This window comes from Microbulbifer agarilyticus, from assembly GCF_019800665.1.
Lineage (GTDB): Bacteria > Pseudomonadota > Gammaproteobacteria > Pseudomonadales > Cellvibrionaceae > Microbulbifer > Microbulbifer agarilyticus_C.
In genome coordinates, this window is record NZ_JAHVKO010000005.1 from 1 (window position 1) to 57,671 (window position 57,671).

A 57,671-nucleotide genomic window follows, 5' to 3' on the forward strand; every position below is an offset into this window, starting at 1 on the left:
TAACGGCTTGAAGCTTATAAGCCAGAGTATAACGATCGTAATTACGCTTTTTTGTTTGTCCCATACTGGACCTCTTTCGTGGATAAAAATACCGTCCACGAAAGTGGTTTCAGATCAGCGGCTTACCTTTTGCGCGATTTGCGCGAAAATGGGAGCGAAGCGAACCGCGCAAAACGTGCAAAAGGTAAGCCGTCCCGCGGAGGCCCGTAGGGCCGTAGCTTTACTGCCCGTGATTGTTATGTGTTTATCTCTGCAAGTAGATCGTGCGCAAGTTCATAGTAAATTTCCGTTTCTTTAGCAGCTGGATTCTCTTCCATAAACTGTAGCGCTCTCTCTTTAAGAACTGATATTGGCCGATCATTCCCCGAAAGATGGCAACCAATGATGTTATTCATAGTACTAACAAGCGCATATATTGGTGCGTCTCTTCGAAATGCTTTAGAAGGCAAATTACTCTGTCGATTTAGCTCTTTGGCAAAGCTCAGTACGCCACTCATTGTATTTTCTCAGACACATAACGCCGCGCTCAGCCGCGGCTAATCTTGTGCGCTTTATGCGCGATAATGGGAGCAACAGCGACCAGCGCATAAAGTGCACAAGGTTAGCCGTCGGTCTGCAGCGCCTTGTTATGGTGGTGCCACCTAGTAACCTCGTTGCTCAATTTCCGCGATCCGTTGATTTGCAAATTTAGCTAAATTTGAGGAGGGCTGCAGCTCCACAAAGCTCCTCAAATGAAATTTGGATCGCTCATACTCACCTAAAAAATAGTAACTATTTCCAATCCCCCAATGAGCTGCATCCAATTTAGGGTCTAGTTCGATCGCTCTTTGAAAATAAGGGAGACTTTCCTTTGCACCAACAGATTTAAAAATAAGCACCCCTAGTGATTGCTGAAGTGCGGCGTTATTCTCATTTATATCTAGCGCCCGGAAATATAGGTCTTTCGCCTCTGGCAGCCTCTCCATAGTGGAGTACACCGCTCCCAGACTTATTAGTGCTGAGAAGCATTCTGGGTTTTGACTAAGTACGTTAAGGTAAGCGTTCTCTGCTTTCTTTAACTCTTGCTTCTTAAAGTATGCATACGCATCTTCAAGGCTTTCACCTGTAAAGACCTCACAAATATCATTCTCTATGTGACCTGTTCCATAAGCCTTCCCATCAGATGTCTCACGCATATGGTTGACGCTAGTATGCTGAAACCCATACACAAGCCCCACTAAGATAGCTGCAGCCAAGCAAGAGAAAATAAAAGGTTCATTCTTTACATTCATAATTTATATTTTCTGCGAGAACCATAACGCCGCCAGCAGGGGCAGCTTACCTTGTGCGCCGTTTGCGCAAAAATGGGAGCGTAGCGACCTGCGCAAAGGGTGCACAAGGTAAGCTGTCCCGCGGAGGGCCAAAGGCCCGGAGCTTCATTGCCTGGCTTTGTTAACTGCTGCCTAACTGAATTGCTTGGCATAAGTTTATAAGTGGTGCCTGAAGAATTTTGCATATTCCTCGGCCGACTCAACCAAAACGGTAACTTCTATACTCTGCTCACCTAGCTCTCCCGAGTGATCCTCTATAAGGATGGACTCAATAGATATCTCTGTGTTTGTTTCACTGATGTATAAGCTGAAGTCAGCTTGTTCAATACTTGGTGAATAGAATTCTGTTGGCTCAACTGCACCAAAGACAAAACCCATTGGTGGATCGCCATTCTCCAACTTGGTTACACCGATGACTTTATCCTTTTTTCGGATCTCGTACTTCACTCAATTTCTCACGGCAGTTAACGCCGCGCTCAGCCTCAGCTTACTTTGTGTGCATTTTGCGCCAAAATGGGCGCGACAGCGACCGCGCAAAAGGAGCGCAAAGTAAGCTGTCGGCCTGCAGCGCTTTGTTACATATTCCTTAGTTTGGTGTAGGCACTGGCTACTGCTCTACTACCAAGTATCAAGCACACCGCGAGAATCAGCGTAGAAATTAAGGTTATATTATTTTCTAGCCATAAGTCTGGCTTGTCGTACCCCATCCTACTCATCAATTGAGTTTTTGAATACAAGTTACTGAGCTCAGGGAGAGATTTAACCAAGAGCCATAGTCCGAGGAGAAAAGTGCCTGCGCGAACGATACCTATTTCACTTGCGGAAATGTCATTCTCTACACCGCCTGTAATTAAATGAGCCAGCAAGCGAGACTTAGCAAAGAAGACCACGGCCAAAAATAGCGGAACTACAACTTGTACCAGAAGAGTTAGTATTGCCACTTCCGGATCATAGTTTCCAGTAATAGCCATGTGTAAGACATAGGCAATGTTCGGAATTGCTATGACAACCAACACTACCGCGATGGCCCTACAAAATAAAATACCCAGATCTTTGGTCATTCCTTACCTATATGTAACGCCCACAGCAGGGGCGGCTTACCTTGTGCGCTTTTTGCGCAAAAATGGGAGCGTAGCGACCTGCGCAAAAGGTGCACAAGGTAAGGCGTCCCGCGGAGGGCCGAAGCACATTGCCTGTGTTTGTTAACGTGGCCTTGCCACAAGGCCAACAACTAGCCAAATGCCTGGGCCGACAATGTACAACAAAATAAGTAATGACCATATTTCGGAAGAAGGCTCCGGGTCTAGTATTGAGGCCGAATGATCACTGTCATCGTAATATACGGCCACACTATCACCAGCCTTTAACTTATCGAACATCCTCACCGTAGAAGTACAAGAGTCACTATTTTTAATGATATTTGAAGTATACGTTCTTTCAGATACGGTATATGTGTAAAACACCTTTAAGCGGCTGCAGCCTCTGCCCCACTTTACGATCTCTGCCAAAGAAACGTGTCCTTCGGTGACGTTACTGTATGAATACCTCAACTCACGGTACACATCAGACATGGGACCATTAGAGAGAACATCCCAACCGCCCACAAGTGAAAGGTAAATTCCGATTTGCAAAATGATATTTTGCCAATGTAATCGTAAATATCGCTTGATTGCCATGAAACGTTAACAGTTTTATTCATAAGCCTTGGTCTTTTGTTGTAGATAGCTTCTATTTACAGAGCCCATAAGACGCCAAAGAATCTACTCCCTTTAAAATCAGAGAGTTAGCGTTCGTTTGGCGTTATACGCATATACCAAAAGAAGCCTATGGCTATTAATTTCAGGATTAATCTGGCTCTTTTGTTGTTATACGTAGCCTTATTAATCAATGAGTTAGCCTACTTCAATCCGGAAATATAAGCCATAGGCTGCTGAACATGACAGCACCTAGAAATAATACACAATGTTTGTGCATAATCGGGATTACTTGCAACGCGATATTTGCGGAGGATCGCGTGCGTATAAGTAGGGGCTACCTTCCCTGGTAAACCACCTATCGCAATAAAACTATTAAGATTTTTATCGAGCGGCACAATAGTGTTCTATTCACTTTCTTACACCCCAAATTTCTTATTGGTAATGGTCAGGCAGTTTTCACCGTAGTTTCAGACTGAGGCCCGCTGTACCAAAAATCGTAGAAGTCTTCGGTAACACGCTGCTCGATCTCATGTGCCTGTTCGCGTGGGCAAAATATGGTGATGCTGACAACATCGTGCCCATGTTCGTTGGTAGCAATGCTTACCTTGGGGTCGGTTCCTGCCAGCTCTACACCGGTACGATGCTCAATCATCTGGCAATAACGCGCTGCGACATCAAGAAAGCTCTCACTGTATTCAAGAATACGCTCCTCCAGGAACCGCTTGGCGGCGAACGGGTTACCGCGGTTGTTTTCTCGTACGATGGAGAAACTGTGCTCGATATAGCGGCGCATAAAGTTCAGGTTCTTTACGGGCTTGGTAAAGAACACGTTATTGGGCATATACAAGGTAATGCCGGTGTACCCATTACCTAGCCCATGCGGGTCAATTTCGAGCAATGTAGTACTCAGCCAGTCGCTATCAATGACTTCGCCGAATTGGTCACCGACTTTAATCCAGTCACCAACCTGGAAGGAACGCATGCTCGCCTGGTAAATTTTGCCGACGAGACTCTGCACCAACTCTCTCAGAGCAAAGACGATCGCAACCGAAAATGCAGCGATAGAAATCGCGAACTCACGAATTTCCGGCGCCCATACGATGATCACACCAATAACCAACAGCAGGTTACTGAGGTTGTGTACGGTATTGATTCTGCGCCGGCGGCTTTGCTTTTCCCACTGCCTTTGGCGAGAGAAAATCCAGCTCAAGGTAAATCGCAGCAATAGGATTACCGCGACGACCAGCGCAGAAATAACCAATTTGTTTTGCAGTAACTGCTGCAACACGGGGAGTAGATTCATTGTTTGGTCAAACCCAAAAAAAGTACTGAGTTAAGTCATAACGCCTAACCGTCATCGGGTTAGTGTTGTGTGTTCATCCAAAAAAAACGGCGCCCTAGGGCGCCGTTTTCACGAAAGCGGAGAACCTTTTACGGTCTACACGCTACCCTCTTCAATTTTGTGCTTCCAGATAACCGGACCGGTGTTATGCACCGATTCGCCCTGGCTATCTACCGCAACCGTTACCGGCATGTCTTCTACTTCAAATTCGTAGATGGCTTCCATACCCAGTTCCGGGAAGGCAATAACCTTGGCATCCTTGATCGCTTGCGCAACCAGGTATGCAGCACCGCCCACGGCCATCAGGTACACCGCTTTGTTATCGCGGATGGCTTCGATGGCGGTGGGGCCGCGCTCGGCTTTACCGATCATGCCCAGCAGGCCGGTTTCTTCCAGCATGGTGCGGGTGAACTTGTCCATACGGGTTGCAGTCGTTGGGCCCGCCGGGCCAACAACTTCTTCGCGTACCGGGTCAACCGGGCCCACGTAGTAGATAAAGCGGCCGGTCAGATCCACCGGCAGTTTCTCACCCTTGGCCAGGATGTCTACCATTTTCTTGTGCGCCGCATCGCGGCCGGTCAGCATCTTGCCGTTGAGCAGCAGGGTGTCACCGGGCTGCCATTCCAGTACGTCTTCCGCAGTCACTTCGTCGAGGTTCACACGGCGAGTGTTACCGCCGGCGGCACGGGTAATTTCCGGCCAGTCTTCCAGCTTCGGCGGAGTCTGGCGCGCAGCACCGGAACCATCCAGGGTGAAGTGGGTGTGACGAGTAGCCGCGCAGTTCGGAATGATCGCAACCGCTTTGTTCGCCGCATGGGTTGCGAAGTCTTTCACCTTCACATCCAGCACGGTGGTGAGGCCGCCAAGGCCCTGGGCACCGATGCCCAGCTTGTTGACCTTGTCGAACAGCTCCAGACGCAGTTCTTCGGCACGATTAGAGGCACCGCGCTCCTGCAGGTCCTGGATGTCGATCGGGTCCAGCAGGGATTCTTTTGCCAACAGCATGGCTTTCTCGGCGGTACCGCCAACACCAATACCCAGCATGCCGGGCGGACACCAGCCAGCGCCCATCTTGGGCACCATTTCCAGTACCCAGTCCACCACGGAGTCGGATGGGTTCAGCATGGCGAATTTACTTTTCGCCTCACTACCGCCGCCTTTGGCCGCTACGTATACGTCGACGTTGTCGCCGGGCACGATTTCGTAGTGGATAACCGCCGGCGTGTTGTCGCCGGTGTTCTTACGGGCACCATCCGGGTCTTCCAGGATGGAAGCACGCAGGACATTGTCGGGGTTGTTGTAGGCGCGGCGCACACCTTCGTTGACCATGTCGGTCACGCTCATGTCCGCGTCCCACTGCACGTTCATACCCACTTTCAGTTTCACGGTCACGATGCCGGTGTCCTGACAGATGGGGCGGTGGCCCTGGGCACACATGCGGGAATTAATCAGGATCTGGGCCATGGCGTCTTTCGCCGCCGGGTTGGCTTCTTTTTCGTAAGCCTGATTCAGGGCCTGGATAAAGTCCTGTGGGTGATAATAAGAAATGAACTGCAGCGCGTCGGCCACGCTGTCGATCAGGTCGTCCTGGCGGATAATCGTCATTGCCGGCTCCGGTTGTCGTCTCGTCTCGAAGGCGGCGATTTTACACGAATTATCTTCAGGTGTTGGATAGGACGCTGGTAGGAGATGTGGAGAGCGATTTACTTTGCGTAAATTCGGCGAGCACAGATAGGAATGAGAATGATTAGCGGCGAAAAACTTCGCCGCTAATCACTGACTTGAAGCAGTTAGCTCAGATCAGGGTGCCGAGGCGGTGCTGGAGCTGGACTGCAGGCTGCGGATAGCGTCGCGCAGCTGGACCAGATCCTTGTTCACGGTACGGCGGTAGCTGTCGATAGATTCCACCGCTTCTTCGTTCGCACCCACGCGCGCGGTCAAGTCGGAACGCACAGAATTCAGCTGACGCTCCAGGCTGGCCACCTTGTCTTTGGTCTCACGGGAAGCGTTCACCGTCGACGCCTTCAGGGTAGCGATCTCGGCTTCCAGACCCACCAGTTTCTTAACCGTGGTCTCAACGCTGCTGACCTTCTTGGCCAGTGCGCTCACGTCTTTCTTCGCAGAAGCAGCGGATGCCTTGTTGGCGGCAATGCTCTTACGGTTGGTATCGTAAGAAACACCCCACAGTTTGCGGATCTCGGAGGCGTTCTCCTTAACCTTCGCGTTCAGGACTTCTACCGACGCGGCAGACTCCTCGCCAGACATTTCAAAGCGCTTCTCCAGCTGCACGATACGGGCGTCGGCGTCTTTCAGCTGCGCGACCGTGGCTTGCCACTGGGTATACAGGAAGCCCGCACCACCGAGACCGGCCAGTGCCAGCATCAGCGCAACAATGGCGAGGAAAGAAGAACCTCCACCACCACTGGTCTCTTCAGCAGGTGCCGCAGACGACGCGGTCGGCTGGGCAGGGGCGTGACGACGGCCACCAATGGGACCGTTCGGGATCTGAGGGTCCATAGAGGATGAACTGTTGCCATCGAATGTGGGCTCTCTGCGTTGCATGCTGTTGTCCTGCGTTGGCTCGGCCTGAGCGACCGAATGTAAAGATGAAAACTGCGGCAGTTATACCAAAAATTGACGAAAAAGTAAGCGGGTCCAGTTATCAGAATAGGACATGCCTGGAAGAAAACCCCGCCGTCGACCAAACCACGACCGGCCCGTCATCGAGGCTCAATTACAGTCAATTGGCTTATTCACAGAAAAATCGTCGTGTGTTAGACCGCAAATGCAGTCTTTTGACCTGCCCGATGGCTTAATAATGACATCAAGCAGGTGTAGAATGCGGCCCATCAATAACTGACCTACTACCGTACTTGGGTCGGTATGGGTCCCAGACAAAGGAAGGAATACCACATGGCACACGTTCTGCCCGAACTCCCCTATGCTATGGACGCGCTGCAGCCGCACATCTCCCAGGAAACCCTGGAATACCACTACGGCAAACACCACAAGACCTACGTCGACAAGCTGAACGGCCTGCTGGACGGCACCCCGGAAGCTGACAAATCCCTGGAAGAAGTAATCAAATCCTCCTCCGGTGGTGTATTCAACAACGCAGCCCAGATCTGGAACCACACCTTCTACTGGAACTGCCTGAGCCCTAACGGTGGCGGCGCAGCCACTGGCGCCGTGGCTGAAGCCATCAACGCTGCCTTCGGTTCCTTCGACAAGTTCAAAGAAGAGTTCACCGCGAGCGCTGTGAACAACTTCGGTTCTGGCTGGACCTGGCTGGTGAAGAAGTCCGACGGCTCCGTTGCCATCGTAAACACTTCCAACGCCGAAACCCCGCTGACCGACAGCAGCGTTACTCCGCTGCTGACCTGCGACGTTTGGGAACACGCTTACTACATCGACTACCGCAACGCGCGTCCGAAGTACATGGAAGCGTTCTGGGCACTGTTGAACTGGGACTTCGTGAACCAGAACTTTGCCTAATCACTGACTCAACCCAGTGATGCGAAAAACGGGCCTTCGGGGCCCGTTTTTTATTTCCGCAACGCCCTATCTCCAACACCGACCTCTGCGCAAAAAGTGACCAGAACGCCACAAAAATTTGCAACTGGCGCCCCTTCTCGTTAAAACACTGAACGCTAAAAATTCGTTCCACCCTTCATCCATCAACATTGAGACATACCATGAAGCTCAAGCTGACTCTGCTGGCGGCCGCCATAAGCGCGCTGGCCATGACAGGTTGTGACCGGGAACAAGCCGGTCAACAGAAGAACACTGCCGCTAACGAGACCGCACCGGTAACCGAGCAGGCAGCAACTGAGAGCGCAGAAACTGCGACCAGTGCCGCGGCATCTGAGGGTGACGCCGAAGTTATCCAGCAGGCCAATGATTTGTTTGAACAGCAGTTCCAGACACACGTAAGCCGCAGCCCGGAATTCAAAACCTTCTTGGGCATGAAAGAAGATTACGGCAAGTGGGACGACCTCTCGCCGGAGTTTGAAAAAGAAACCCACGAGATCTACAAAAGCCAGCTGGAAGCGCTGAAGAAGATTGATCCAAACAAACTCGACAAAGCGACCCGCCTGTCTCTGGATCTTGCCATCCGCAACCTGGAGCAGAATATCGAGGGCTGGAAGTGGCGCCTGCACACCTACCCCGTGAACCAGATGTACGCGGCTCACACCAGCGTCGCGTCCATGCTGATCAACCAGCATCGCATCGATGATGCGTCCGATGCGGAAGCCTACATATCCCGCCTGAATGCCCTGCCCGCACACTTCGACCAGCTGATCGAAAACCTGCAGGCCCGCGCCGACAAGGGCGTGATCGTGCCCAAGTTTGTATTCCCATACATTATCAGTGACGGTAAAAACCTGATCACCGGCGCGCCCTATGACGATGGCGAAGACAGCACCCTGTACGCCGACTTCAAGGGCAAGGTGGACAAGCTGGAAATTAGCGACGAGGAAAAAACCGCGCTGGTGGAAAAAGCCAAAACCGCGATGCTCGACAGCGTGAAGCCGGCTTATGAAAAACTGATCGGCTACCTGGATGAACTGGAACAGAAAGCCACCACCGACGATGGCGCCTGGAAACTGCCAGACGGCGACGCCTTCTATCAGCACCGCCTGAATGTGTACACCACCACCGATATGACCGCCGAAGAGATCCACCAGAAAGGTCTTGAGGACGTGAAGCGCATTCACGATGAGATGCGCGAGATCATGGCCAAGGTGAAGTTTGAAGGCAGCCTGCAGGAATTCTTTGAATTCATGCGTACCGACAAACAGTTCTACTATCCGGAAACCGAGGAAGGCAAGCAGCGCTACCTGAAAGAAGCGACTGCGATGATCGACAACCTGAAAGGCCGCCTTGATGAGCTGTTCATCACCAAGCCCAAGGCAGACCTGATCGTTAAGGCGGTAGAACCCTTCCGCGAAAAGTCTGCGGGTAAGGCCTTCTACCAGCGCCCGGCACCGGACGGCTCACGCCCGGGTATCTACTACGCCAACCTGTACAAGATGAGCAGTATGCCGGTGTACCAGATGGAAGCGCTCGCTTACCACGAAGGCATTCCGGGACACCACATGCAGCTGTCCATAATGCAGGAACTGGAAAACGTTCCGAGCTTCCGCAAGTTCGGCGGTTACACCGCTTACACCGAAGGTTGGGGTCTGTACTCCGAGCTGGTGCCGAAGGAAATTGGCCTGTACCAGGATCCCTACTCCGATTTCGGCCGCCTGGCGATGGAGCTGTGGCGCGCTGGCCGCCTGGTTGTAGACACTGGTTTACACAGCAAGAAGTGGACCCGTGAAGAAGCCATCGACTGGCTGGCAGAAAACAGCCCCAACCCGAAAGGCGACGTGGTGAAAGCCATTGAGCGTTACATCGTGATGCCGGGTCAGGCAACCGCCTACAAGATCGGCATGATGAAAATCCTGGAACTGCGCGAAAACGCCAAACAGCAGTTGGGCGATAAGTTCGATATCCGCGAATTCCACGATGTGGTGCTGGCCAACGGTGCCGTACCACTGGACGTGCTGGAACAGCTGGTTACGGACTGGGTAAACAGCAAACAGGGTAACTAAGTCCTAACTCAGTCCCCGTGTGTGCTGCCGTCACTCCCATTGGGTGGCGGTGGCCACACTGCCGCAACCCTTCATTCGTGACATTTGTTCGTCCGCCCTCGACTCCAAGTATCCTTTTTACCTCTTGTTTTACACTTCTCGTGCACCATAACCGGCAGCACGCCCCTTCCCCTCTTTTATTTCCGTTGGCGCAATTTACAATGTGTGCCTTCGCGGTCGCGCCTTGCGCTTCGCTGACACCGCCGAAATACAACTCGATTGCTCTCACTGGGAATACACGCAAATGGATTTTCGTCGTCTCAAGTTACCCCTTGCCCTGTCTGCTATTTGCGGACTCACACTGACCGGCTGCACCCTCGCGCACAAATTCTTTGAACCCAATATCACCGAGGAAAGTATTTCTGAGGTGCGCTATCTGGACCAGGGCTGGACGGACGAAGACCGCCAACTGTTTTACAACACACCACAGGGAACGGAACTGCAGGGGCTGCACTTTGAGTGGCTGCAGGCACTGGAGCAACCATTTTCCAAAGAGAAGCTGGCCAGCGAAGAAAACATGCGAGGCTGGGGTTTTATTATCGACCCCACCTTCAGCCCCAAATCCAATGCTGGCAGTATTTACCCGGTGGGCATGGGCAGCCACACGAATATCTTTGACGATTCCGAGCGCCTGGACCTGGGCTGCGCCCTGTGCCACACCGGTGAGCTGCACTACAAGGGTACCGCGCTGCGTGTAGATGGCGGCCAGGCTATTCACGGCATGTCCACAAGTGCCCCTGGGGAATTCATTTTCTCCCTTGGCGCCACCACGCTGGAAACAGCATTCAATCCCCTGAAGTGGTCGCGCTTTGCCGATGAAGTCGCCGGCGAAGATAAACAGGCACGGGCGCAGCTGAAGCAGGACTTTTCCGCATACCGCAAACGCTTCTTTGAATTCGCCAAAGGTCCGGGGCGCGATGCAAACTTCCCGGTGGCAGAAGGCCGCGGCCGCACCGATGCGGTGGGTCGCATCGGTAACGTGGTATTCGGCTACAACCTGAATATTGAGGAGAATTATCAGCCGGCAGATGCACCGGTGAGCTATCCCTTTTTGTGGGACATCTGGCGTTTTGACTGGGTGCAGTATACCGGTTTTACCAACCAGGCCATGGCGCGCAATGTGGGTGAAGGCCTCGGGGTGATGGCACCGGTAAAACTGGTAGACGAAGAAGGGAACCTGCTTCCCGAGGGCGAATTCGGCCAAACCACCATCGATGTGAAGGGTATGCATTGTGTGGAAACCACACTGCGCAAACTGCGACCGCCCAAGTGGCCGGAAGATGTGTTGGGTGAAATTGATATCGCACAGGCCCGCGAAGGCAAAGAGCTGTTCGCCGACCAGTGTGCCCACTGCCACGGCCCACACCCATCCAAACCTTACCAGTGGGCGGTCGCCGCCAAACCCGGTGACAAACCCACCAACCAGCGCGACGTAAACTGGCAGTGGGATATGTCGGGCCAGATCAGTTATGACGAACAAGACCACCCGCTGCGCGAAGACTGGCGCGAGTCCATCTGGGCGGTGCCGTGGATTGATGTGGAAGTAATCGGAACCGACCCCACGGCTGCGAAAAACTTCGTCGATCACACCTACGACCCGGGTCCACTGGTGGCCAAAAATCCAAACGACCCGGACGACGCCATTAACCGTCGTGTGAATGCCGGCGACGGTTTGCAATTGCTCATCAATGAATTGGTACCGGTGCTTTACGAGAACAGCGGTATTTCCAGCGACGCCAATGGCATCGCCGATTACGATGGCCTGAATGTGCCCTTCCGCATCGTCAATAAAGCGGCGTACAAGGCCCGTCCGTTGCACGGTGTCTGGGCCACCCCGCCCTTCCTGCATAACGGCTCGGTGCCCACTATTTATGACCTGCTCTCGCCGAAAGAGGTCCGCCCGGTACGTTTCGGTGTCGGCCACCGGGAATACAATCCACAGAAGCTGGGCTATATGACCGACATGCGCCGCGGTAATTTCGAATTTGATACCACACAAAAAGGTAACAGCAATAGCGGCCACCAGTTCACCGATGCCGATGTACCCGGGCGTATCGGCCGACGTTTCAAGGAAGGCGAGCGACTGGCACTGCTGGAGTACCTGAAGGTAATGGGCAATCCGGACTTCTCGGATCGCCTGGGTGGCGACCCGCAAAACTGGGACCAATACCCGGAACCGCCGGCCAGTGCCATCGGCGACCAGGCCTGCACCCCCTTCCGCCACGATATGGCACCGCAAATGGTTAAGAGCGAGGTAGCACCATGAAGTCGCCACGCTCCTACACGGGTTTTATTGCACCAATACTCGCCGCGATGTTTTGCGCGTCCACTACATTCGCCGCTTCCGCCAAAGAGACCGCGCATGAAGTGAAGGCTGCCGAGCTGGATACACTGGGAATGGAAATCTCCGCCGTCGAGCAGGCCGCCATTGCGTCGGCAATTCAATCGGCAAGAAAAATTTCTAAAGCAGCGCACGCGCTCAACAGCCCCCGATACGGCGATCAGTATCGGAGAGATGCCCACGCAAAAGCCACCGGTTGCGTACGCGCGGACTTCGAAATCAACGGCGATATCCCACCGCGCTTCCGCCACTCTATTTTCAGCGAACCCGGCCGCAGCTACCGCGCGTGGATTCGCTTCTCCAATGGCGACATGCAAGTACAGCCCGATGGGAAAGGTGACGCCCGTGGCATGGCAGTGAAAGTGATGAAGACCCCGGGCACGCCCATTGCACCGGAACTGGCCGATACAGTCAGCACCAACCAGGATTTCATCATGACCAACATGCCGGCGTTTTTTAATCGAAATATTTTCGATTACGCGGACAATATGCAGTACCTCGCCAAGATGGACCGCGGCGGCTGGTTTATGGGTATATGGCCGCCCAGGCTACACCCAATCGAAACCCTGCGTGCCTACCAGACCGTATCCTCGACCATCAATAATCCGCTGGATGCGCAGTACTTTTCCATGCTGCCCTACCGGCTGGGAAATACCCCGGTAAAATTTTCCACACGCCCCTGCCCGGGCAGCCGCTACCCTGTCACCGTTCCGCAGAATAACGACAATTTTCTCACCGAGCAGATGGCCGACACCCTGAACACAGGCAGTGCCTGCTTTGAATTTATGCTGCAACCAAAAATTGCAGGGGCGAGCGAGGCAGACATGCCGCTGGATGACGGCACCGTGATCTGGCAGCAATCGCAATCTCCATTTATTCCCGTGGCCCGGGTACATATTCCACCGCAGGAGTTTTCTGGCGAGGCCCAGCAGGCGTTTTGTGAAAACCTGTCGATGAACCCGTGGCGCGGTGTTGGCGAGTGGGAACCTCTGGGCAGCCTGAACCGGGCCCGCCGACTGGTATACAACGCGGTTTCCCAATTTCGCCACCAGCGCAATGACACACCGCGAACGGAGCCGGGTAACTGGTGTTTGGACAGGGGCGATCAAGCCTGTGACGAATCCCAGGGCTTGCGCATTCGCAAGCCACGCTGGCCGCTACCGCGGTGTTTCGATGAGCACTTCCGTCCGGAGGATGGCAGTGAGATCAGCAGCCAATGTGAAGGCTACGGCGCGGTCAAATATTGAGGACCTGCTTGACGAAAGGAATGGTGACCTTGCGCTGCGCCTGTAAAGAGGCGCGGTCGAGCTGTTCCAGGCAGGCGAACAGAGCGCGGGTATCCCGCGGCGCCCGGTGCAGGATGTACTGGGCCACATCCTCTGGCAGGTCGAACCCACGCAGCTTGCTGCGCTGGATCAGTGCGCCCAGCTTGTCGCTGTCGCTGAGGGGATGAAGCTGAAAGGTGAGGCCCCACTGCAGGCGGGACTGCAGGTCCGCCAGGGTAAGATTCAGGCCGCGCGGTGACTTACGCGCGCCCAACAACAGCTGTCGGCCGCTATCGCGCAGGCGGTTGTACAAGTGAAACAGCGCGGTCTGCCAGTGTGCGCGGCCCTCGATCTCCTGCAAATCATCGATACATACGAGATCCAGATTCTCCAGCCCTTCGACAATCGACTCCGGGTCGGCGTGAATAAGATCCGTCAACGGCAGGTACTGAAAGCGGCGCCCGGTGGCCTCGGCCACCTGACAGGCAGATTGCAGCAGATGCGTCACCCCGCTGCCCGACTCACCCCAGAGGTACATTGCCTGTTCCGGACTCTGCCCACTGGCAAAGGCCTGCAACATACCCACCACCTGACGATTACCATCGTCCGGCGACTGGAAAAAGTTGGCAAAGGTGGCGTCGTCGCGCAGGGAAACCCCTAAAGGGAGCTGCTGCGGCACACCACCGGATTGACTGCTACCTGCCACGAATCTTACTGCCAGCTGTATCGCAATGGGTTCTGTGCACTGCCCAGCGGCGCGCGGTAGCCGGAGAGATCGACCAGCCCGTCGTCGCGGGCCGACTGCAGGTTGCGGTTCAGGGACAGAACATTCTGCAGGGTTTGCAGCTGGGTGCTGGTGGTCAATGCCAGGGTCAGGCGGTCGCCATTGACGGCGAGTACGTCTGCACTGCTGACCTGGGCCAGGCCCTGCAGGTAGGAAGTCGCCGCGGAGTACTGGGCGAAGCTGCGGATACCGGAGATTTCCACCAGCACCGCGCTGGTTACGCCAGTATCAGAGCTACGCACCGCATAACGCTCTGCCAGTAAATTGGCCGCGCCGTTCACACCGCGCAACGCCACTTCTTCCATGGAGCTGCCGCTGGCATCAAACGCATAGCTGCGACCACCGTGGATCAACAACCAGTTGGCTTGCCAACGCTGGCCGGAAGTCTGGAGCAGGCGGCCCATCAAGGTGGCATCGGGGCGGTAGCGTACACCGGCACGCTCGGCCGCACCTTCGTCCTGCGCCCACAGGCTGCCCAGCGGCATGTTGCGCTGGTCGTTCAAATCCATGACGGGAAAGTCGAGAGGCAGGCCGCGCTCCATGGCGAGACCATCAAGCAGGCCGAACAGCTCCGGGTAGTCTTCCTGGCGCAGGGCATCGCGTCCGCCTTGCAGGGTATCCACCGCCATCCACACCAGGGTGCCCGGGCGGTTGTTAGGCCACAGCGGCAATTGCAGCTTGTGCACCAGGTCGCCGACCGCCTGCGGGTCAAACGCCAGGTTCAGGTACAGCTGGTTGCCATCACTTTCGTAGCGATAGCTCTGCACCAGCTTCTGGGACTGCTTGAGTACCGGGCCAATCTTGGGGTTGTTGGCAATTTCCAGATCGCCGGTTACCCGGATAAACACGCGCTCCAGGGCGCGAGCTGTGGCGCTAGCGCGGTCGCTGGCACCGCGGCTAGCAACAGCCTCGCTGACATCGTAGAGGTCTGGCATGACGCGGGCAGACGCTGGCAGGGCCAGTAATACCGCCAGCATGAAAGCGAAACAGAGTAGTACCCGGGGGGTTATGATCGATGGCATTGGCTCGCGGTCCCCTTTACCTCTATATATGTCACAGACACTGTTTAGTCACAGACGTTAATACTGGTCCAGACATGTTATTACATATCAGACGCACATTTGGTCGTCATCCCTCAGCAGAATTCGCTGCCTAGGGGGGCAATCTCGCAGTGCGTTCCCACGCCGAAGACGAACCTCGGCAGTCAATTACCGGCTATTGTATCAGTGTCGGCTGTTTCTCCCAGCCTTCAGTTCGCACATTCAGGTAAATTTCTACTAGAATACGCGCCCTTCTTATCTAGGCCCTTATCAGGTTGAACCATGAGCGACTCCAAGCCCAACTCCTCCACAAGCCCTTCTCTCAGCTATAAAGACGCCGGTGTCGATATCGACGCGGGTAACGCTCTGGTTGAGCGTATCAAGCACGTGGCCAAGCGCACCACGCGCCCGGAGGTCATGGGCGGCCTGGGCGGCTTCGGCGCCCTGTGCCAGCTGCCCAGCGGCTATAAAGAACCGGTACTGGTATCCGGCACCGACGGTGTCGGCACCAAACTGCGCCTGGCTATGGATCTGGGTATCCACGACAGCATCGGTATCGACCTGGTCGCCATGTGTGTCAATGATCTGGTAGTAGCCGGCGCTGAGCCGCTGTTCTTCCTCGACTACTACGCCACCGGCAAGCTGAACGTCGACATTGCCGCCGACGTGGTCACCGGCATCGGCAAAGGCTGTGAACTGGCCGGCGCGGCACTGGTAGGCGGCGAGACCGCTGAAATGCCCGGCATGTACGAGGGCGAAGACTACGACCTGGCAGGCTTCTGTGTGGGCGTGGTGGAAAAATCTGAAATTATCGACGGCAGCAAGGTTAAGACCGGCGACAAGCTGATTGGCCTCGGCGCCTCTGGCCCGCACTCCAACGGCTACTCCCTGATCCGCAAGGTGCTGGAGATCAGCGGAGCCGACCTGAACAAGGACCTGGAAGACAAATCCCTGGCCGAAGCCCTGATGGCACCGACTCGCATCTACGTGAAGAGCCTGCTCGCCCTGATGAAGGAAGTACAGGTAAACGCGTTGAGCCACATTACCGGTGGCGGCCTGCTGGAAAACCTGCCTCGCGTACTTCCGGACAACGCCCGTGCCGTTATCGACACCAAGAGCTGGGACCTGCCCCCGGTATTCCGCTGGCTGCAGGAAGCCGGCAATATCGAAAGCCGCGAAATGTACCGCACCTTTAACTGTGGTGTGGGCATGGTGATCTGCGTTCCCGCTGAGCAGGCCGACAAGGCCGTTGCCAAGCTGCAGGAACTGGGCGAAGACGCCTTCATCGTCGGCAGTATTGAAGCTGCCGACGGTGGCGAAGCGGTTGAGCTGGCGGGCCTGTAATCGCATATGTCTGCCGACTCTTCCTCTCCAACGCGCAAGTGCCGCGCCGTAGTTCTTATCTCCGGCAGCGGCAGTAACCTGCAGACGTTCCTCGATGCGGCGTCAAACGCGGAATGCGAATACGCCGTTGAGGCTGTCATCAGCAACAAAGCCGATGCCTACGGACTCACCCGCGCGCAAAATGCGGGTGTGTCGACCGACGTTCTGAGCCACAAGGACTTCGCCGACCGCGACAGTTTCGACCAGGCCATGGTCGAGCTGATCGACAGCTACGAACCGGACCTGGTCATACTGGCCGGGTTTATGCGCATCCTTACCCCGGACTTTGTACGCCACTACAGTGGACGTCTATTGAACATTCATCCATCTTTGCTGCCAAAGTATCAGGGTCTGCACACGCACAAGCGTGCACTGGAGGCTGGCGACGACGAACACGGCGCCACAGTGCACTTTGTCACCGAGGAGCTGGACGGCGGCCCATCCATTTTGCAGGCTGCCGTCCCCATCGAAGCCGGTGACACGCCCGAGGTGCTTGCACAACGGGTGCTGGTGCAGGAACATAAAATCTACCCGCAGGTGGCCCAGTGGTTTGCCCAGGGGCGTCTTCGTATGGTCGGCGACCGCGCCGAATTCGACGGAGAGCTATTACCTCGCAACGGGTTGCGGTTGTAGGGCCGGCACAACTTCCGGCCTGAGAGCATCCATATAGATGGAAGTCCAATAACAGGCCGGAGGTTATCTCTTGAATCGTTACGCCCGCGCTATTGCGTCCTCACCTCTCCTTTTACCTTTATTCACAACCCTACTCGCCTCCTTCCTGCTGGGCAGCCTGACGACTGTTGCTGAGACAAGCGCACAGCCTGCGGCACCCCGCGTACTACTGCCCTTCACCGCCACCTACGAAGCCAAGTTCAGCGGCTTTGCGGTCAAGGCGGAACGCACACTCAGTGGCAATCCGCAAAGCTGGCGCCTGGATTTTTCCGCTAACTCCATGTTTGCAAAAATCGAAGAGTACTCCCGCTTTGCACAAGAAGGACTGCGCCTGATCCCGCAGCACTACGATTATCAAAAATCTGGCCTCGGCCGCGATCGCCACACCGCGCTCAGCTTTGAAGATGACGGCAAGCGTGTCGTAAATATTTACAACAAGTCCCGCAGCATCGAAAAAGCACCGGCAAATATTCAGGACAAGATAAGTTATCAGATGCAATTGGCCATTGACGTTGCCAATGGCAAACAACCGCTGAAGTATCTGGTGGCCGACGGAAAAAAAATTCGTGAATACGAATTTGAAGTGGCGGGCAAGGAAACCGTCAAAACACCGATGGGCGATATCCAAACAATAAAGGTGCAACGCATTCGCGACGAAGGTGCACAGCGCGTCACAAACATATGGTTCGCGCCAGAGTGGAACTATGCACTCGTAAAACTGATGCAACGCGAAGAAAATGGCAAAAGCTACCAGATCACCCTGACAAAATTACTCATTGATGGAAAAGAAATTTCCAACAAAAAATAATTTTTAAAACTTTCCCACACTCTCCAAAAAAATTACGTCAAAGCGTAGATTTTTCCGCAATTCGTCTCTATAAAGACGCCGCATTTATCTAGTAGGTAAATTTGACACTGCTAGACTCCATCTACTAGGAACATGTTTGCTGCATGCAAACTTTTTCCGGAATAGATTCTCAGCCAAGTTTCGGAGTGGGCTTCCACACCAACTGGCATTCATTTCAGTAATTGAGTGGGACCTCATGAACACTAAAACTCTGCGTAAAGCCGCATTAGCCGCAGCGATCTGTTCCGTAACCGCCGGTACTTATTCGAGTGGTGCATTTGCAGCTGGTTTCGCCCTCCAGGAATCCAGCACCTCCGGTTTGGGCCGCGCGTTTGCCGCGGAAAATGCCATTGGCGATAACGCCGCCATTCTGGCACGTAACCCGGCAGGTTCTGCGCTGTTCAATGAAATGGCTTTCTCCGTAGGCGTGACCTACGTAAACCCGGAAATCGATGCTGCAGGCCAAACAGACTATTACCTGCTGACCCAGCAAGGCCCTGTGCTGGCAGCGTCTGTTTTCGATAAGGCAGACGATTACGCAAGCTCCGCGTTCGTGCCTAACGCCTATCTGGCGATTCCGCTGGACGACTGCTGGTCATTCGGCATTGCCATGAATACCGACTACGGCCTGGAAACCGACTTCAACTCCAGCTGGCCGGTTACCCACATCGCCGACAAGACCGAGCTACTGTCCGTCACCATCGCACCGTCTGTTGCGTTTGATTTCGCCGACCAGTTCAGCATTGGCCTTTCTGCGAACTTCCTGTATGGCGACGCCACGCTGAAGACCAAAGTGCCGAACAACTTCGTACTGGAAGATGCCGCCGAACAGCTTCTCGGCTTCCCTGTCTCTAACGCCAAAATCCTCGATGCCGATGGCGATGACTGGTATGTAGGTTGGAGCATCGGCGGCCTGTGGCGCAGCAAAGATGGCCACACCCACGTAGGTGTTTCCTACCAGTCCGAGCTGCGTCCAGAAATTGATGCTGATGTAAATTCCGACCTGCTGCCATCCTTCGTGGATGGACGCCCATTTGACAATGAGCGTGCACGACTGACGCTGGACCTCCCCGACACTCTGGAAATCGGTGTCTACCACCGCTTCGATGAGCACTGGGGCATCGCCATGGGCGCTCTGTGGACCGACTGGGACGACTTCGAGCGCCTGCAAGCCTTCTTCCCGGATCAGCGCGTCAACGACGAGCTTGTAGACCGCTACAACCCGCTGCTGATCAAGGAAGAAAACTTCCAGAGCGGCTGGCGCTACAGCCTGGGTGCAGAATACTACCCGTGTGAAGAAATCACTTGGCGCGTGGGCTACGCCTACGACAACGGTGCAGCACGCGATGGCCTGAACGAAGATGGCCGCATCGAATCTGCAGCTGTGGGCCTGAATGGCGGCCTGGGTCTGCCGGTAACCTGGCGTACCCTGTCCATCCCGGACGCTGATCGTCAGTGGGTTACCTTCGGCGGAACCTACAAGTTCAACGACCAGCTGAGCGTCGACGGTGGTCTGGCATACATCTGGGGTGATGACGAGCCTATTCAGGAGTTCCAGGCCCTGCCGCTGACTCCAGACATCGGTCTCGGCACCTACTTTAACGGTGGCACCACCAACCTGGAAGCCTGGCTGGTAGGCGCATCTCTGAACTACAGCTTCTAATCCCTCGATTAGAACTTAAAGGTTCAAAAAGGCCGGGTGGCAACCCCCGGCCTTTTTTATTCCCAGTTAAAACGCCCCGCGCCAACCCACCCCGGGATGCGCAGCGCATTAGGCACTCGCACCAAAACAATCCCACCCGCGCACCGTTTGTGCCCCTCCACGATCAATAGCCTGCACCAAATCTATCCCCGCATTCGCGCCACTGCACTGAAACGGTCGCCTGAGTAAACCGGTCAAAACCCCAAGCACACATAACGTCTGGCCCGGTGGCGCAGCATTCCCTTTAACTCGATCGCGAAAAAAATTGGGCAGGCAGCACTCTGCCGCTAAATGGTTTGCGGTGCATGCAGTTCGGTAAGCCCAGTAAAAACAAGGGCTTTGAAGGGATGTGAGTATTTCCTCACCCCAAATATATCCTCCCCAAAAACCACCAAATTTCCGACTGGGCAAACATACCTTGGGAAAAGTTGGCACGGAGTCTGCAATGGTCAGAGTGAGCGCGTAATTAACCACGCGCACCAGAAATGACCGGCTGCTCACATCCAGCTGCCAGTCAACGAGCTACAGATAGCTCAGAAAAAATTAGTCAGACAAGGCACCTCGGTGCTTGTCTTTGAGCAGAGGCGCTCACCGATCCCGTCGAAAGTAACGGGCAGTCGGTGAGCGCTTTTTTTTGGCCTGAATTGCAGTCACCAGATTCACTGGCCGCTCAACACAGAGTTTTACAACTACATCGCTGACAAAACTTGGAGCAAACTAACCATGACCTGGAACAAGCCATTTAAAACTCTTGCAGCGTCTCTGGCGCTGGCAGTGGGCTTCAGTATTTCGCCTGCTACGGCCGAGGAACTCGGCTACCCGGAAAAAGAAGAATTGACGTTTGGCTTCATCAAGCTGACGGATATGGCCCCCATCGCCATCGCTTACGAAAAGGGCTACTTCGAAGATGAAGGCCTTTATGTAACCATCGAAGCGCAGGCCAACTGGAAAGTATTGCTGGACGGCGTAATCGATGGACGCCTGGACGGCGCCCACATGCTCGCGGGCCAGCCAATCGCCGCGACCATGGGCTTCGGCACCAAAGCCGAGATCATCACTCCCTTCTCCATGGACCTGAACGGTAACGGCATCACCGTTTCCAATGCCATCTGGGAAGAGATGAAGCCAAACATCCCCAAGCAGGCGGATGGCAAGCCGGTACACCCGATCAAGGCAGACGCGCTGAAGCCGGTTGTTGAAAAATACAAAGATGAAGGCAAGCCCTTCAACATGGGTATGGTATTCCCGGTATCCACCCACAACTACGAGCTGCGCTACTGGCTCGCCGCTGGTGGTATCCACCCGGGCTACTACGCACCACACAAGGGCGACATCTCCGGCCAGATCGATGCAGACGCCCTGCTTTCCGTAACCCCTCCACCACAAATGCCAGCTACTCTGGAAGCCGGCACCATCTACGGCTACTGCGTAGGTGAGCCCTGGAACCAGCAGGCAGTATTCAAAGGCATTGGCGTACCGGTAGTAACCGACTACGAAATCTGGAAGGACAACCCGGAAAAGGTTTTCGGCATCACCAAAGAGTTTGCTGAGAAATACCCCAACACCACCGTTCGTGTTACCCGTGCTCTGATTCGCGCCGCCATGTGGCTGGACGAGAACAACAACGCGAACCGTCCGGAAGCGGTGAAGATTCTCTCCCAGTCTAACTACGTGGGCGCTGACTACGACGTAATTGCCAACAGCATGACAGGTACTTTCGAGTACGAAAAAGGCGATAAGCGCGAAGTACCAGACTTCAACGTGTTCTTCCGCTACAACGCCACCTACCCCTACTACTCCGACGCTATCTGGTACCTGACTCAGATGCGCCGCTGGGGCCAGATCTCCGAAGACAAGCCTGACGAGTGGTACAAGGAGTTGGCAGCCAAGGTTTACCGCCCTGACATTTACCAGGCAGCCGCCAAGTCCCTGATCGAAGAGAAACTGGCTACTGCAGCGCAATTCCCAGACTTCGAAACCGAAGATGGCTTCCGCAACCCGCAGACCCACTTTATCGACGGTATCGTCTACAACGGCAAAGAGCCAAATGCCTACATCGAGAAGTTCGATATTGGCCTGAAGTCTGGACAAAAACTGTAATCAAGCCTCGAAAAGCACTGGCCTGCGGTACAGGCCAGTGCCCTCCTCAAAACAATAAACTTTTCAGGCTTCTGTCTAATGCACAACCCTAACGCTCAACTCGTGTGCTGAGGTAACAGGAATGAACACCACTACTGTAATCGCCACAAAATTTAGCGGCCTAAAGCTGCCGCAACTGGACGGAACCTTTTTTAGCAATGCCATCCGACTGGTGGCGCTGCCGGTGGCAGGCATACTTGCTTTCCTGCTGTTGTGGTCCGCCACCGCACAAAATATTGATACATCACTGGGTAAGTTCCCCGGTCCTGCCGCCGTCATGGAGCAGTTCAATGCCTTGCACGATGAGCACCAACGCTCCCGTGAAAAAGAGCGGGCTTTCTATGAGCGCCAGGAGAAGCGCAATGCTGAACGTGTAGCAAAAGACCCGAACTACCAGCCCAAGATCCGCGCCTACACCGGCAAAGAAACCTTCCTGGACCAGATCATCACCAGCCTGGTAACCGTCATGAGCGGCTTCCTGCTGGCTGTGGCCATCGCCATTCCACTGGGCATCACCATTGGTCTGAGTCAGGCCCTGAACAACGCGATCAACCCGATCATTCAGATCTTCAAGCCGGTATCGCCACTGGCCTGGCTGCCGCTGGTCACCATGGTGGTGTCCGCACTGTATACGTCGCCTGACCCACTGGTAGCCAAATCATTTCTGAACTCCCTGATCACCGTAACCCTGTGCTGCCTGTGGCCAATGGTTATTAACACGGCGGTCGGTGTTGCCGGTATTGATAAAGATCTGGTTAACGTGAGCAAGGTACTGCGTCTGCCCGCCCTGCGACACGTGCAGAAAATCGTTCTGCCAGCCTCGGTACCCATGATCTTTACCGGTATGCGCCTCTCCCTCGGTGTGGCCTGGATGGTACTGATCGCAGCGGAAATGCTGGCGCAGAACCCCGGCCTCGGAAAATTCGTATGGGACGAGTTCCAGAATGGTAGCTCCGACTCTCTGGCCCGCATCATGGCCGCAGTACTGGTTATCGGTTTGATTGGCTTCCTGCTCGACCGCGGCATGCTGGCCCTGCAAAAACTGGTTTCCTGGGACAAAACAGCGAACTAAGCCCGACACCAGACGAAACAATTTTTAAGGAGAACGAGACAATGAGCGTACTTCTAGATATCAGCCATATCGATATGGAATTCCCCACCCCGAAAGGCCCCTTCACCGCCTTGCGTGACGTGGATCTGAAGATTTCCCAGGGCGAATTCGTGTCCCTCATCGGCCACTCCGGATGTGGTAAATCAACAGTATTGAATGTGGTGGCGGGCCTTTATCAAGCAACCCGGGGCGGTGTAATCCTGAGCGGCAAAGAAGTGACCGAGCCGGGTCCAGAACGGGCCGTCGTATTCCAAAACCACTCCCTGCTGCCCTGGCTTACCGCGTATGAAAACGTGGAGCTCGCGGTAAAGCAGGTGTTTGGCAAAAACAAATCCAAGGCAGAAATGCGCGAATGGATCGAACATAACCTCGATCTCGTGCACATGAGCCACGCTATGCATAAACGTCCGGACGAAATTTCCGGTGGTATGAAGCAGCGTGTCGGCATCGCCCGTGCGCTGGCCATGCAGCCCAAAGTTTTGCTGATGGACGAGCCATTCGGCGCACTGGATGCACTGACTCGCGCTCACATGCAGGACTCACTGATGGAAATCCAGGCGGAACTCAATAATACCGTCATCATGATCACCCATGATGTGGACGAGGCGGTGCTGCTTTCCGATCGCATTGTAATGATGACGAACGGCCCGGCCGCCACCATCGGCGAAATTCTGCAGGTAGATCTGGAGCGCCCACGTCATCGCTTGGAACTGGCGGATGACCCGCTCTACAACCAATACCGGGCCAAGGTGCTGAAATTCCTGCACGAGCGGCACAGTAAACCCGATGTACCGACCAAAAAATCCGCACCGGCCAAATCGAGTGTTACATCAGCGCAAGCGGCCGGGGATATCAAAGAAACCGTCGATAACGCAGCCTGAGTACGCTCGGCAACATTACAGAAGTTTCGCTTTCCCACTCACACTTTTGCAGTGCGTGAGTGGGAGCCCAAAAGTTAACACGCGGTAACGTTTCCTCAGGGCAATAACCAAACACTTTTACTCTCCTTGACAGGAACACAATATGAAAAACCAAAAAACTTCCACCCAACCGCTGCTGACCAAAAGCCTGCTGGCCCTGACCATGGGCGCGCTGATTGCGTCACCGGCCTTCTCTCAGGAAATGACCGAAGAAGAGGCTCCGCAAGTCGCAAGCTTTGCCGATGCTCTGGCCCAAGCTGACGTCACTCTGGGTCTGCGTGCACGCACCGAAATGGTGGATGTCGACGGCGTCGATTATGACCTCACCAGCCTGCAAACCCGACTGACCTTCTCCTCCGCATCTTACGAGGGTTTCAGCACTCTGATTGAGATGGATGATGTAGCCCACATCACCGATTTCGAGGGTGGCGTTGCCGATCCGGAAGGCACTGAGGTGAACCAGGCCTATCTCGCGTATACCACTGGCGCTACCACAGCGAAATTTGGTCGCCAGCGCATCTTGCTGGACAACCAGCGCTTTGTTGGTGGCGTAGGCTTCCGTCAGAACGAGCAGACTTACGACGCCTTCAGCGTAACCAACACTAGCCTGGAAGACACCACCCTGTTCCTGGCCCACGTAAACAACGTGAATCGTATCTTTGGTGAAGACAGCCCGCTCGGTGACCACACCAATGACACCTACCTGCTGAACGCAAAATATGCAGGCCTTTCCGCTGGTACCCTGAGCGGCTACGCCTACCTCATCGACAATGAGGACGCCACCCACTTCTCTACCGACACATACGGTGTGCGCTTTGCCGGTGGCCAGGGTGGTCTGAAATATGCCCTGGAGTACGCGATGCAGTCCTCCGCAGCGGATAACCCAGCCGACTACGATGCCGACTACCTGCTGGCAGAAGGCAGCTACAAAATTGGTGCCGTAAACATCGCTGGCGGCTACGAAGTACTGGGTGCTGACGGCGCCGACGGCCAATTCATCACCCCGCTGGCCACCCTGCACAAGTTCCAGGGCTGGAATGACAAGCTGCTCGGTGGTGGCACCGGCAACATTGCCGGTGGTGTTGAAGACGTTTACCTGTCTGTAGGCACCAGCCTGGGTGGTATGAAACTGGCTTTCAACTACCACCAGCTAAGCTCCAATGACAGCGGCGTATCCGGCATGGACAAACTTGGCAGCGAAGCCGGTTTCCTTGTTGCAGGCAAGCTGGCCGGTGTAAACCTGAGCATGAAGTACAGCAACTACAGTGCTGATGACTTCAGCGTAGACACCGACAAACTGTGGCTGACTGCTGCAGCCAAATTCTAAGCAAGCCTTTCCGGCAGCTCCGCACGCTCAACACTGATGCGGAGCCTGCCCTTTGATTTGACTATTGGGTTCATACCCACACGTTGAGCACTTACCCGGCCGCAAGGCCGGGGCTTTTTCTCCCAATCAAACCTCCGATTCAGGAAAGTGACTATGAAATTCGCTTTATCCCTGATCCTGCTCGTTATTTTCAGCGGTGCCGAACTCGCGGCAAGTGCAGATCCCGAGTACGCGACGTCAACGCCAGGATTCAATATGGGCGATGCCATCAACATCGCCGGCAGACAGCGCATGCTGTCGCAGCGCATTACCCAAACCTATATCCTGCAGGGTATTCAGCCTTCCGTAGAAAAACACCGCCAGGTATTCGAGCGTTCGATGTCGGAGTTTGAGCGCAACCTGAACCAGCTGGCAAACTTTAAACCGGCAGCGCCGATAATCAGTACGCTGCGGCTGGTACAGGAGGAATGGAAAGGCTTCGCGGAAATTGCGCGCGAACCAGTGAGCAAGTTCAACGCGGCAGAGCTGTTTCGACGCAGTAATACGCTGCTGCCCGCCGCACACACCTATGTGATGCGCCTGCAGGCACTGGCCAACCACAGCAGCGCCGAACTGGTGAATGTTTCCGGTCGCCAGCGCATGCTGTCCCAGCGTATCGCAAAGAATTATGTTGCCCAGTACTGGGGCGTGGCAGGCAGCGAAGGCACCCGCTTACTGTACGAGGACCTCGCGGAATTTGAGCAGATGCTGACCTTCTTGCTCGACAGCCCACTCAACACCACTGAAATTACCCGCAACCTGCTGAAGACCCAGGGGCACCTGAGTTATGCCAGCCGCGGGTTCGATGGCGAGATGCAGATGTCAGAGTCACGCCAGATTCATGTGATTACTGGCACCACCGACATTATGCTGCGCAATATGAATGTAGTTACGGGCCAATACGCAGAACTGCTCAACGCAGTAGAGGTAGCAGCCCGCTAACCGGGACTGGGGGCTACTTGGGGCTTGCCATATATTCAATCAGCGCCACGTAGTCCTCATCGGTACAGCTAAAGCACAAGCCCGCCGGAGGCATGGCTTTGAAGCCATCCCGCGCATGGGCAACCAGTGTCTCCATACCTTTCGCCATACGCGGTTTCCAGGCCTCAACATCGCCAGTCCGGGGCGCGCCTACCAAGCCTCTCTCGTGGCAGCTGCCACAGGTCTGCTGATACATTTCCAGATGCTTTTGGGAAACCTGGCCCGGTTTCGCTTTGGCAGCTGGCTGGCTTGCCGTCTCGGTGCTTCCCGACGCGGCCATTTCCTCAGCCACAATTTGCTGACCTGCAGTCTGAGTTTCGGCCGCCGGCGATTCGGCGCTGGGTGTAGACGTTTTTTCACTACAGCCCAATGCAAAAACACTGAGAGCGAAGACTGCTACAACGCGAGGAAGTGAATGGGCAAGAGAACGGGGCAGAGGATGATTCGACAAGAGGAGCTCCCTATCATTATTAGGTATTCCTCTTTTTTACTGGTTATCCGCACACGGGGCAAGTACTGTTTTGTGACAGCGCGAGCGAGCGCCATTCGAGGCTGGCGGCCTCGAACAGTTGCAATTGATTCAAGCTGGTTAGCGGCAACCCTACAATAGACTTGATTGCCTCCAATGCCTGAGCACTCCCCATCATACCCAGTGCGGGCCCGATCACCCCGACCGATGCGCAGTTTTCGGCCTCAGGCAAATCGTTTGCCTCGCTGGGCGGTGGAAACAGACAGGCATAACAGGGCGAATCTGAATCGCTAAAATCAAAGCTAACCAGCTGCCCGGAAAAGCCCCGCACCGAGGCCATCACTACCGCCACCCTCTGCGCCCGGCACACGCGATTGATGGTGTGGCGAATATTCAGGTTGTCGGTACAATCCAACACCACGTCAAAGTCCTGTTCGGACAACAACGAAGACAGCCACTCTTCATCCGCCATACGGCTGTGGGCGTGCACGCGGATCTCGGGATTCGCCGCAGTCAATTGCTGCGCAGCAACTACAGCCTTGCCCTTATCGCGGTGGTTGGTCTTGTACAGAACCTGACGCTGGAGGTTTGAGATATCCACCTGGTCGCCATCTACCAGATGTAATTCGCCGATACCAGCCGCAGCAAGATACAGGGATGCGGGGCTACCCAGACCACCCAGCCCAATAATAAGCACACGTGCCGAACCCAGCTTCTCCTGACCGGCCTCACCGATCTGCGGCAACATGATCTGCCGGCTGTAGCGCTGTAGTTGTTTACGACTTAACACGGGCTCGACTCCAGTCAACCGGACTATTCAATAACGGCGCGCAGCTGTGCGACTGCGGCTTGATAATCGGGCGCTTGGGTAATCGCAGTAACCACAGCAATACTGCCGACCCCGCTCGCCGCAACAACTGGCGCGCGCTCGACACTGATCCCACCAATCGCCACCAGTGGATAATCTGGCAGAAGCGCCGCCATACGTGCAAGCTTTTTCGGCCCCTGCAGCTGACCGCTCATATCTTTGGTGTTGGTGGCATAGATGGCGCCCGTCGCCAGATAACTGGGACGGTACTGCCAGGCATACAGCATTTCAAAAAAGCCGTGCGTGCTGATACCCAGTTTCAACCCCGCACGCTGGATCGCCTGCAGATCGGCAGCCTGCAAGTCTTCCTGCCCCAGGTGCACACCATAGGCACCGCACTCGATGGCCAGCTGCCAGTAATCATTGATAAACAGACGCAGATCAAATTCCCGGCCAATGGCTACCGCGCGCTCTATCTGCTCGCGCAGGTCGTCGCCAGGATTCTTGATCCGCAACTGCAGCGTACGGACGCCCTCGCGGGCCAGTTTTTCAATCCACTGCACCGTTTCTACCACCGGATACAGCCCCAGGCGGGTGGAATCTGGCTGTGCAAATTCGGCCGCGTAGTTCTGTGCTGCGGCAGCATCAAAGGTTGCGTAAAGTTTGGCTCGCTCACTACCTGCGACGAGAACTTCCGGAAAATCCTGCAGCTCACTCGGCCAGCCGCAATGCCCTACCGGCCCCGGTCCTTCACCAACTTGTGCGCTATTACCCAGGCGTAACCCACGGCGCACATAGGCATTGGCTACCACGCAGGCGTCCTTGAGCGGATATCCCTGCGCAAGTAGCGCAGCAACGGCCGAAGAATAAGTGCAGCCGGTACCGTGGGTATCGCGGGTATCGATTTTCCTGCCGATCAACCAGTCGCTAGTGGTGCCGGTTTCACCGGGAACACATAGCAGGTCTGCGGTGGTTCCCGGCTCAATAGCAAAATGCCCCCCGGTTACAGCGAGTGCAATTTCATTGGCCTCAGCGAGTTTTTTTGCGGCGATTAGGATGTCACCAGCACTGCCTATCTCGGTCAATGCCAACCACTCCAGTTCCACACGGTTTGGAGTGAGCACATCACACAGGGGTAACAGTTCGCTCACCACCGCTGCACCAGTGCTGTCTTCGGTCATCGATGCACAATTGCTGGCAACTGCAACCGGATCGTACACCACAGGTACTTGGCAATCCTTAGCCCTCAACCCGCGCAGAAAGTCCGCCACAATGCGGACCTGCGCAGTATTGGCTAACAAACCGATTTTAATGGTTGACGGTGGCAGATCACCGAGCAGCGCATCCAGTTGCGATTGCAGAGCCAATTCGGACACAGGATTGATCGCGGCTACGGTCAGCGTATTCTGTGCGGTATTTGCGGTAATGGCACTGCAGCCGAGGACGCCGAGATCGTGGAACGTCAGCAGGTCGGCCTGAATACCGGCGCCGCCACCGGAGTCACTGCCGGCAATCGTCCACACTATGGGACGCGTTTGCATTGGCAATGACATTGGTATTGGCACAGCCTCGCTCATGCGTTTTCTCCCGCAGTCACGGTTTGCTGCCAGAACGGCATGTCCAGAGTTGGGGTGCTGGGGCTGGCGGTCTGGCGCTTGAGCATCAGTCCCGCGTTGCGCGCGGCGCGCCCGGATTCAATGGCCAGCTTGAACGCCTGCGCCATCAGTACCGGGTTTTGGGCTTTGGCGATGGCGGTATTTAGCAGCACCGCATCAAAGCCCATTTCCATCGCTTCACCGGCCTGCGACGGTGCGCCAATGCCCGCATCGATAATCAGAGGCGTATCCGGCAAGCGCTCGCGCAGGGTCTGCAGATTGTATTTGTTCATCAAGCCGCGGCCGGTGCCAATGGGGGAACCCCAGGGCATCAGTACTTCACAGCCAACATCCAATAGTTTGCGACACACAACCAGATCGTCGGTGCAATATGGGAGCACTTTAAAGCCGCGCTTGACTAGCTCGCGCGCCGCTTCGATCAAACCATAAGGATCTGGCTGCAGGTTGTAGTCATCGCCGATGACCTCCAGCTTGAGCCAGTCAGTAGCGAAAATTTCGCGGCTCATTTCTGCGAGGGCAATTACTTCTTTCGGAGTCTTGCAGCCGGCGGTATTCGGCAACAGCTGGCAGCCGGACTCCTGAATGTAATCCCAGATCATCTTGCCCTGCTGCTGCTCCGGATTCTGGCGGCGCAGGGACAAGGTAATAATTTGTGAGCCTGATGCGCTCACCGATTCGCGCATGACAGCAGGCGACGGATACAGTGCGGTGCCTACCAGCAGGCGACTATCGAACTCTTTACCGTACAGTTTGAGTTTGTCCGTCATGCTTAACCTCCCACCACTGGCGCAACGATATCCAGCTGGTCACCAGCGCTCAGGGTTGTTGCGTCATAGATGGCGCGGGGAACGAAGTCACCATTGACCGCCACTGCAAAGGTTTCACCGGTGTAACCAAGCTGCTGCAACAGCGCGGCAACCGAAGAGCCGTCATTCAAATTTACATTCTCGCCATTGACCAGTAATTGCATCAGGTCACCTGTTCCGTTTCTTGGGTTAATTTGGACAACGCGTCTTCGACCTGCAGCGCCAGCGCCGGCGCCAGCAGATAGCCGTGGCGAAAGAGGCCATTCACGCGTATCAGCCCGGACTCACTTTCCACAAATGGAAGGTTGTCCATGGTGGCCGGCCGACAGTTCACACGGGTTTCGATGACCCGCGCTTCGGCAAACGCCGGGTGGATCGAGTACAGCGCACTGGAAAGCTCCATACTGGAACGCAGCGAAATCGGGCTCATATCCTCGCTCTCGATCTCGGTCGCACCGATCACCGTTTGATTGTTGGCACGAGGTACTACATAAAGCTGGTAGCGCGGGTGCAGCAACCGCACTGGGCGCTGCAGCTTTACCTCCGGGGTTTCCACCACCATCACTTCACCGCGCACGCCGCGTAAGCCCTGGATAGCACCATTGGCACCGAGGCCTCGGGCGTCTATCACCAGGTCAAACGCTTCGCTACCACGTGCCATATGCACTTCATTCGGCGCGCATTCGACGGCAGTATGGTCGTGTAGCCTTACCCCGTTTTGCATCACCGCCTGTAGCAATGCCGGAAGCAGCTTGCGGTTATCCACATCCGCTTCCGAGGCTAAAAACAGGCCCTGCTCGAAGCGATCCAGCTCCGGTTCCAGCGCACTCAGGCCACGGCTATCGAGCCAACGCAACTGGTCACCGCCTGCGCCACCCAATTTGGAAGTCAGCTCCTGCTGAAACTGCAGCAGTTCACTGCGGTCCTGCGGGTGGGCGACCAGCACACTACCTGATTGACGGTAATCAACACTCACCCCCACTTCCTGCTCCAGCTGTGCCACCCAATGCGGCCAGTGTTGCAGGCTGTGCATACCAAGCTCGTAGATGGGGAGCGGGCAGTGAAACAGCTCGGAGAGCGGGGAGATCATGCCGGCCGCGGTGTGACACGCGCCCGAGGGTTTATCCAAGCTACCGGCGTCAAACAAGCTGACTCGATAACCCTCTGTGGATAACCGCCAGGCCAGCAGACGCCCCATCAATCCGGCGCCTGCAATCGCGATATTTAATTCAGCGTGTGCCACAACTTCCTTCCGAACCGGCAACTGGGGCATTACCCCTTATGGTAAATCTCGGCGCCCATATCCTTGAACTTGATGGACATCTCTTCCATGCCCTGTTCTGCTTCCTGCTTGGCAGCCTCTAGCTTTTTGGAATAGTCGCGCACGTCCTGAGTAATTTTCATGGAGCAGAACTTCGGTCCGCACATGGAACAGAAGTGGGCAATCTTGCCGGATTCCTTGGGCAGGGTTTCATCGTGGTAAGCACGCGCACGCTCCGGGTCCAGGCCCAGGTTGAACTGGTCTTCCCAGCGGAATTCAAAGCGGGCTTTGGACAACGCATCGTCACGCTTGTACGCGCGCGGGTGGCCCTTGGCCAGATCCGCCGCGTGCGCCGCAATCTTGTAGGCCATCAAGCCTTCTTTTACGTCTTCTTTGTTGGGCAGACCCAGGTGCTCTTTCGGTGTTACGTAGCACAGCATTGCGCAGCCCATGCTGCCAATCATCGCCGCACCGATACCGGAAGTAATGTGGTCGTAGCCCGGCGCAATATCGGTGGTCAAAGGGCCGAGGGTATAGAAAGGCGCACCGTGGCAGTGCTCCAGCTGCTCGTCCATGTTTTCCTTGATCTTGTGCATGGGCACGTGGCCCGGGCCTTCGATCATGGTCTGTACATCGTGCTTCCAGGCAATTTCGGTCAGCTCGCCCAGAGTGCGCAGTTCGCCGAACTGGGCTTCGTCGTTAGCATCGGCAATACAGCCCGGACGCAGGCCATCACCCAGGGAGAAGCTCACGTCGTACGCTTTGAGGATTTCACAGATATCTTCGAAGTGGGTGTAGAGGAAGTTCTCTTTGTGGTGCGCAAGACACCACTTCGCCATGATGGAACCGCCGCGAGAAACAATACCGGTAACGCGCTTGGCCGTCAGCGGTACATAGCGCAGCAGTACGCCAGCGTGGATGGTGAAGTAATCCACACCCTGCTCCGCCTGCTCGATCAGGGTATCGCGGAACACTTCCCAGTTGAGGTCTTCGGCAATGCCGTCGACTTTTTCCAGCGCCTGGTAAATCGGTACGGTGCCGATGGGTACCGGGCTGTTACGCAGGATCCACTCACGGGTTTCGTGAATGTTCTGACCGGTAGACAGATCCATCACGGTGTCACCACCCCACTTGATGGACCACACCAGCTTCTCCACTTCTTCTTCAATTGAAGAAGTAATCGCGGAGTTACCAATGTTGGAATTCACCTTCGCCAGGAAGTTACGACCGATAATCATCGGTTCCAGCTCGGTGTGGTTGATGTTGGCCGGGATAATCGCGCGACCTTCAGCCACTTCACGGCGTACAAATTCTGGGGTGATCTGCGGCGGGATATAGATACCGTCGCGCGCTTTCTGGTAATCCGCGTCGGTCAGCTGTTCAGCCAGCTCGGCACGACCCATGTTTTCGCGGATCGCAATAAATTCCATTTCCGGGGTGATAATGCCCTGACGCGCATAGTGCATCTGGGTAACGTTCTTACCGGCTTTTGCCTTACGCGGCGCTGGCAGGTTATCAAAACGGATATGGTCGAGCCCCTGATCCGCCATACGCTTCTGGCTGTAGGCCGCCTGACGGGTATCCAGCACCTCGGTATCACCACGATTCTCAACCCACGCCTGACGCAGTTTGGGCAGACCTTCGCGGACATTCGGCTTGTAGTTCGGATCAGAATAAGGACCCGCAGTGTCATACACCTGCAGCGGCTCATTCGGTTCAAAAATGGGGTTCTCTTCGTCACCACCCACCAGACTCTTGCCCAGGCAGATTTCGCGCACACCCACTTTTACGCCTTCGTTTTCCCCTTCCAGGTAAACCTTGCGTGAGTTGGGAAACTGCTGTGCGGTGAGGTTATCCAGAAACTGTTTCGCGCTTTCCTGCTGCTGTGCACGACTGCTTTTGCTCGCACTGTTCTGGGTTTTATTTTTCGGTTCCGCGACCTGAGACATGCTGACCCCTTACGTCATTTCCTGACGCTTGTTTCCATTTAATGGTATCCGTGAATGGAATATCGGGGTGCAGATAGGAAGAGAGAGAATCGAACGTGGACAATGGTTCCAGCGCACGAAAAGTAGCGAATTCAGATCTTGTTCCCTACGCAGGGGTTACCCTGATCAGGTTCAACGGATCTCGCAACAGCGATCTCAGCCCAAAAGGCACTCCGACAAGTTGGCGCTGAGTATAGGGGATGAGGCCCGATTTGAACAGAAAGCGGAGCAGAGTTTGGCGACTCGTGACAGTAAGGGAGTCGCAACGCGCGCTAACCTGGCAGCCACCGACGACTTTTCCGCCACCTTATACTGGCCACATGAAGCCCGACACCAGCACCGCAATGCGCAACATCATCTCAGAAGTACGCGCCACCCTGCCCTTCACCATGCCGGCCGCCGAACTCTGTGCTGGCCCCTGTCAGGGGTGCGCGAAGAAGCTGTTGGAATATCTGGATCAGGAAATTGATGAGTGGGAACACCGGCTTGATGCGGACGAAAAGCCGACGCTTGGAGAAGTGACGAAGTTTGGCAAAGCCTGTAGCCGGATTCACAAAGCGATCGCCGCAAACGGCTTGATTGCGTCAGATCGAGAACCGGGAAAAAACACAGATGCTAAATGAGAAGGCGAAGTGTCGGGCAGGGCTTTTCAGGATCGTCGCAAACAGGATGTTTGCGCCGAAGCGCCCAGGGATGGGTTTACAGCGGTCCTGAAAAGCCCTGCCCGGCAGTTTGCCACCACAGAATCAAATCAGAACCACCTAGGCCTCAGGGAGGCCAAGCATTAGCTAACGACGTTGCCGTAGCTCATCAGACGCTGGTAACGCTTCTCCAGCAACTCATCCAGAGGAACCGCGGTCAGCTTATCCAGCTGCTCAGACAGACGATCACGCAGACGCGCTGCCATCAGGTCCGGATCGCGGTGCGCACCGCCGAGAGGCTCAGGCAGGGTTTCATCCACAATGCCCAGCTCCTCCAGCACACTGGAAGTTACCCCCATGGCCTCGGCCGCCAGCGGCGCCTTCTCCACAGTCTTCCAAATAATGTTCGCGCAACCTTCCGGGGAAATTACGAAGTACGTAGAGTACTGCAGCATGTTCAACTGGTCGCCCACACCGATCGCCAGTGCACCACCGGAAGAGCCTTCACCAATCACCGTACAGATAATCGGCGTACGCAGACGAGACATTACCGCCAGGTTCTTCGCGATCGCCTCCGAAATACCGCGCTCCTCACTATCGATACCCGGGTAGGCCCCCGGAGTGTCGATCAGCGTTAGCACCGGCATCTTAAAGCGCTCCGCCATCTCCATAACGCGCTGCGCCTTGCGGTAACCTTCCGGCTTCGGCATACCAAAGTTACGCTTCACCTTCTCGTTTACCGAGCGGCCCTTCTCCTCACCAATCACCGCCACCGGACGACCTTCCAAACGGCCGATACCAGCGATGATCGCCTTGTCATCACCAAAGTGGCGGTCGCCGTGGAGTTCATCCCAATCGGTGAACATACGCTCAATGTAATCCTTCGCATAAGGACGCTGAGGATGACGGGCTACCTGGACGATCTGCCAGGGAGAGAGGTCGGAATACAGGGATTCGGTGAGCTTCTCGCTCTTTTCCCGCAGACGGGTGATCTCTTCAGCAATATTCAGGTCATTGTCGTCCCCGACGTGCTGAAGCTCCTTGATCTTGCTTTCCAGTTCCGCAATCGGCTGTTCAAACTCGAGAAAACTGAAGTTCATGTAATTCGCGCCTTGATAATTCTGTGGGCCTGCCAAATGTTGGAAAATGCGACCAAAATACCCCGAACGGTCGCAAACAGGCCTCGTCTACTGAAAATGGCCGCTAGCTTACCGGGCCAGGACCAACCAGTCGAGTGCACAGCGCACTAACCGGCATCACCTGTGTCCAATTTGCCTATGTTGCTGGCGAGTGTGCTGGAGCGCAGGCAAAGAGAAACAGACGACAGCGAATTCTCCCCCGCCAGCAGGGCCGCAGACCCAATTTACTGCCGCTGATTGTAGTTGAGCTGTACCCGCTCCCGCCCAATTACCTCACGCAGCGACTGAATCAACTGATCGTTGGGTTCCACCTTCCATTCGTCCGCCAGACGGAAAGTACCCTTCGCATCACTGCGCTCCACCTCGACCATCACCGGGCAGCTGCCACCCACGTAGGGTCGCAGGCAGGCACTCAGGCGCTGGCCCATTTTCGGCATCGCCTGGGCGCTGTCGATTTTCAGGGTCACGCCGATCACGCTGCCACTGCGCAGGTCATCCAGAGTGGACACGTTGTTCACGCTCATCTTCAAGCCACCACTGTAATCGTCGTGGGAGATAGAGCCTTCCAGCACCAGCAGCGAATCCTTCACCAGCTTCTCGCGGTGCTCGCCAAAAGCCTCGCTGAACACCGCCGCCTCGATGCGCGCACTGCGGTCATCCAGGGAAACAATGGCCATGGAATCGCCGCGCTTGGTTTTCATCACACGCATGCCCACCACCAGGCCGGCCACCTTCTGGTTTTCCCGGCCGGGCTTCAGATCGGCGATACGCGCATTCACCAGGTGCTTCAATTCTTCTTCGTATTCGTCGATGGGGTGACCGGTGAGATACAGGCCGAGGGTGTTTTTCTCCCCCTCCAAACGCTCGCGAATACTCCACGGACGTGCACCGCGGAAATCTTCGTACACATCGCCGTCGGACGCGGAACGCACCACCTCCCCGAACAGGTCCATCATGCCGGCGCTGTCGTTCTTGCTCTGCTGTTCCGCAGACTTCACCGCCTCATCCAGCGCGTTGAACAGCACCGCGCGGGAGTAGTCGAGGCCGTCGGCACTGTTGGTATCCGGGCCGATACTGTCCAGCGCACCGGAGCGCACCAGCGCTTCCAAAGCGCGCTTGTTGACCTTGCGCGGATCGATACGCGAACAGAAGTCGAACAGATCGGTAAACGGACCGCCACTTTCACGCTCGGCGATGATGTTATCGATCGGGCCTTCACCCAGGCCTTTGATTGCACCCAGGCCATAGATGATGCGGTTATCCACATCCACCGAGAACTGGTAGCTGCCCAGGTTCACATCCGGCGGCACCAGGTCCAGGCCCATGGCCCGGCACTCTTCAATAAAGATTACGACCTTATCGGTCTTGTCCATGTCCGAAGACATGGTGGCCGCCATAAACTGCGCCGGGTAATGGGCTTTCAGCCACGCGGTTTGGTAGGAAACCAGAGCGTAGGCAGCGGAGTGCGATTTGTTAAAACCATAACCGGCGAACTTTTCCACCAGGTCAAAGATCTTAATCGCCAGTTCCGGGTCTACACCCTGCTCCTTGGCACCCTCTTCGAAGGTGGCCCGCTGCTTGGCCATTTCCTCGGGCTTTTTCTTACCCATGGCCCGGCGCAGCATGTCTGCACCACCCAGGGTATAACCCGCGAGCTCCTGGGCGATCTGCATTACCTGTTCCTGGTAAACAATAACGCCGTAGGTCGGTTCGAGAATTGGCTTCAGCTTTTCGTGCTGATACTTGGCATCCGGATAGGCCACCTGCGCGCGGCCGTGCTTCCGGTTGATGAAGTCGTCCACCATGCCCGACTGCAGCGGGCCCGGGCGGAACAGGGCCACCAGGGCGATCATGTCCTCAAGGTTGTCCGGCTGCAGACGCTTGATCAGGTCCTTCATACCGCGGGATTCCAGCTGGAACACCGCGGTAGTTTCGGCACGCTTGATCAGTTTGAACGTCTCGTTATCGTCCAGCGGCAACGCCTCGATCACCAGCGGCTCTTTGCCCTCACGCGCGCGCTGCTCGTCCACCATCGCCTTGGCCCAGTCGATGATGGTCAGGGTCCGCAGACCCAGGAAGTCGAACTTCACCAGACCCGCATCTTCCACGTCGTTCTTGTCGAACTGGGTAACCAGGCCGGCACCGGTCTCGTCACAGTACAGTGGGGCAAAATCGGTGAGCTTGGTCGGGGCAATTACTACACCACCGGCGTGCTTACCCACGTTACGCGCAACACCTTCGAGCTGCAGCGCCATCTCCCAGATTTCCTGGCCTTCCTCGTCGTTCTCGAGGAATTCACGCAGCACTTCTTCCTGCTCAAAGGCTTTCTGCAGGGTCATGCCCACATCGGCGGGGATCATCTTGGACAGCTTATCGGCCAGGCCGTAAGACTTGCCCTGCACCCGCGCCACGTCCCGCACCACCGCCTTCGCGGCCATGGTACCGAAGGTAATAATCTGGCTTACCGCGTTACGGCCGTAGTTTTCCGCAACGTAGTTAATCACCCGGTCGCGCTTCTCCATACAGAAGTCAACGTCGAAGTCGGGCATGGAAACCCGTTCCGGGTTCAGGAATCGCTCGAACAGCAGGTCGTACTGCAGCGGATCGAGATCGGTAATTTTTTGCGAGTAGGCAATCAGTGAGCCCGCACCGGAACCCCGCCCCGGGCCTACCGGAATATCGTGATCCTTCGCCCACTGGATGAAGTCCATTACGATCAGGAAGTAACCCGGGAACCCCATCTGGATAACGATATCCAGCTCAAAGCGCAGGCGGTCTTCGTATTCTTTCTTCCGCGCTTCGTAGTCCGGCGCGGACTTATCGAGGATATGTTCAAGGCGCTCGTACAGGCCGTCGAACGAAATCTTCTCGAAGAACTGGTTTTCGGTCATGCCCTCCGGAATCGGGAACTGGGGCAGGAAGTATTTGCCGAGCTGAATGGGCGAGGAACAGCGGCGGGCAATCTCTACCGTGTTTTCCAGCGCCTCAGGAATATCCTTAAACAGCTCGTGCATCTCTTCCGGTGTACGCAGGTACTGCTCGGCAGAATAGCGACGTTCACGGCGCGGATCGTCCAGCGCACGACCTTCACGGATACATACACGCACCTCGTGGGCTTCAAATTCGCTGTCTTCGATAAAGCGTACGTCGTTGGTAGCCACTACCGGCAGGTTCATCTTGCCGGCCAGCTCCACCGCCGCATGCAGGTACTCTTCATCACCCGCGCGCCCGGTGCGCTGCAACTCCAGGTAATAGCGACCCGGGAAAATACTGGACCACTCCTGAGCCAACGCCTCGGCCTGCGAGGTACGCCCGGCAACCAGCGCGCGACCCACATCACCATACTTGGCACCAGACAGCATCAAAACGCCTTCCGACGCTTCCTTGATCCACTCCCGCTCCACAAATGCGTGGCCGTGGTATTGCCCTTCCATCCACGCGCGCGAAATTAGCTCGGTGATATTGCGATAGCCATCGGCATTCATCGCATACAGCGACACCAGCGTCGGCTGCTCTTCGCCACCTTCTTTCAACCAGAAATCCGCACCGGTAACCGGCTTGATACCGGCACCCATACAGGCTTTATAAAACTTAACCTGTGCGTAGAAGTTGGTCTGATCGGTGATCGCCACCGCCGGCATTTCCAGCTCCGCAACGCGGCCGATCAGCGGCTTGATACGCACCAGGCCATCAATCAGGGAGTATTCGGAGTGGACTCTTAAATGTACGAAGGGTTGGGTCATATTTTTCTATTTAATTTGGTTCCGGGGCTCTTACAGCGCTCTGTTCCGGCAATACATCAAGGGGAAACAGCCCCTCTATGTACAAAATATTTTGATCAATAACGTCTTCTCAAGCCCACATCATTTCATGGACTTGGTAGGCAAATTCTATAGCGAAGTAAAGTGGTCGCTGCGCAGGTGGAGCAGTGGGTACGAGTTTTCAGGAGCGTCGCAAACAGGAAGTTTGCGCCGCAACGCCCAGGGATGGGTTCACAGTGGTCCTGAAAACTCGTACCCACTGATCCGCCGCCTCAAACGGACAGACAAAACGAAACCAGGTCGAGGTTCAGTCAGTCCACCAAACCCGCTTCATCTCAACGGCCCGCTCCTGGCACTTACTCAGCACCTCACGCTTCTGGGCGTTGTTCATCTTCCCCCACTGGCTGATCTCCGTACCGGAACGAAAACACCCCTCACAGATGTCCTCACTGTTCAACGCACACACGGAAACGCACGGAGACTTTACTGGAAACTCAAACATCGGCTCGGGCTCTTTATCCTTCACGCGGCTCCAGTCACTTTCAGCCATGACTCAGACCTCAACCAGCTCTTCCGCAAAGCGCTGGCCGTTCGCCACATACACATCACTACTCAACTTCAGCAACTCAAACGTCGACTCGTCCAACGTTTTTACCACCTTGGCGGGGCTACCCAGCACCAGCGAAAAATCTGGAATCTCCATATTTTCCTTCACCAGCGCATTCGCCCCGATGATGCAACAGCGCCCAATCTTGGCCCCATTCAACACCACCGCGTTCATCCCCACCAGGGAATATTCACCAATCTCGCAACCGTGCAAGGTCACATTGTGCCCAACGGTCACACCAGTACCGATGGTCAGCGGCTTGCCCGGATCGTTATGCAACACCGAGCCGTCCTGAACATTGGCCCGCTCACCGATGGTGATCAGTTCGTTATCGCCACGGATGACCGCGTTAAACCACACCGAACTGTGCGGCATCATCAGCACATTGCCGATTACCCGCGCGCCGGGCGCGACATAATGGCCCTCGCCCTCCAGCTGTGGCTGTTTATCGCCCAATCTGTACAGCATGCGACCTCCGGCAATCAGTGGTATATCGTTGAAATCAGCCGCGTATTATCCCGCCCGCCGGTCTGGATTGCCACCCTCAGGGCACCCCTGCAGCCCGTGACCAGCCAGACAAATCAGCCAATCAGAACCCCTTCCAGCGCCAACAACCGCGCCTTCATCTCGATACCCCCCGCATACCCCGTCAGCGACCCGTCAGCACCGATCACTCGGTGGCAGGGAACGACGATGGACAGCGGGTTGGCACCGTTGGCCCGGGCGACCGCGCGCACAGCTTTCGGGTTGCCAATCGCCTCTGCCAGCTCGCGGTAACTGCGGGTCTCGCCAAAGGGGATCGCACACAGTGCGCGCCACACGGACTGTTGGAATGGAGTGCCTGCGGCACCCAGAGGGAGGTCAAAAGACTGCAACTCGCCGGCGAAATACGCCTCGAGCTGCTCAAACGCCAAATCCGTATGCGGCGTCGCCTCGCGCAACCAGTCTTCCCGCACCGGCAAGGGCCGCTTGCCAGCCTGCAGATCAATACCCACAAGCCCAGCTTCGTTCGCCGCAATACCGAGCTCGCCAAAAGCGCTGGGATAGATTTCATACCTGATCATGTCGAGGAGCTCTCTTTGGTCTTCAGTTTGAGGGATTGCCACAGCAACAGGGCCCCGTAGGCGCGCCAGGGACGCCAGGACTCAGCCCGCGCCTGGGCCTGCTTGGGGGTCGCCTTTTTCTCACCATCGCCCAGCGCGATCAGAATTCCCAGATCCGACGCGGGAAAGGCATCCGGCATTGAAAGGCCACGCATCGCCGTATAGTGCGCGGTCCAGTCGCCGATACCGGGGAGTGCGGTCATCTGCTTGCAAAACGCCTCCAGCTCCGGCTCATCAAAGTCCACTTCGCCTGCCAGTGTGGCGGCGACAAAACTGCGCAATGTGGCAGCGCGGGTACGGGTCACCCCGATATCGGAGAAATCTGCATGGCGCAGCTGTTCCGCGCTGGGAAACAGCAGTTGCTCACCATCTGGGCCGCTAAACGCCTCGCCATACCCCCTGGCCACACGCCCGGCAATAGTGGTCGCGGCGGCAACAGAAATCTGCTGACCGAGAATGGCGCGCAAAGTGTATTCAAACGGGTCCCAGGCGCCGGGTAAACGCACCCCCGGAGTTGCACTCAAAACCTTCTGCAACAGTGGATCCGCCTGCAAGTGCTCGCGGATTTCCTCGCTGTCAGCATCCAGGTCAAACAGTCGCCGCAACTTTTCCCGCAGCGGGTACAGCACCGCACCACAACCCCCACTGCCATCGTTTCCAAAGACGCTCACCCGCAGACGACATTTCTCAGGCTCGTGCGCAACGCGCAATACACCGCGCTGACCGTTCAGCTCGAAACTGCGCAGGTATTCTCCCCGCTCCGGATCCTCTGCCGTTATCACCTGCTCCACACCGGGCAGCGCCCGTGCAGCAAAGAAGGCCAGCAGCGCCGGCCAGTCGAAGGGGGGACGATAGCTCAAATAAATCTGCACCCCGTTGCCAGAATCCGGCTGCTTGGCGCGCTTGGTCGATTCCCGACGAACTTCGCTGGGCGTGCGGTGATAAATGGACTTAAACACCCCATTGAAGCGACGCAGACTATTGAAGCCGGAGGCAAAGGCAACATCGGCCACCGGCAGGTGGGTATCACGCAGCAGCCCGAACGCAAACAACGCGCGCTCCGTCTGCCATACCTGCAGGGGGCTCAAGCCAATATGTTCGGCAAAGAGTTTACGCAAGTAGCGACTGGTAATACCGAGGCGCTCGGCGAGCTGCTCTATGGACTGCGCTTCGCGTTCGGCACGCATCAAGGCCAAGGCACGTTGCACCGTGGTGGAAACCAATCCCCAGGCAGCACTGCCAGGAGCCGCGTCCGGTCGACAACGCAGACATGGACGATAGCCCGCCGCGGTGGCCTCCGCTGCGGTGTTGAAGTATTCGACGTTCTTCTCCAGCGGTGGCCGCGCCGGACAGATCGGGCGGCAAAAAATACCGGTGGTCTTCACCGCAGTGAAGAAGCGCCCATCGAAGCGCTTGTCGCGCGCGAGACGCGCGCGGTTACAAATGACCGGATCTGGCTGCACAGTATGCTCACTAATTAAACCCTATACCGGCAGTCTATGATTTCGGCGCAGAGAAGACTAGTCAGATTCGGAACTGACAAGAAGGCCCAGATACGGGCAAAGAAATGGCAGAGTTGCGGGTGCCCAATTGGAGAGAAACAACGCGATAAACGCTTGCTACAAGGTGCCCCAGACTTTCTGCAGAACCAAAAACAGGAAAGCGGTAGAGCACCCGAAAATCAGCAGTCCGTTAACCGCCAGCAACGGTCCTAACATGCGCCAGGGCGGTTTCAGCACCACATCGCCGTAACCAAGGGCGGTGATCGACGAGGTGGCAAAGTACACCCCTTCAACAAAATTCGGTACCAGGCGCTTGCGCCAGAAAAACAGGCCCCACAGCGAGGCTTCAATCACATGGGTAATGAAGAGCGAAACAAAACAGAGGGTTACCAGTATTGTGTCCGCCCTGCTGCTGCCCAGCGCGTCGGCAAACCATTGGTGTACCCCCGACATATGGTGAGTAAATTCCAGTAACACCGCGGCGTGAAACAGAAACGTGGTAACCGCCAGTATCAGCGCCGTTGCGAGCACATGTGGTCGGTGACTCATTTACTACCTCCTGAACTTGGTGCCGCCAGCGCCACCGCTTCAAAACCACCACCCAGCGCCAGGTGCAAACGAATACGATTGGAAACCCGTGCATTGCGCAAACGGATTACATTTGACTCAACCAGCAATTGCTCCGCCTGAAGCTCGCCCACCCACAACAGATCCCGTTTGCCCGCGCGATACTGCTCAATGGCGATTTCCACTGCGCGGGTACGATCCTGCAGCGCACGCTGCGCGTAATAGAGTTCACCGGCCAACAGTGACTCACTGGCAAGCAGGGTTTCCACTTCGCGGAATGCGTTCAATACGACACTGCCGTAATTGGCCACTGCCTGCGCCTGCTGCGCAGTGGCGATCCGCACGTAGGCGCACAGAGCACCCCCTTCATATATCGGGATGGTTGCACCGACCTCCGCAGATGCCCAGTAAGGACTCAAGCGGAGGATTTTCAACAGGTGATCACCAAGGCGCTCCGCAGTAAGCTCGAGGGAAAAATCCGGCAACAGCGCCAAGCGCGCGGACTCTTCCTTGCGAAATGCCGCCAGAACCAGATATTCCGCAGCAATAATGTCCGGGCGGCGTTCCAACAAGGTCACCGGTAACCCCGCCGATACTGGCGGCGGCAACGGTGGATATTTCTCTGCACCACGAAGCTCCGCGGCCGGGTAACGCCCGAGTAATACCTCAAGCGTGCGCACCAGTTCGCCGTATTTAATCTTGGCCTTTTCCCGTTCACTTTGCGCGTTTTGCAGACGCGCGCGGGCATCCACCACGTCCAGCTGCGAACTCTTTCCGCTCTGATTGCGCACTTCAGACAACTCGAATAACTGGGAATAAATGTTCACAGCATCGTCCGCAAGCTGGATCAACTGCAATGCCTCTGTCACCAGATACCAGTTCAGCGCCACCGTAGCGGCGAGGGACTGGCGCGCGTACACGAGATCGAACTCACTGGCCTCGTAGTCGGCGACGGCCGCCGCGCGGTTCGCACGCAGCTTGCCCCACAAGTCCATCTCCCAGGTCACCCCGAGCCCGGCGATGGTATGGCTGAAGGTATGTTTGAAACGATCATCGTCACCGAAGTCGTGCGTCTGCTTGGCGCCGATTTTCCCGCCCACTTGCGGTTTCAGGGGGGCGCCGGCCACCACCACCAGCTGCCGGGCAATTTCCACGTCTTCTATTGCCTGATGCAAATCCAGGTTGTTGGCCATGGCTTCCGCAACCAGCGCACTCAATACGGGATCGTCGAAAGTGCCAAGCCAGTTATCCACAACCGGCAAGTTGCTAGTGCGCGCCACCCAGTCCAGAGGCACCCCGGTCTCCGGCGGAAGTGCAGTGTCGAGGTTTTCTACCGGCGACGGTGGTGTGCGCAAAGCGCAACCATGAGTGGCCAGGCATAGCGCCAAAGCCAGCAGCACGCGAACGAGTGAAAACTTATGGCTACTCATCCGGCAAAGGGGTACAGGTAGTTTGCCCAGGAATAAGCACGGATACCGATCTTGCGCAGTATCACAAAGCCACTGGACGTATCGGTATAAATGGCGGCGCGACCCTGGGTGCCGATGGGAAATTTGGACTGGTCGTCACCGTCCATGCGAATGGCGACCACGAACTGCCCCTGCGGCAGCTCCAGCGGTCGGAAGTGAAACTTGGGCAACTTGCCGCTGGGAAGCAACTGGCCGTGTCCACTGCCACGCCAGATAGCCTCTACCTTGCCGGTAAATATCTGCCCCGGGTACAGGTCCAGGGCAACTTCCACCACCTGCCCCTCCTGCACATGTTTCAGGTTTTCCTGGAAGTAATTCGCCAGCAGATAACGGTCCGACTCACACACAAAGGTGGCGATGGCACCAATGCGAAAAGAACCGGCCACCATGCCCGGGCGCACCTGCAGGTTCATCACATGGCCGTCTTCCGGGGCGGTCATCAGGGTATTGTCGAGATAGAACTGGGCCAGGTCGAGTTTCGCCTGAATCGTGGCTACGGTGGTATTGACCCCACCAATACGCGAGTTGTATTCGAGTTCCGCCCGCTCGACTTCGGCCATGGCCTCGTGAATACCGGCCTCACTGGCGACGACGCGGGCGCTCCATTTTTCCACATCCTCCTGTGGCCCAGCGCCGGTACGTGCGAGCTTCTCGGATAACGCAAGCTCATAGCGCGCATACACCAGCTCGGCTTCCTTCTGCACCACTTTCTGCGACGCCAGCTGAATGTCTGCTTCCAGTACCTTTACATTTTGTTTGGCCTTCGCCAGTTCCGCTTCATATTCCCGCACTTTGTATTCGTATGGACGGCGGTCAAACTGAAATAGTGGCTGGCCTTTTTTGACCAACACATTCGGCTCCACCAATACATCGGTCACCAGCGTTGGCTCATTCAAACGCGGGGTCAGCTGAATGGTGTGCTGAATCATGCGTGCATTGGTGGAATACGGGGTAATAAAGCGCAATCCGATCAGGAAAATCAGCAACAGATGCAGGCCCACCGACAGGGACACAATGCCCCAGGCGATGTTGAACTTCATCCATTTGAATTTAAAAAACGTCAGCCAGACGGCGACGATATAGACGAACAGTATGACGAAGCCCAACAGCATTAGTGCGGCCCCTTAAGCGTCTGTATCGCCATTATTGCGCGGGGGAGTGTCATGCGGGGGATTACCTCCGGATGACTTCTTCTTTTTGTCGCCCTCATCCCCTTTCAAACGCGCGATGTTTTCATCGATTGCCTGCGCCTCTTCTTCGGGCAACCGGCGAATATCGATGGTATCGGTCGGTTTAAACGCCCAGATGAACGCATTGATCCACGGCACCACGGCGAGGAAACCCGCGTACCCCATTATGCGCACCGCTTCTGCGTCCGGGTGCTTGCGGGCAATAGCAATGCGACCGGGCAACCCGGCGATCCACAGCAAAATCACGAGAATACACAGGCAGGCGCCAATAATGACGAGGAAGGTCAGGTAGTCCCAGTGGTCAAGCTTGAATCCCATAGAAAATCCTCTTCTGCCGACTCAGCCGCGGGCGCAGAGAAATGATCTTCTTCCCGGAATCTGCACCACGTAGAAGGCTGCCCAAGAATTATTAATCACACTATTGCACTTAAATTGCTTTTAAATTCCTTTAAGTGCTCTTGGTAGGCGTCCATGAGATTGTAGAGTACTGGCGGTCAAACGCTGCTAGCGAGTGCACGACTGGCACTCGAGTGTTCAAGAAAAGCGGATATGCCGACACGCTTTGACGCATCCCAAAATAGCTGAAACAGGGACCGGATTAGGAGCGGGATTAGGAGCGGAAATAGGATCCGGAATAGCAACGGGAATAAGCAAGTATTTACCATGCCTGATCGATGCACCCCGGCGCAGGCAACATATACTGATTTCAATGACTTGTCGCCGCTGTGGCACTCAAGTGTGCAGCGACGGAATTGCCGCAAGCGCACTTGACCAACAACGATATCGAGCCAACTTCACGCTGGACCATTTCATGGCAGAACTGGAGAAAAAGCCGCACGCTGACTGGCGACGCTACATCGAAAAACCCCTGCCGTTGGCAGAAGCCCACGATCTCATTATTCCGGGCTCGGTACCGTCACTCAGTTTCTACCTGATGATGACCGCGTCCACGGTCATTGCCACCCTCGGCTTACTCGCCGACAGTGCTGCGGTAATTATCGGCGCAATGCTCGTTGCCCCGTTAATGGCGCCGATCATTTCCCTCGCCTTCGGTGTGGTTTCCTGGGACGGACACTTGATGCTGCGCTCGGCATTGATTGCAATCTCCGGGAGTCTGCTGTGTATCGTCATCGCCTACCTGACGACTCATGCCATCGGCTATCAGATGGCGGGTCCGGAGATTGTCGCGCGCATGCGCCCCAGTATGCTCGACCTCGACGTTGCCATTGCCGCGGGTGCAGCGGCGGCCTATACACTCACCCGCCCGAGTACCTCTGCGACTCTCGCGGGAATCGCCATTGCCGTGGCCCTGGTCCCGCCCCTGTGCACGGTGGGCATTGCCCTGGCACTGGACAATGAGGCCAGTATCGAAGTGGGCGTGGCGTGGGACTACCTGAGTGCAAAGCGCCCATTTATCCTGTTTCTGACCAATCTGGTGGGAATCGCCTTTGCGGCAACGGTGGTCTTTTTCCTACAGTATTTTCGCAAGCAACCCAAAGCGATGGCCGCACTTGCTGGCGCCTTTGTCAGCCTGCTGGTTGTGGTTCCTTCTCTCACGCACGGCCTGGAAGAATTACTCGTGCGTAATATGGTCCAGCGCTCACTGATTTCCGAAAGCCACGCGATCATCGGTAAAGACGCTGAGATCCGCTTTACCAGTATCACCACGCGGTTTGACGATGACAGTATTGTGATCCGAGTGGATGTGGTGGATGGCGCAGAGGTGATCACACAGGAATTTGCCGATGCTTTACAGCAACGCATGGGGGAACTGGCCGAAAGACCCGTGCAGCTGGAAATCGGCGTAATACCTGAACTCATATTTCGCAGCCAGGGCACGAATCTGGATGTATCGAGATCACCCGGAGTATCTGGCGATAGCGCCCGCTAGGTAATGCCTCTGTCGCAATATAAAAAGCCCCGCTCTTGGCGGGGCTTTTTATTGGGGCTCTTTAGTAGAGGTTTACAGAAGCTCAGAAGCTTCCGACTTACTGAATACCGAGGATTTCCTTACCCTGAATAAAGGTCACATCCACAGGGATGTTTGCCGCTTTCAATCGATCCAGATCGGACTGGAGCTCGACACCAACCACGCCCATTTCCTCCAGCAGGGCTTTGGACTTCTCGTAGTCTCCGTCGCCCTGGATGGTCAGGATCAGGTTGGATAGCTTCGCCATGGCATCCTGCATTTTTTCGAAGTCCACGCTGTACAGGCCAGTTGCTTCGTCGCGGGTAAAGGCACCTTCCTGTTTGAAGAAGTTGAAGCGCATCATATTCGCTTTACCGTGCGCGCTGGCCGCGCCGAAGCGCACGCTGCGGAAAATACCGGCGAGGAAGGTCACGTAGTTATCCATCAGCTCGCCGTCTTCCAGCTCACCTTTACCGTGCAGCTCGGTAATCATGTACAGGCCGAGAATATCGGCCTTGCCTTCTTCCAGCGCAGAGGATGTTTCCTTCAGGGCCTGGCGTACATTCGCACCATCGGTGACCGTCTTCTTGATACCGAGACCGTGTGCCACTTCGTGGAACATGGTATTGGCGAAGAACGCATCAAAAGTAATGTGCTTGCGCTGATCTTCGGCGATCAGGACGCCACCAATCGGAATCAGGATCTGATCGAACTTCGCGCGCATGGCGTTTTTCAACTGCAGGCGACGGGTGCCCTTTTTAAGCTGTACTTCTTCGTCGTTTGGCAGGTTGATGGCAATGGTCTTGGAGCCGGCATTACTGTCGCCTGCGTAGTACAAGACGTCGTAGGCATTCAGGTCGGAGTCGGTTCCCGGGGTTTCTGACTTGTACTTGTCATCTACCGGTAAACCGCGCTGCAGTTCGGGCAGGAACGCGGCAAACTTCGCCAGCTTTTCACTCCACTGCATATCTTTCAGCAAAACATAGGAGGAGTAGGCGGTGCGGTAGGCGAACAACTGATCCTCGTAGTTTTCGATGGGCCCGATCACCACGTCGATGCGGTTCTTTTTCAAGTCCATCCACGCCATGTCACTTTCGCGGAACTGGTCATCTAGCAGCGCATCGGCGCGTAATTTCAGGTAACCGGCAAACTCGGCATCCTCCGCCAGCGCGGCTGCTTCACGCAACAGCACCGCCGCCTTTTCCAGTTCCGCCTTGTAGGCTTCATGGTACGGAATCAGGGTCAGGTTACCGCTTTCATCGCGGCGCACCAGTGAGTAAAGGCCATCTTTACCCGGCTGCTGCCATGCATCAAATTCCTGCTTGGTCATATCTTCCGGGTAGAACTCGGCGCCCAGCGGTTTGTCGCCATAGCCGGCGATAAAGGGCTTGTTATCGTTCAGGCGATCCCATGGACCGTAATTGATTTCAGCAAATTTTCGCGCGGCACTGTCATCAATACCGCTCAGTAGCTCCTGTGCAGGGCCGTAAGACTGCAACCAGAACAACTGATCCATGATCTTGCTCGCATCGATCAACTTGCCAATCAGCTGGCGCTGGTTGTCCGACAGGGCGGACAGGTCGGCATTGAGTTCCACCGGCGCATAAATATTGAAACGGGCGGGATCCACCCCTTCGGCGATACCGCCAGCCTGCGGGCCAGTGGCGGGCTCCACGGCTTGCTGCGCTGGGTCCACAGCCTGTTGCGCTGTCGTTTCTGCAGGCGCATCCGGCTTCGAGGTGGTGGAGGATTTATCACCGGAGGAACAGCCGGTAGCAAGAACAAGCGCCAGTGCCGACGCAGCAAAGAGTACAGGTTTCATGCAGATTCACGCCCAAGGGTTTTCGTTATTTGTGCGCGCCACATTAAATATGGCGTCTGAAGATGTCCACAGTGCCAGAGGCTCCCCTGTGGCACCGGATATTCGACTGCAATTATGGGCAAATTAAGAAATTTACGTGGCGTGAACAGCTCACAGAAAAAACAATTCACGCCAAGAAATGGACAGCGATTTGTCAGGGTGAGGTGGGCGCGGCCTCGGCACCCTGTTCACGGGCACGCTCCTGTTGTTGCATGCGCCACAGGGCCGCATAGTGACCATCGGCCTCGATCAGCTGCCGATGATTGCCCTGCTCTACCACACGCCCCTGATCCATCACCAGAATCTGATCCGCATCCACCACGGTGGACAGCCGGTGAGCGATCACCAGCGTGGTCTGCTCCTGGGAAATTTCCTGTAACGCGCGCAGGATGCCTTGCTCGGAATGGCTATCCAGGCTGGAGGTCGCCTCATCAAACACCATAATCGGTGGGTGCTTGAGGATTGCCCGGGCAATAGCCACACGCTGTTTTTCTCCTCCGGAGAGTTTTAAACCGCGCTCCCCCACTACCGTATTGGTACCCTCCGGCAATTGACGGATAAAGTCGTCCAACTGTGCGTGACGGATAGCGTCGGCCACCTCCTCATCACTGGCGTCCACTCGCCCATAGCGTACGTTTTCATGGATGGACTGATTGAACAGCACCGTATCCTGGGGCACAACGCCGATAGCGCCGCGCAGGGAGTCCTGGCTTACCTTGCGAATATCCTGTCCATCCACGAGGATACTGCCGCCGGTAACGTCATAGAACCGGAACAGCAGCTTGAACAGGGTCGATTTACCCGCGCCACTGGCGCCAACAATGGCAACCTTTTCTCTGGGCGCAACACGGAAGCTGACCCCTTTGAGAATTTCCCGATCCGCACCGTAGCCAAAATGCACATCGCGGAACTCGATGCCGCCCTGCGGTACGTCGAGGTCTGCGGCCGACGGTACATCTTCAATTGCCGGTTTGACATCGAGGATGGAGAACATCTTTTCGATGTTGGCGAGGGCGCCCTTCATCTCCCGGTACACAAAGCCGAGGAAATTCAACGGAATAAAGATCTGCATCATGATGGCGTTGATCAGAACAAAATCACCAATGGTCATGGTGCCATTGGTGACATTGACGGCCGCCATCACCATGGCACCGCACATGGCGGCAGCAGTAATAAATGCCTGCCCCGCATTCAGCCCAAATAACGACAGGCGATTCTTGCGCCGCGCCTGTTCCCAGGCTGCCAACTCATGGTCGTAATGCTGCGCCTCGTGTCGCTCATTGCCGAAGTACTTCACGGTTTCGTAGTTCAACAGGCTATCCACCGCACGGCTGCTGCTCTGGGATTCCGCCTGATTTAATTCGCGCACGAAGCGTGTCCGCCACTCGGTGGCGATAACGGAAAAGCTGATGTAGGCAACGACTGCCCCAAGTACCAGCAGGGCAAAACTGACGTTGTAGTTCCACCACAGCAGGCCCACCACCATCAGGATTTCCACCAGCGTGGGAACGATGTTGAACACCATAAAGCGCATCAGGAATCCAATGCCGGAATTACCCCGCTCGATATCCCGCGACAGGCCGCCGGTGCGGCGATTGAGGTGGTAATCCAGATCGAGCTTGTGCAGGTGCTGGAACACTTCGAGCCCGACGCGACGCTGCGCGCGCTCAGTAACGCGGCCGAAAATGGTGTCGCGCAGTTCGCCAAACAGAACCGATGAAAAACGGACAAATCCGTAGGCGAGCAATAACCCCAATGGCAGGGCAATCGCCGCGGCAACGCCACCGGCCTGATCCAGGCCGTCAACGATATGCTTCAACAGGAAAGGCAGGCCCACACTGGCGGCCTTGGCGCCCACCAGGCACATCAACGCCAGAATGACCGGGCGTTTGAACTCCAACAGGTAGGGGAATAGTGTTTTCAGGGCGCTCCAGTGGACATCTTCCAGAGCGACCGCGGACTTGGGTCTGGGCATGGGCAATCTCGGTAAATCAGGCGCGCAGTATACCCAATCGACCGGCACGAGGTCGGGGAAAACCCTGTTACGAGTCTTCGTTCTCGCTGAGGGCCCGGACGGGCACGTCATCTCTGCGCCCAATGGGCGCATCCAGTACGCGTACCAGGAATTCTGTCAGAACCCCGGCGGTAAATCCCCAGATTTCGTAGCCTTCGTATTTGTAGGCGGGCAAATAGATACGGCGCTTATCGATGGTAATACGATCGGTACGGATACGCGGATCATCGAAAAACCACGACAGGGGAACCCGGAAAATTGCATCCAGCTCACCCGGGTTGGGTGTCAAGGATGCGTCGGCGGGCACAATACCGAGCCACGGAGTGACTTCCACCTGCCAGCGGGTGGTGCGAGTCCACAGCGGACCGAGTATGCGAACCTGATCTGCGGGCAGGCCAATTTCTTCGTGCGTCTCGCGCAGTGCGGTGAACTCCAGGGATGGGTCGGTATCATCCCAGCGCCCGCCGGGAAGCGACACTTCGCCAGAGTGGCTCGATAGATGCTGGGAGCGGAGGGTCAAAATGACCTGAGGGTCTTCCTCGTCGGTCAGTGCCAGCAATACCGCTGCGTGACCATGCAGGTTGGAGCCGCTCGGCACCTGGGCGTGCAGCTCATCTTTAATTTTCGCGAAGCGCTTTTCGATAAGATCCAACATGCTTGTACGATTTTCGCCGTACCGGCGTACTCCTGCTTACCGCTCTTACCACACTATACGCGTTACTACGCTGCCCGACACCTGCTCAGGTCGCAGAATCTTTGCTTTCGCCCTGATCAACAGTACCCGTGTGGCCGGTTAACTTCTCGCGCACAGACTGCACCAGCGCAAAATAAATCGGCACCAAGAAGGTAGAAACAATACTTGCGGCAAGCATACCGCCAAACACCGCAAGCCCGAGGGAAACACGGCTTGCCGCACCCGCCCCGGTGGCAATCACCAGCGGGAAGATCCCCAGCACGAATGCCAGTGCCGTCATCAGTACCGCGCGGAAACGCAGGCGCGTGGCTTCCAGTGCCGACTCTTCGATACTTTTGCCGGAGGCGCGCTGCACTGCCGCAAACTCCACCATTAAGATCGCGGTCTTGGCTGAAATACCGATCAACAACACAAGACCAATCTGCGTGTAGAGGTCGTTGTCATGCCCCATGATGAAGTTGGCAAACAGACCACCCGAGATCGCCACGGGAATTGCCAGCAGTACGGCGACAGGGATACTCCAGCTCTCGTACTGGGCCACCAGAAACAGGTAGGCAAACAGCACCGCCAGCGAAAACAGAATCGGCGCCAGGTTGCCTGCACTAATTTCTTCCAGACTCTGGCCGGTCCACTCGTAGGCGTAGCCATCCGGCAGTTGCTTGCCGATTTCCTCCATAGCGTTCATGGCTTCGCCACTGGAATAGCCTGGCGCCGGCCCACCATTGATGGTGACACTGTTGTACATGTTGTAGCGCTGCACGGTTTGCGGCGCCACAATCGGTAATACTTCAGCAATAGAACTTACGGGAACCAGTCCTCCACTATTGGCGCGCACAAAGAACCCGGTGAGATCGTCCTCGCTGTCACGGAATTGCGAATCGGCCTGCGCCAGCACTTGAAACACCTTGCCGTAGCGATTGAAATCATTGATGTAGTAACTGCCCAGATAGGTTTGCAAGGTGAGATACACGTCGGACAACCGCAGTCCGAGAATATGCGCCTTGTCCTTATCCACTTCGAGCTCGAGTTGCGGCGAGGCGGCCTGATAGGTGGTGAATGCCTGGGCAATTTCCGAGCGTTGATTCGCCTCACCCAACACGGCATAAAGCACACCGGCCAACTCCTGAATATCTCGGCCCTGCAGGTCCTCCAGAACGAATTCAAACCCACCGATGGTACCAAGCCCCGGCAGTGCAGGTACGGGAAAGGCCTGAATCTGGGCTTCCGGTACCCCGGCACCCATTTTTTGCACCTTATCGAGAATCACAAACTGGTTTAACTCAGGCTCCTCGCGCTCGTCCCAGGGATGCAGGATCACGATCATAAATGCCGTGTTCGAGGCGAGACTATTGGACAACAAGCTGTACCCGGGTACCGCCATGACATGCGCGACGCCATCCAACTTGCGAATATCCTCGCTCAATTTCCTGACCACTGGCGCAGTGCGCTCCAGTGAAGCGCCGTCGGGCAACTGCACGTTCATCATGAAATAACCCTGATCTTCGTCAGGGATAAAGGCGGTCGGCACGGCGGAGAATAGCCAGAAACAAAAGGCGCCCAGCCCGAAAATTGTGCTGAGTCCTACCAGTGGCCTGCGCACACAGAAGCGGACAATTTTTACATACAGGTTTGTCGAACCATGTAGAAATCGATTGAAGATGCCAAAGATGCCACGATTTTTCTCGCCATGCTCGCCGCCGCCTTTGGGCGGGCGCAACAAGATCGCGCTTAATGAGGGGCTTAACGTCAGTGCATTCACACTGGAAATAAATACCGAGATGGCGATAGTGATCGCAAACTGCTGATACATTTTCCCCGTCAACCCGGGCATCAACATCACCGGTACAAACACTGCAAACAACACCGCGGTAGTGGCGATCACCGGGCCGGTCACCTCGCGCATGGACTCCATCGCCGCGTCTTTCGGCGCGAGCCCTTCGCCCATTAACCGCTGGGTGTTTTCCACCACAATAATCGCATCGTCCACCACAATGCCGATGGCGAGAATCAGTGCAAACAGCGTCACCGTATTGATACTCATACCCAGCGCAAGCATCACCGCAAAGGTGCCCACCAGCGATACGGGAATGGCGACGGCAGGAATCAACGTTGCACGCCAGTCCTGCAGAAATACGAACACCACGATGATCACGAGCAGCAGTGCGATCACCAGCGTAATGACTACTTCTTTGATCGATTCGCTGACAAATGTGGTGGTGTCGTAAATGATCTTCGCCTGCAGGCCATCGGGAAACCGTTCGGATAAGGCGTCTACTTTATTACGGATATTGGTCGCCACATCCATGGCGTTGGCATCGGGTAGCTGGTAAACCGCAATTACCGCAGACGGCTTGCCGTCCAGCTCACCAAACGCACTGTAACTGGCACTACCAAGCTCAACCCGCGCTATATCCTTCATCCGCACGATGCCGCCTTCGGGAGAAGAGCGGAGGCTGATGTTTTCGAATTCCTCCGGGTCGACGAGACGTCCTTCGGCAAGGATGTTGTACTGGAATTGCTGATCCGAACGAATGGGCGGCGCACCAATTTTGCCGGCCGCCACCTGCAGGTTCTGCGCTTCTACCGCGGCAATCACATCATTCGCAGTCACATCCAGCGCTGCCATTTTGTCCGGGTTTAGCCACAGGCGCATGGCGTATTGCTGGGAGCCCAGAATATCGACGCTACTTACACCGTCGATCCGTGTTAATTCGTCACGGATAAAGATTTCTGCGTAGTTGGACAGGAATAGAGAGTCAAACTCCCCTTCCTCGGACAAGAGGTTAACCACCAGTAAGATGGTATTGGACTGCTTCTCGACGGTGACCCCACTGCGGTTCACCTCTGCGGGCAGGCTGGGGGTCGCCTGCTGCACCCGATTCTGCACGTTTACCTGGGCAATATCCCCGTCATAGCCGCTCTCAAACGTCACCGTCAGACTGTAGGTACCGTCATTACTACTTGTGGAGGTCATGTAGGTCATGCCCTCCACCCCATTGACCTGTGACTCGATGGGAATGGCCACGCTATCGCGCATGACTTCGGCGCTGGCACCGGCGTAGTTGGCGGTCACTACCACCGTGGGTGGGGAGATTTCCGGGTACTGGGCAATAGGAAGCAACGGTAATGAGAGTATCCCCGCCAGGGAGATCAGAATAGAGATCACCAGCGCGAAGCGTGGGCGGCGGATAAACGTCGCGCTAATCACAAGCGCTTTCCCTGTTCACTTTGTTGCTATTCACTCTCCAGTGGTCGATTCACTTACCGTCAAGATAGGCATCGGGCTCTTGGGATTTTTCCCTGCCCTCACCCTCTGCACCGCGACGCATCTCCTCCTGCAACTGCTCGATATCGGCACCGTCACGAGCGCCTCCATCGCGTCGCTCTTCGGGTGGGATATCCCCCGAACGAATCTGTTCAAGTGGACTTTCCACTTGCGGTGGTTTCTCTGTCTTGAGATTTTTATACGGATCAAGCGCGGTATTTTGCGGGGTTACCGGTTTGTCGGGACTCACCCTCTGCAACCCGTTCACAATCACCCGCTCGCCAGCCTTGAGCCCCTTTTCCACCGCCCACAGTTCGTTTTCGCGCTGCCCGAGCTCAAGGTAGCGTTTGTGCGCGATGTTGTTATCGTCCACAACGTAAACAAACCGTCCCTGCATGTCTTCGAGAACCGCCGCCTGCGGCACCAGCGGCTTGATCGAATCGGCGCCCGCGAACACGCTGATCACAACCCGGGCAAATTGCCCCTGCACGAGCAGGCGCTCGGGGTTGGGGAATCGCGCACGCACCAGGGCAGAACCCGTAGCCTGGTCAATCTGGTTGTCGACAAACACGATAATGCCCGGATAGGGATAAAACTTGCCGTCGGGCTGCTTGATCTGGATTTCCCGCTCCACCGGCCTTTCGCCGGTCTGACGTCGGCGCTCCTGCTCCTCCTGCACCGCAAACAGGCGGTTTTCCGGCACCTCAAAGGTGACGTAAATCGGGTCCATGCGGACAATCGAAGTAAGGGGATCGGTGGCCGGCCCCACCAGCGAGCCTTCGGTGAATTCCGAGCGGCCAATCAGCCCCGTCAAGGGCGCGCGAATCTGGGTGTAGGAAAGATTAAGTTGCGCAGCCTCCAGGTCCGCCTGGGCGGCGGCCACGGTGGACTCGGCTGCCTCAAAGTTGCCGGTGAGCTCATCCATCTGCACCTGGCTGATGGCACCGGTTTTCACCAGCTGCAGCCCCCGGCGATAGTTGCGCTCGGAGACGCGCAACGCGGAGCGCGCCTGGGCGAGGTTCGCTCGCTGGTTGTCCAGTGCCGCGATATAGGGTTTGGGGTCGATCTGATACAGTAGTTCACCCTTTTGCACCAGCTGCCCTTCTACAAAGTCGCGGCTTTCTATGTAACCCTCAACCCGGGGCCGCACCTTGAATTCGTCGGTTGCCTCTACCCGCCCAACATATTCATAACGGGGAACAACCTGATGCTTGCGCACAGCAAGCACTTCCACCGGTGGCGCCTTGGGACCGACTTCCTCCTCTTTCTTCGAACAGCTTGCCGTCGCGATCGCAAGTATCGACACCGACAGGAAAACCACAAGAAAACGCGCCATGGAACAACAACCACCGCTTACTGCAAAAAACATCTCCTAAACACTATAGAAGTCCCGACAGCGTCAGGCTGGCACTCCCGCTCCGCGCGGGTATACTTGCGCCATGAAATTTTGCAGCCATTGTGGCCATTCCGTTGTATTCGAAATTCCCGAAGGGGATGACCGCCCGCGGCACCTGTGCCACGATTGCGGCGCCATTCACTATGTGAACCCGCGAGTAATCGTGGGGGTCTTGCCCTACTTCGGTGAGCAGGTGCTGTTGTGCAAGCGCGCCATCGAGCCACGCCACGGGCTGTGGACCCTGCCGGCTGGTTTTATGGAAAACGGTGAGACCAGTGAGCAGGGTGCTCTGCGCGAGTCATGGGAAGAAGCTCGTGCCAGTATCCGCGTAGATGAACTTTTCTCGGTCTACGACATTCCGCATATCAATCAGGTCTACCTGCTGTACCGCGGCGAACTGACCGATACCAATTTCGGCCCCGGGCCGGAGTCTCTGGAAGTGGAATTGTTTGACGAAAAGGACATCCCCTGGCGGGAAATGGCCTTTCCAGTGATGACACAGACACTGAAGCATTACTTCAGTGACCGCGAAAAAGGAAGCTACGGCCTGCACCGCGGCATCATCGAACGGAAGCTGTAACTAACCCCGGCCCAGGACTTACTCCTGCCCCGGGCTCTCTCGGCGCTGCTTTAACAGCCAGTCGTAAATATCCTGCCCCTCGTATACCCGGCGCCACACGTCGTGGGCCATATCTTCGTGGATGGTGAAGCGCACTTCCGCGTCGCTTTCCTGCTCCAGCTTGTTGATGCCGCCAAAGAAATGGGATTTCTGCACCGCGGTATCGCGGCCACCCGCAAACGCCCACACCGGCAATGAGGCCTCGGCGATCGGTGGCATAAAGTCCGGGTGCCCCCAACCCACCACCGGTGCAATCGCGGCAAACTTCTGCGGGTGACGGCTCGCCATATACCAGGTACCGAAGCCGCCGTAACTGATTCCAGTGAGATAGATCCGGCTCTGATCCACCCGCAAGCGCTCGGTAGTGTGCTGCAATATATTTAACAGATCCTGCTCGACCCGCTCCCAGCCATCTGGCAGTAACGGGGCTACCTGTCCCCACTCATC

49 protein-coding genes and 1 riboswitch (1 of these 50 running past the window's edge) are annotated in these 57,671 nt (G+C 56.0%); of the genes, 16 read left to right on the forward strand and 33 right to left on the reverse strand.

Features of this window, described 5'->3' with window-relative positions:
* Positions 1-236: 236 nt before the first annotated feature.
* The 8 genes from KUV22_RS12715 to KUV22_RS12750 form a co-directional block, all read right to left on the reverse strand.
* Entirely contained in the window at positions 237-497 is a 261-nt protein-coding gene (locus KUV22_RS12715) for a hypothetical protein (RefSeq protein ID WP_138976391.1), read from the reverse strand.
* Positions 498-641: 144 nt separating this feature from the next.
* Complete coding sequence (locus KUV22_RS12720) at positions 642-1,271, reverse strand: tetratricopeptide repeat protein (RefSeq protein WP_222231713.1); 630 nt, start codon at positions 1,269-1,271, stop codon at positions 642-644.
* A gap of 195 nt (positions 1,272-1,466) precedes the next feature.
* The gene (locus tag KUV22_RS12725; protein ID WP_222231715.1) at positions 1,467-1,757 is read right to left on the reverse strand and encodes a hypothetical protein; all 291 of its coding nucleotides are present in this window, start codon (positions 1,755-1,757) and stop codon (positions 1,467-1,469) included.
* 128 nt (positions 1,758-1,885) lie between these two features.
* Positions 1,886-2,371 carry a hypothetical protein gene (locus KUV22_RS12730; protein WP_222231717.1) on the reverse strand — a complete coding sequence of 162 codons (486 nt, stop codon included), beginning with the start codon at positions 2,369-2,371 and terminating at the stop codon, positions 1,886-1,888.
* A 141-nt stretch (positions 2,372-2,512) separates the two neighbouring features.
* Positions 2,513-2,986 (reverse strand): DUF3592 domain-containing protein, encoded by a 474-nt coding sequence (locus KUV22_RS17555; protein WP_222231719.1) that lies wholly within the window; start codon positions 2,984-2,986, stop codon positions 2,513-2,515.
* 466 nt (positions 2,987-3,452) lie between these two features.
* A complete protein-coding gene (locus KUV22_RS12740; protein WP_222231721.1) occupies positions 3,453-4,310 on the reverse strand; it encodes a mechanosensitive ion channel family protein in 858 nt (285 codons plus the stop codon).
* Between the two features lie 135 nt (positions 4,311-4,445).
* Positions 4,446-5,954 (reverse strand): fumarate hydratase, encoded by a 1,509-nt coding sequence (locus KUV22_RS12745; protein WP_222231723.1) that lies wholly within the window; start codon positions 5,952-5,954, stop codon positions 4,446-4,448.
* Positions 5,955-6,149: 195 nt separating this feature from the next.
* Entirely contained in the window at positions 6,150-6,911 is a 762-nt protein-coding gene (locus KUV22_RS12750; RefSeq protein WP_222231725.1) for a hypothetical protein, read from the reverse strand.
* Positions 6,912-7,262: 351 nt separating this feature from the next.
* Here KUV22_RS12750 and KUV22_RS12755 point away from each other — a divergent pair, with 351 nt between their 5' ends.
* The 4 genes from KUV22_RS12755 (at position 7,263) to KUV22_RS12770 (ending at position 13,576) form a co-directional block, all read left to right on the forward strand.
* Positions 7,263-7,844, forward strand: a complete 582-nt coding sequence (locus KUV22_RS12755; RefSeq protein ID WP_010131551.1) for a superoxide dismutase — start codon at positions 7,263-7,265, stop codon at positions 7,842-7,844.
* Between the two features lie 200 nt (positions 7,845-8,044).
* Positions 8,045-9,949, forward strand: coding sequence for a DUF885 domain-containing protein (locus KUV22_RS12760; protein WP_222231727.1), 1,905 nt, complete (start codon positions 8,045-8,047; stop codon positions 9,947-9,949).
* A gap of 283 nt (positions 9,950-10,232) precedes the next feature.
* Positions 10,233-12,254, forward strand: coding sequence for a c-type cytochrome (locus KUV22_RS12765; protein ID WP_222231729.1), 2,022 nt, complete (start codon positions 10,233-10,235; stop codon positions 12,252-12,254).
* Positions 12,251-13,576 carry a catalase family protein gene (locus KUV22_RS12770; RefSeq protein ID WP_222231731.1) on the forward strand — a complete coding sequence of 442 codons (1,326 nt, stop codon included), beginning with the start codon at positions 12,251-12,253 and terminating at the stop codon, positions 13,574-13,576. Before KUV22_RS12765 ends, KUV22_RS12770 begins: the two co-directional genes overlap by 4 nt.
* Here KUV22_RS12770 and hda read toward each other — a convergent pair.
* Both hda and KUV22_RS12780 read right to left on the reverse strand, forming a co-directional pair.
* Complete coding sequence (hda, locus tag KUV22_RS12775; protein WP_315856962.1) at positions 13,566-14,300, reverse strand: DnaA regulatory inactivator Hda; 735 nt, start codon at positions 14,298-14,300, stop codon at positions 13,566-13,568. The two genes, KUV22_RS12770 and hda, sit on opposite strands and share 11 nt — an antisense overlap.
* Positions 14,301-14,305: 5 nt before the next feature.
* Positions 14,306-15,400: a DUF2066 domain-containing protein gene (locus KUV22_RS12780; protein WP_224919252.1), complete on the reverse strand. Its 1,095-nt coding sequence runs from the start codon at positions 15,398-15,400 to the stop codon at positions 14,306-14,308.
* A gap of 300 nt (positions 15,401-15,700) precedes the next feature.
* On the opposite strand from KUV22_RS12780, the gene purM reads away from it, so the two are divergent.
* The 9 genes from purM (at position 15,701) to KUV22_RS12825 (ending at position 26,500) form a co-directional block, all read left to right on the forward strand.
* Positions 15,701-16,762: a phosphoribosylformylglycinamidine cyclo-ligase gene (gene purM, locus KUV22_RS12785; protein WP_222231733.1), complete on the forward strand. Its 1,062-nt coding sequence runs from the start codon at positions 15,701-15,703 to the stop codon at positions 16,760-16,762.
* 6 nt (positions 16,763-16,768) lie between these two features.
* Entirely contained in the window at positions 16,769-17,434 is a 666-nt protein-coding gene (gene purN, locus KUV22_RS12790) for a phosphoribosylglycinamide formyltransferase (protein ID WP_222231735.1), read from the forward strand.
* A gap of 70 nt (positions 17,435-17,504) precedes the next feature.
* On the forward strand, positions 17,505-18,281 hold the full coding sequence (locus tag KUV22_RS12795; RefSeq protein WP_261319532.1) for a DUF3108 domain-containing protein: 777 nt from the start codon (positions 17,505-17,507) through the stop codon (positions 18,279-18,281).
* Between the two features lie 235 nt (positions 18,282-18,516).
* A complete protein-coding gene (locus tag KUV22_RS12800) occupies positions 18,517-19,983 on the forward strand; it encodes an OmpP1/FadL family transporter (protein ID WP_222231737.1) in 1,467 nt (488 codons plus the stop codon).
* A 762-nt stretch (positions 19,984-20,745) separates the two neighbouring features.
* A complete protein-coding gene (locus tag KUV22_RS12805) occupies positions 20,746-22,122 on the forward strand; it encodes a CmpA/NrtA family ABC transporter substrate-binding protein (protein WP_222231738.1) in 1,377 nt (458 codons plus the stop codon).
* Between the two features lie 121 nt (positions 22,123-22,243).
* Positions 22,244-23,233, forward strand: coding sequence for an ABC transporter permease (locus KUV22_RS12810; RefSeq protein ID WP_222231740.1), 990 nt, complete (start codon positions 22,244-22,246; stop codon positions 23,231-23,233).
* A gap of 41 nt (positions 23,234-23,274) precedes the next feature.
* The gene (locus KUV22_RS12815) at positions 23,275-24,153 is read left to right on the forward strand and encodes an ABC transporter ATP-binding protein (RefSeq protein ID WP_222231742.1); all 879 of its coding nucleotides are present in this window, start codon (positions 23,275-23,277) and stop codon (positions 24,151-24,153) included.
* Positions 24,154-24,295: 142 nt separating this feature from the next.
* Positions 24,296-25,519 carry an alginate export family protein gene (locus tag KUV22_RS12820; RefSeq protein WP_222231744.1) on the forward strand — a complete coding sequence of 408 codons (1,224 nt, stop codon included), beginning with the start codon at positions 24,296-24,298 and terminating at the stop codon, positions 25,517-25,519.
* A gap of 153 nt (positions 25,520-25,672) precedes the next feature.
* Positions 25,673-26,500 carry a type IV pili methyl-accepting chemotaxis transducer N-terminal domain-containing protein gene (locus KUV22_RS12825; RefSeq protein WP_222231745.1) on the forward strand — a complete coding sequence of 276 codons (828 nt, stop codon included), beginning with the start codon at positions 25,673-25,675 and terminating at the stop codon, positions 26,498-26,500.
* A gap of 13 nt (positions 26,501-26,513) precedes the next feature.
* Here the strand turns inward: KUV22_RS12825 and KUV22_RS12830 are convergent, their stop codons facing one another.
* The 7 genes from KUV22_RS12830 to thiC form a co-directional block, all read right to left on the reverse strand.
* Positions 26,514-26,831: a c-type cytochrome gene (locus KUV22_RS12830; RefSeq protein ID WP_315857554.1), complete on the reverse strand. Its 318-nt coding sequence runs from the start codon at positions 26,829-26,831 to the stop codon at positions 26,514-26,516.
* Positions 26,832-27,033: 202 nt separating this feature from the next.
* A complete protein-coding gene (locus tag KUV22_RS12835) occupies positions 27,034-27,798 on the reverse strand; it encodes a HesA/MoeB/ThiF family protein (protein WP_222231747.1) in 765 nt (254 codons plus the stop codon).
* Positions 27,799-27,821: 23 nt separating this feature from the next.
* Positions 27,822-29,393 (reverse strand): thiamine phosphate synthase, encoded by a 1,572-nt coding sequence (thiE, locus tag KUV22_RS12840; protein ID WP_222231749.1) that lies wholly within the window; start codon positions 29,391-29,393, stop codon positions 27,822-27,824.
* The gene (locus KUV22_RS12845; protein ID WP_222231751.1) at positions 29,390-30,199 is read right to left on the reverse strand and encodes a thiazole synthase; all 810 of its coding nucleotides are present in this window, start codon (positions 30,197-30,199) and stop codon (positions 29,390-29,392) included. Before KUV22_RS12845 ends, thiE begins: the two co-directional genes overlap by 4 nt.
* 2 nt (positions 30,200-30,201) lie before the next feature.
* The gene (gene thiS, locus KUV22_RS12850) at positions 30,202-30,402 is read right to left on the reverse strand and encodes a sulfur carrier protein ThiS (protein WP_222231753.1); all 201 of its coding nucleotides are present in this window, start codon (positions 30,400-30,402) and stop codon (positions 30,202-30,204) included.
* The gene (thiO, locus tag KUV22_RS12855) at positions 30,402-31,481 is read right to left on the reverse strand and encodes a glycine oxidase ThiO (RefSeq protein WP_222231755.1); all 1,080 of its coding nucleotides are present in this window, start codon (positions 31,479-31,481) and stop codon (positions 30,402-30,404) included. The genes thiS and thiO overlap by 1 nt, the downstream gene beginning before the upstream one ends.
* Before the next feature lie 29 nt (positions 31,482-31,510).
* On the reverse strand, positions 31,511-33,448 hold the full coding sequence (thiC, locus tag KUV22_RS12860) for a phosphomethylpyrimidine synthase ThiC (RefSeq protein WP_261319535.1): 1,938 nt from the start codon (positions 33,446-33,448) through the stop codon (positions 31,511-31,513).
* A 125-nt stretch (positions 33,449-33,573) separates the two neighbouring features.
* Positions 33,574-33,673, reverse strand: a riboswitch (TPP riboswitch).
* Positions 33,674-33,807: 134 nt separating this feature from the next.
* On the opposite strand from thiC, the gene KUV22_RS12865 reads away from it, so the two are divergent.
* Positions 33,808-34,110 (forward strand): hypothetical protein, encoded by a 303-nt coding sequence (locus tag KUV22_RS12865; protein ID WP_261319536.1) that lies wholly within the window; start codon positions 33,808-33,810, stop codon positions 34,108-34,110.
* Between the two features lie 161 nt (positions 34,111-34,271).
* On the opposite strand, the gene KUV22_RS12870 is transcribed toward KUV22_RS12865, so the two are convergent.
* From KUV22_RS12870 to KUV22_RS12915, 10 genes are all read right to left on the reverse strand, one after another.
* Entirely contained in the window at positions 34,272-35,228 is a 957-nt protein-coding gene (locus KUV22_RS12870) for an acetyl-CoA carboxylase carboxyltransferase subunit alpha (RefSeq protein ID WP_222231759.1), read from the reverse strand.
* Between the two features lie 263 nt (positions 35,229-35,491).
* Positions 35,492-39,010, reverse strand: coding sequence for a DNA polymerase III subunit alpha (gene dnaE / locus KUV22_RS12875; RefSeq protein ID WP_222231761.1), 3,519 nt, complete (start codon positions 39,008-39,010; stop codon positions 35,492-35,494).
* A 325-nt stretch (positions 39,011-39,335) separates the two neighbouring features.
* Positions 39,336-39,578 (reverse strand): DUF1289 domain-containing protein, encoded by a 243-nt coding sequence (locus KUV22_RS12880; protein WP_010131584.1) that lies wholly within the window; start codon positions 39,576-39,578, stop codon positions 39,336-39,338.
* Between the two features lie 3 nt (positions 39,579-39,581).
* A complete protein-coding gene (locus KUV22_RS12885; RefSeq protein ID WP_222231764.1) occupies positions 39,582-40,103 on the reverse strand; it encodes a gamma carbonic anhydrase family protein in 522 nt (173 codons plus the stop codon).
* A gap of 113 nt (positions 40,104-40,216) precedes the next feature.
* On the reverse strand, positions 40,217-40,699 hold the full coding sequence (locus KUV22_RS12890; protein ID WP_222231766.1) for a methylated-DNA--[protein]-cysteine S-methyltransferase: 483 nt from the start codon (positions 40,697-40,699) through the stop codon (positions 40,217-40,219).
* Positions 40,696-42,201, reverse strand: a complete 1,506-nt coding sequence (locus tag KUV22_RS12895) for a DNA-3-methyladenine glycosylase 2 (RefSeq protein ID WP_222231768.1) — start codon at positions 42,199-42,201, stop codon at positions 40,696-40,698. Before KUV22_RS12895 ends, KUV22_RS12890 begins: the two co-directional genes overlap by 4 nt.
* 156 nt (positions 42,202-42,357) lie before the next feature.
* Complete coding sequence (locus KUV22_RS12900; RefSeq protein WP_222231769.1) at positions 42,358-42,789, reverse strand: ion channel; 432 nt, start codon at positions 42,787-42,789, stop codon at positions 42,358-42,360.
* Positions 42,786-44,237: a TolC family protein gene (locus tag KUV22_RS12905; protein WP_261319537.1), complete on the reverse strand. Its 1,452-nt coding sequence runs from the start codon at positions 44,235-44,237 to the stop codon at positions 42,786-42,788. The genes KUV22_RS12900 and KUV22_RS12905 overlap by 4 nt, the downstream gene beginning before the upstream one ends.
* A complete protein-coding gene (locus KUV22_RS12910) occupies positions 44,234-45,388 on the reverse strand; it encodes an HlyD family secretion protein (protein WP_222231771.1) in 1,155 nt (384 codons plus the stop codon). Before KUV22_RS12910 ends, KUV22_RS12905 begins: the two co-directional genes overlap by 4 nt.
* Positions 45,389-45,400: 12 nt before the next feature.
* Positions 45,401-45,784, reverse strand: coding sequence for a DUF3302 domain-containing protein (locus tag KUV22_RS12915; protein WP_261319538.1), 384 nt, complete (start codon positions 45,782-45,784; stop codon positions 45,401-45,403).
* A gap of 493 nt (positions 45,785-46,277) precedes the next feature.
* Here KUV22_RS12915 and KUV22_RS12920 point away from each other — a divergent pair, with 493 nt between their 5' ends.
* The gene (locus KUV22_RS12920) at positions 46,278-47,357 is read left to right on the forward strand and encodes a DUF389 domain-containing protein (protein WP_222231773.1); all 1,080 of its coding nucleotides are present in this window, start codon (positions 46,278-46,280) and stop codon (positions 47,355-47,357) included.
* A gap of 97 nt (positions 47,358-47,454) precedes the next feature.
* Here the strand turns inward: KUV22_RS12920 and KUV22_RS12925 are convergent, their stop codons facing one another.
* From KUV22_RS12925 to KUV22_RS12945, 5 genes are all read right to left on the reverse strand, one after another.
* On the reverse strand, positions 47,455-49,197 hold the full coding sequence (locus KUV22_RS12925; protein WP_222231774.1) for a dipeptidyl-peptidase 3 family protein: 1,743 nt from the start codon (positions 49,195-49,197) through the stop codon (positions 47,455-47,457).
* A 193-nt stretch (positions 49,198-49,390) separates the two neighbouring features.
* Positions 49,391-51,211, reverse strand: a complete 1,821-nt coding sequence (locus KUV22_RS12930) for an ABCB family ABC transporter ATP-binding protein/permease (protein ID WP_222231776.1) — start codon at positions 51,209-51,211, stop codon at positions 49,391-49,393.
* Positions 51,212-51,278: 67 nt separating this feature from the next.
* On the reverse strand, positions 51,279-51,905 hold the full coding sequence (locus KUV22_RS12935; RefSeq protein WP_222231778.1) for an NUDIX hydrolase: 627 nt from the start codon (positions 51,903-51,905) through the stop codon (positions 51,279-51,281).
* 85 nt (positions 51,906-51,990) lie between these two features.
* Positions 51,991-55,152: an efflux RND transporter permease subunit gene (locus KUV22_RS12940; RefSeq protein WP_222231780.1), complete on the reverse strand. Its 3,162-nt coding sequence runs from the start codon at positions 55,150-55,152 to the stop codon at positions 51,991-51,993.
* Between the two features lie 49 nt (positions 55,153-55,201).
* Positions 55,202-56,545 carry an efflux RND transporter periplasmic adaptor subunit gene (locus KUV22_RS12945; protein WP_261319539.1) on the reverse strand — a complete coding sequence of 448 codons (1,344 nt, stop codon included), beginning with the start codon at positions 56,543-56,545 and terminating at the stop codon, positions 55,202-55,204.
* Between the two features lie 103 nt (positions 56,546-56,648).
* Between KUV22_RS12945 and KUV22_RS12950 the strand changes: the two genes are divergently transcribed.
* The gene (locus KUV22_RS12950; protein WP_222231782.1) at positions 56,649-57,185 is read left to right on the forward strand and encodes an NUDIX hydrolase; all 537 of its coding nucleotides are present in this window, start codon (positions 56,649-56,651) and stop codon (positions 57,183-57,185) included.
* 18 nt (positions 57,186-57,203) lie between these two features.
* Here the strand turns inward: KUV22_RS12950 and KUV22_RS12955 are convergent, their stop codons facing one another.
* On the reverse strand, positions 57,204-57,671 hold the 3' portion of the coding sequence (locus KUV22_RS12955) for a carboxylesterase family protein (protein ID WP_315857555.1). The gene runs 405 nt beyond the window's last position; only the last 468 of its 873 coding nucleotides appear in the window; its start codon lies beyond the right edge, outside the window — the gene reads right to left on this strand; the stop codon is at positions 57,204-57,206.

Coding starts and splice junctions, on each gene's coding strand:
- KUV22_RS17555 (WP_222231719.1), bottom strand. CDS start 2,986: ATGGCAATCAAGCGATATTTACGATTACATTGGCAAAATATCATTTTG.
- purN (WP_222231735.1), top strand. CDS start 16,769: ATGTCTGCCGACTCTTCCTCTCCAACGCGCAAGTGCCGCGCCGTAGTT.
- KUV22_RS12810 (WP_222231740.1), top strand. CDS start 22,244: ATGAACACCACTACTGTAATCGCCACAAAATTTAGCGGCCTAAAGCTG.
- thiS (WP_222231753.1), bottom strand. CDS start 30,402: ATGCAATTACTGGTCAATGGCGAGAATGTAAATTTGAATGACGGCTCT.
- KUV22_RS12865 (WP_261319536.1), top strand. CDS start 33,808: ATGAAGCCCGACACCAGCACCGCAATGCGCAACATCATCTCAGAAGTA.
- KUV22_RS12910 (WP_222231771.1), bottom strand. CDS start 45,388: ATGCTGTTGGGCTTCGTCATACTGTTCGTCTATATCGTCGCCGTCTGG.
- KUV22_RS12920 (WP_222231773.1), top strand. CDS start 46,278: ATGGCAGAACTGGAGAAAAAGCCGCACGCTGACTGGCGACGCTACATC.
- KUV22_RS12740 (WP_222231721.1), bottom strand. CDS start 4,310: ATGAATCTACTCCCCGTGTTGCAGCAGTTACTGCAAAACAAATTGGTT.
- thiC (WP_261319535.1), bottom strand. CDS start 33,448: ATGTCTCAGGTCGCGGAACCGAAAAATAAAACCCAGAACAGTGCGAGC.
- KUV22_RS12905 (WP_261319537.1), bottom strand. CDS start 44,237: ATGAGTAGCCATAAGTTTTCACTCGTTCGCGTGCTGCTGGCTTTGGCG.
- KUV22_RS12815 (WP_222231742.1), top strand. CDS start 23,275: ATGAGCGTACTTCTAGATATCAGCCATATCGATATGGAATTCCCCACC.
- KUV22_RS12950 (WP_222231782.1), top strand. CDS start 56,649: ATGAAATTTTGCAGCCATTGTGGCCATTCCGTTGTATTCGAAATTCCC.
- KUV22_RS12915 (WP_261319538.1), bottom strand. CDS start 45,784: ATGGGATTCAAGCTTGACCACTGGGACTACCTGACCTTCCTCGTCATT.
- KUV22_RS12845 (WP_222231751.1), bottom strand. CDS start 30,199: ATGACGGACAAACTCAAACTGTACGGTAAAGAGTTCGATAGTCGCCTG.
- KUV22_RS12890 (WP_222231766.1), bottom strand. CDS start 40,699: ATGATCAGGTATGAAATCTATCCCAGCGCTTTTGGCGAGCTCGGTATT.
- KUV22_RS12885 (WP_222231764.1), bottom strand. CDS start 40,103: ATGCTGTACAGATTGGGCGATAAACAGCCACAGCTGGAGGGCGAGGGC.
- KUV22_RS12800 (WP_222231737.1), top strand. CDS start 18,517: ATGAACACTAAAACTCTGCGTAAAGCCGCATTAGCCGCAGCGATCTGT.
- KUV22_RS12750 (WP_222231725.1), bottom strand. CDS start 6,911: ATGCAACGCAGAGAGCCCACATTCGATGGCAACAGTTCATCCTCTATG.
- KUV22_RS12930 (WP_222231776.1), bottom strand. CDS start 51,211: ATGCCCAGACCCAAGTCCGCGGTCGCTCTGGAAGATGTCCACTGGAGC.
- KUV22_RS12760 (WP_222231727.1), top strand. CDS start 8,045: ATGAAGCTCAAGCTGACTCTGCTGGCGGCCGCCATAAGCGCGCTGGCC.
- KUV22_RS12745 (WP_222231723.1), bottom strand. CDS start 5,954: ATGACGATTATCCGCCAGGACGACCTGATCGACAGCGTGGCCGACGCG.
- KUV22_RS12730 (WP_222231717.1), bottom strand. CDS start 2,371: ATGACCAAAGATCTGGGTATTTTATTTTGTAGGGCCATCGCGGTAGTG.
- KUV22_RS12825 (WP_222231745.1), top strand. CDS start 25,673: ATGAAATTCGCTTTATCCCTGATCCTGCTCGTTATTTTCAGCGGTGCC.
- KUV22_RS12780 (WP_224919252.1), bottom strand. CDS start 15,400: ATGCCATCGATCATAACCCCCCGGGTACTACTCTGTTTCGCTTTCATG.
- KUV22_RS12755 (WP_010131551.1), top strand. CDS start 7,263: ATGGCACACGTTCTGCCCGAACTCCCCTATGCTATGGACGCGCTGCAG.
- KUV22_RS12900 (WP_222231769.1), bottom strand. CDS start 42,789: ATGAGTCACCGACCACATGTGCTCGCAACGGCGCTGATACTGGCGGTT.
- KUV22_RS12935 (WP_222231778.1), bottom strand. CDS start 51,905: ATGTTGGATCTTATCGAAAAGCGCTTCGCGAAAATTAAAGATGAGCTG.
- thiE (WP_222231749.1), bottom strand. CDS start 29,393: ATGAGCGAGGCTGTGCCAATACCAATGTCATTGCCAATGCAAACGCGT.
- KUV22_RS12820 (WP_222231744.1), top strand. CDS start 24,296: ATGAAAAACCAAAAAACTTCCACCCAACCGCTGCTGACCAAAAGCCTG.
- purM (WP_222231733.1), top strand. CDS start 15,701: ATGAGCGACTCCAAGCCCAACTCCTCCACAAGCCCTTCTCTCAGCTAT.
- KUV22_RS12945 (WP_261319539.1), bottom strand. CDS start 56,545: ATGGCGCGTTTTCTTGTGGTTTTCCTGTCGGTGTCGATACTTGCGATC.
- KUV22_RS12805 (WP_222231738.1), top strand. CDS start 20,746: ATGACCTGGAACAAGCCATTTAAAACTCTTGCAGCGTCTCTGGCGCTG.
- KUV22_RS12870 (WP_222231759.1), bottom strand. CDS start 35,228: ATGAACTTCAGTTTTCTCGAGTTTGAACAGCCGATTGCGGAACTGGAA.
- KUV22_RS12720 (WP_222231713.1), bottom strand. CDS start 1,271: ATGAATGTAAAGAATGAACCTTTTATTTTCTCTTGCTTGGCTGCAGCT.
- KUV22_RS12765 (WP_222231729.1), top strand. CDS start 10,233: ATGGATTTTCGTCGTCTCAAGTTACCCCTTGCCCTGTCTGCTATTTGC.
- KUV22_RS12880 (WP_010131584.1), bottom strand. CDS start 39,578: ATGGCTGAAAGTGACTGGAGCCGCGTGAAGGATAAAGAGCCCGAGCCG.
- KUV22_RS12715 (WP_138976391.1), bottom strand. CDS start 497: ATGAGTGGCGTACTGAGCTTTGCCAAAGAGCTAAATCGACAGAGTAAT.
- KUV22_RS12925 (WP_222231774.1), bottom strand. CDS start 49,197: ATGAAACCTGTACTCTTTGCTGCGTCGGCACTGGCGCTTGTTCTTGCT.
- KUV22_RS12770 (WP_222231731.1), top strand. CDS start 12,251: ATGAAGTCGCCACGCTCCTACACGGGTTTTATTGCACCAATACTCGCC.
- dnaE (WP_222231761.1), bottom strand. CDS start 39,010: ATGACCCAACCCTTCGTACATTTAAGAGTCCACTCCGAATACTCCCTG.